General features: G+C 33.3%; 61 protein-coding genes and 1 pseudogene (1 of these 62 running past the window's edge). 16 read left to right on the top strand and 46 right to left on the bottom strand.

All coding sequences use genetic code 11. The features are described from left to right. The 20 genes from BN1075_RS03900 to BN1075_RS03970 all read right to left on the bottom strand — a co-directional run. Positions 1-212, bottom strand: a 212-nt coding sequence (locus tag BN1075_RS03900; protein WP_040191797.1) for a hypothetical protein, incomplete at its 3' end; no start/stop codon positions are given. A 2-nt stretch (positions 213-214) separates the two neighbouring features. Beyond that, positions 215-502 carry a hypothetical protein gene (locus BN1075_RS03905; RefSeq protein WP_040191798.1) on the bottom strand — a complete coding sequence of 96 codons (288 nt, stop codon included), beginning with the start codon at positions 500-502 and terminating at the stop codon, positions 215-217. A 14-nt stretch (positions 503-516) separates the two neighbouring features. After that, positions 517-663 (bottom strand): hypothetical protein, encoded by a 147-nt coding sequence (locus BN1075_RS21435; RefSeq protein WP_156132744.1) that lies wholly within the window; start codon positions 661-663, stop codon positions 517-519. A 13-nt stretch (positions 664-676) separates the two neighbouring features. Then, complete coding sequence (locus BN1075_RS03910; protein WP_040191799.1) at positions 677-994, bottom strand: hypothetical protein; 318 nt, start codon at positions 992-994, stop codon at positions 677-679. A gap of 18 nt (positions 995-1,012) precedes the next feature. After that, positions 1,013-1,411 carry a hypothetical protein gene (locus BN1075_RS03915; RefSeq protein ID WP_052406373.1) on the bottom strand — a complete coding sequence of 133 codons (399 nt, stop codon included), beginning with the start codon at positions 1,409-1,411 and terminating at the stop codon, positions 1,013-1,015. Between the two features lies 1 nt (position 1,412). After that, positions 1,413-2,168, bottom strand: coding sequence for a DUF4373 domain-containing protein (locus BN1075_RS03920; RefSeq protein ID WP_081911484.1), 756 nt, complete (start codon positions 2,166-2,168; stop codon positions 1,413-1,415). Between the two features lie 9 nt (positions 2,169-2,177). Next, positions 2,178-2,339 carry a hypothetical protein gene (locus BN1075_RS21440; RefSeq protein WP_156132746.1) on the bottom strand — a complete coding sequence of 54 codons (162 nt, stop codon included), beginning with the start codon at positions 2,337-2,339 and terminating at the stop codon, positions 2,178-2,180. Beyond that, positions 2,332-2,940 (bottom strand): ERF family protein, encoded by a 609-nt coding sequence (locus tag BN1075_RS03925; RefSeq protein WP_040191800.1) that lies wholly within the window; start codon positions 2,938-2,940, stop codon positions 2,332-2,334. Before BN1075_RS03925 ends, BN1075_RS21440 begins: the two co-directional genes overlap by 8 nt. After that, positions 2,940-3,425 carry a siphovirus Gp157 family protein gene (locus BN1075_RS03930; protein ID WP_040191801.1) on the bottom strand — a complete coding sequence of 162 codons (486 nt, stop codon included), beginning with the start codon at positions 3,423-3,425 and terminating at the stop codon, positions 2,940-2,942. The genes BN1075_RS03925 and BN1075_RS03930 overlap by 1 nt, the downstream gene beginning before the upstream one ends. Positions 3,426-3,514: 89 nt before the next feature. Then, positions 3,515-3,697, bottom strand: a complete 183-nt coding sequence (locus BN1075_RS03935; protein ID WP_040191802.1) for a hypothetical protein — start codon at positions 3,695-3,697, stop codon at positions 3,515-3,517. Continuing rightward, a complete protein-coding gene (locus tag BN1075_RS03940; RefSeq protein WP_040191803.1) occupies positions 3,675-3,881 on the bottom strand; it encodes a hypothetical protein in 207 nt (68 codons plus the stop codon). Before BN1075_RS03940 ends, BN1075_RS03935 begins: the two co-directional genes overlap by 23 nt. Before the next feature lie 19 nt (positions 3,882-3,900). Continuing rightward, on the bottom strand, positions 3,901-4,158 hold the full coding sequence (locus tag BN1075_RS03945) for a zinc ribbon domain-containing protein (RefSeq protein ID WP_040191804.1): 258 nt from the start codon (positions 4,156-4,158) through the stop codon (positions 3,901-3,903). A gap of 2 nt (positions 4,159-4,160) precedes the next feature. Next, on the bottom strand, positions 4,161-4,331 hold the full coding sequence (locus tag BN1075_RS21445; RefSeq protein WP_156132748.1) for a hypothetical protein: 171 nt from the start codon (positions 4,329-4,331) through the stop codon (positions 4,161-4,163). 30 nt (positions 4,332-4,361) lie between these two features. Next, the gene (locus BN1075_RS21450; protein ID WP_156132750.1) at positions 4,362-4,523 is read right to left on the bottom strand and encodes a hypothetical protein; all 162 of its coding nucleotides are present in this window, start codon (positions 4,521-4,523) and stop codon (positions 4,362-4,364) included. A gap of 2 nt (positions 4,524-4,525) precedes the next feature. Next, positions 4,526-4,684 carry a hypothetical protein gene (locus BN1075_RS21455; protein ID WP_156132752.1) on the bottom strand — a complete coding sequence of 53 codons (159 nt, stop codon included), beginning with the start codon at positions 4,682-4,684 and terminating at the stop codon, positions 4,526-4,528. A gap of 9 nt (positions 4,685-4,693) precedes the next feature. Beyond that, positions 4,694-5,053, bottom strand: a complete 360-nt coding sequence (locus tag BN1075_RS03950; RefSeq protein ID WP_040191805.1) for a hypothetical protein — start codon at positions 5,051-5,053, stop codon at positions 4,694-4,696. Then, positions 5,054-5,830, bottom strand: a complete 777-nt coding sequence (locus BN1075_RS03955) for an ORF6C domain-containing protein (protein WP_040191807.1) — start codon at positions 5,828-5,830, stop codon at positions 5,054-5,056. It lies immediately after the preceding gene. Then, positions 5,830-6,042, bottom strand: coding sequence for a hypothetical protein (locus BN1075_RS03960; RefSeq protein WP_040191809.1), 213 nt, complete (start codon positions 6,040-6,042; stop codon positions 5,830-5,832). Before BN1075_RS03960 ends, BN1075_RS03955 begins: the two co-directional genes overlap by 1 nt. Positions 6,043-6,054: 12 nt before the next feature. After that, the gene (locus BN1075_RS03965; protein ID WP_042386932.1) at positions 6,055-6,372 is read right to left on the bottom strand and encodes a MerR family transcriptional regulator; all 318 of its coding nucleotides are present in this window, start codon (positions 6,370-6,372) and stop codon (positions 6,055-6,057) included. A gap of 11 nt (positions 6,373-6,383) precedes the next feature. After that, positions 6,384-6,575, bottom strand: a complete 192-nt coding sequence (locus BN1075_RS03970) for a helix-turn-helix domain-containing protein (protein WP_040191810.1) — start codon at positions 6,573-6,575, stop codon at positions 6,384-6,386. 215 nt (positions 6,576-6,790) lie between these two features. On the opposite strand from BN1075_RS03970, the gene BN1075_RS20565 reads away from it, so the two are divergent. Genes BN1075_RS20565 through BN1075_RS03990 form a run of 4 tightly spaced genes read left to right on the top strand, consistent with a single transcriptional unit; the run spans position 6,791 to position 9,087 of the window. Next, positions 6,791-7,222 (top strand): helix-turn-helix domain-containing protein, encoded by a 432-nt coding sequence (locus BN1075_RS20565; RefSeq protein ID WP_052406374.1) that lies wholly within the window; start codon positions 6,791-6,793, stop codon positions 7,220-7,222. A 46-nt stretch (positions 7,223-7,268) separates the two neighbouring features. Then, positions 7,269-7,679, top strand: a complete 411-nt coding sequence (locus BN1075_RS03980; protein WP_235777752.1) for an ImmA/IrrE family metallo-endopeptidase — start codon at positions 7,269-7,271, stop codon at positions 7,677-7,679. 56 nt (positions 7,680-7,735) lie between these two features. Further along, the gene (locus BN1075_RS03985; protein ID WP_040191811.1) at positions 7,736-7,990 is read left to right on the top strand and encodes a hypothetical protein; all 255 of its coding nucleotides are present in this window, start codon (positions 7,736-7,738) and stop codon (positions 7,988-7,990) included. 23 nt (positions 7,991-8,013) lie between these two features. Next, entirely contained in the window at positions 8,014-9,087 is a 1,074-nt protein-coding gene (locus tag BN1075_RS03990; RefSeq protein ID WP_040191812.1) for a site-specific integrase, read from the top strand. Between the two features lie 83 nt (positions 9,088-9,170). On the opposite strand, the pseudogene BN1075_RS03995 reads toward BN1075_RS03990, so the two are convergent. The 5 genes and pseudogenes from BN1075_RS03995 to BN1075_RS04025 form a co-directional block, all read right to left on the bottom strand. Then, positions 9,171-9,794: pseudogene (locus BN1075_RS03995) on the bottom strand (oleate hydratase); the annotation flags it as partial. A gap of 248 nt (positions 9,795-10,042) precedes the next feature. Further along, complete coding sequence (locus BN1075_RS22090) at positions 10,043-13,645, bottom strand: S8 family peptidase (RefSeq protein WP_235777753.1); 3,603 nt, start codon at positions 13,643-13,645, stop codon at positions 10,043-10,045. Positions 13,646-13,662: 17 nt separating this feature from the next. Continuing rightward, a complete protein-coding gene (locus tag BN1075_RS22420; RefSeq protein ID WP_328286180.1) occupies positions 13,663-17,259 on the bottom strand; it encodes a S8 family peptidase in 3,597 nt (1,198 codons plus the stop codon). A 411-nt stretch (positions 17,260-17,670) separates the two neighbouring features. Beyond that, positions 17,671-19,467 (bottom strand): S8 family peptidase, encoded by a 1,797-nt coding sequence (locus BN1075_RS04020; RefSeq protein ID WP_235777754.1) that lies wholly within the window; start codon positions 19,465-19,467, stop codon positions 17,671-17,673. Next, positions 19,454-21,292 carry a S8 family peptidase gene (locus BN1075_RS04025; RefSeq protein ID WP_040191813.1) on the bottom strand — a complete coding sequence of 613 codons (1,839 nt, stop codon included), beginning with the start codon at positions 21,290-21,292 and terminating at the stop codon, positions 19,454-19,456. The genes BN1075_RS04020 and BN1075_RS04025 overlap by 14 nt, the downstream gene beginning before the upstream one ends. Positions 21,293-21,679: 387 nt before the next feature. On the opposite strand from BN1075_RS04025, the gene BN1075_RS04030 reads away from it, so the two are divergent. Further along, the gene (locus BN1075_RS04030) at positions 21,680-22,156 is read left to right on the top strand and encodes an LURP-one-related/scramblase family protein (protein WP_040191814.1); all 477 of its coding nucleotides are present in this window, start codon (positions 21,680-21,682) and stop codon (positions 22,154-22,156) included. Positions 22,157-22,370: 214 nt separating this feature from the next. Here BN1075_RS04030 and BN1075_RS04035 read toward each other — a convergent pair whose 3' ends face one another. The 5 genes from BN1075_RS04035 to BN1075_RS04055 form a co-directional block, all read right to left on the bottom strand. Continuing rightward, on the bottom strand, positions 22,371-23,771 hold the full coding sequence (locus tag BN1075_RS04035; protein WP_040191815.1) for an MATE family efflux transporter: 1,401 nt from the start codon (positions 23,769-23,771) through the stop codon (positions 22,371-22,373). A 38-nt stretch (positions 23,772-23,809) separates the two neighbouring features. Beyond that, positions 23,810-24,247, bottom strand: a complete 438-nt coding sequence (locus BN1075_RS04040) for a MarR family winged helix-turn-helix transcriptional regulator (RefSeq protein WP_040191816.1) — start codon at positions 24,245-24,247, stop codon at positions 23,810-23,812. A 270-nt stretch (positions 24,248-24,517) separates the two neighbouring features. After that, a complete protein-coding gene (locus BN1075_RS04045; protein ID WP_040191817.1) occupies positions 24,518-25,684 on the bottom strand; it encodes an NAD(P)-dependent malic enzyme in 1,167 nt (388 codons plus the stop codon). Positions 25,685-25,758: 74 nt separating this feature from the next. Further along, on the bottom strand, positions 25,759-27,096 hold the full coding sequence (locus BN1075_RS04050; protein WP_197072268.1) for a 2-hydroxycarboxylate transporter family protein: 1,338 nt from the start codon (positions 27,094-27,096) through the stop codon (positions 25,759-25,761). An 804-nt stretch (positions 27,097-27,900) separates the two neighbouring features. After that, entirely contained in the window at positions 27,901-29,319 is a 1,419-nt protein-coding gene (locus tag BN1075_RS04055) for an aspartate ammonia-lyase (protein ID WP_407637966.1), read from the bottom strand. A gap of 225 nt (positions 29,320-29,544) precedes the next feature. Between BN1075_RS04055 and BN1075_RS04060 the strand changes: the two genes are divergently transcribed. Continuing rightward, entirely contained in the window at positions 29,545-30,498 is a 954-nt protein-coding gene (locus BN1075_RS04060; RefSeq protein ID WP_040191819.1) for a LysR family transcriptional regulator, read from the top strand. A gap of 137 nt (positions 30,499-30,635) precedes the next feature. On the opposite strand, the gene BN1075_RS04070 is transcribed toward BN1075_RS04060, so the two are convergent. Together BN1075_RS04070 and BN1075_RS04075 are read right to left on the bottom strand one after the other, a co-directional pair. Beyond that, the gene (locus BN1075_RS04070) at positions 30,636-31,856 is read right to left on the bottom strand and encodes a transglutaminase domain-containing protein (protein ID WP_052406376.1); all 1,221 of its coding nucleotides are present in this window, start codon (positions 31,854-31,856) and stop codon (positions 30,636-30,638) included. A 362-nt stretch (positions 31,857-32,218) separates the two neighbouring features. Then, a complete protein-coding gene (locus BN1075_RS04075) occupies positions 32,219-33,289 on the bottom strand; it encodes a hypothetical protein (protein WP_040191821.1) in 1,071 nt (356 codons plus the stop codon). Between the two features lie 240 nt (positions 33,290-33,529). On the opposite strand from BN1075_RS04075, the gene BN1075_RS04080 reads away from it, so the two are divergent. From BN1075_RS04080 to BN1075_RS04100, 5 genes are all read left to right on the top strand, one after another. Beyond that, on the top strand, positions 33,530-33,937 hold the full coding sequence (locus BN1075_RS04080; RefSeq protein WP_042386935.1) for a GntR family transcriptional regulator: 408 nt from the start codon (positions 33,530-33,532) through the stop codon (positions 33,935-33,937). 96 nt (positions 33,938-34,033) lie between these two features. Further along, entirely contained in the window at positions 34,034-34,942 is a 909-nt protein-coding gene (locus BN1075_RS04085; protein ID WP_040191822.1) for an ABC transporter ATP-binding protein, read from the top strand. Beyond that, the gene (locus tag BN1075_RS04090) at positions 34,918-36,288 is read left to right on the top strand and encodes a hypothetical protein (RefSeq protein WP_040191823.1); all 1,371 of its coding nucleotides are present in this window, start codon (positions 34,918-34,920) and stop codon (positions 36,286-36,288) included. Before BN1075_RS04085 ends, BN1075_RS04090 begins: the two co-directional genes overlap by 25 nt. Positions 36,289-36,336: 48 nt before the next feature. Then, the gene (locus tag BN1075_RS04095; protein ID WP_040191824.1) at positions 36,337-36,960 is read left to right on the top strand and encodes a VanZ family protein; all 624 of its coding nucleotides are present in this window, start codon (positions 36,337-36,339) and stop codon (positions 36,958-36,960) included. A gap of 438 nt (positions 36,961-37,398) precedes the next feature. Next, a complete protein-coding gene (locus BN1075_RS04100) occupies positions 37,399-38,589 on the top strand; it encodes a DUF2812 domain-containing protein (protein ID WP_040191825.1) in 1,191 nt (396 codons plus the stop codon). A 58-nt stretch (positions 38,590-38,647) separates the two neighbouring features. Here BN1075_RS04100 and BN1075_RS04105 read toward each other — a convergent pair whose 3' ends face one another. Continuing rightward, complete coding sequence (locus BN1075_RS04105; RefSeq protein WP_040191826.1) at positions 38,648-39,184, bottom strand: DUF5662 family protein; 537 nt, start codon at positions 39,182-39,184, stop codon at positions 38,648-38,650. Positions 39,185-39,559: 375 nt separating this feature from the next. Between BN1075_RS04105 and pulA the strand changes: the two genes are divergently transcribed. Together pulA and BN1075_RS04115 are read left to right on the top strand one after the other, a co-directional pair. Next, on the top strand, positions 39,560-41,581 hold the full coding sequence (gene pulA, locus BN1075_RS04110; protein WP_040191827.1) for a type I pullulanase: 2,022 nt from the start codon (positions 39,560-39,562) through the stop codon (positions 41,579-41,581). 80 nt (positions 41,582-41,661) lie between these two features. Next, positions 41,662-42,018: a hypothetical protein gene (locus BN1075_RS04115; protein ID WP_040191828.1), complete on the top strand. Its 357-nt coding sequence runs from the start codon at positions 41,662-41,664 to the stop codon at positions 42,016-42,018. Positions 42,019-42,062: 44 nt separating this feature from the next. On the opposite strand, the gene BN1075_RS04120 is transcribed toward BN1075_RS04115, so the two are convergent. Then, entirely contained in the window at positions 42,063-42,683 is a 621-nt protein-coding gene (locus BN1075_RS04120) for a flavodoxin family protein (RefSeq protein ID WP_040191829.1), read from the bottom strand. 380 nt (positions 42,684-43,063) lie between these two features. Here BN1075_RS04120 and BN1075_RS04125 point away from each other — a divergent pair, with 380 nt between their 5' ends. The 3 genes from BN1075_RS04125 (at position 43,064) to BN1075_RS04135 (ending at position 45,405) form a co-directional block, all read left to right on the top strand. After that, positions 43,064-43,375, top strand: coding sequence for a PadR family transcriptional regulator (locus BN1075_RS04125; RefSeq protein ID WP_040191830.1), 312 nt, complete (start codon positions 43,064-43,066; stop codon positions 43,373-43,375). A 1-nt stretch (position 43,376) separates the two neighbouring features. Further along, positions 43,377-44,612: a DUF2812 domain-containing protein gene (locus tag BN1075_RS04130; RefSeq protein WP_040191831.1), complete on the top strand. Its 1,236-nt coding sequence runs from the start codon at positions 43,377-43,379 to the stop codon at positions 44,610-44,612. A gap of 106 nt (positions 44,613-44,718) precedes the next feature. Next, positions 44,719-45,405: a hypothetical protein gene (locus BN1075_RS04135; protein WP_040191832.1), complete on the top strand. Its 687-nt coding sequence runs from the start codon at positions 44,719-44,721 to the stop codon at positions 45,403-45,405. A 387-nt stretch (positions 45,406-45,792) separates the two neighbouring features. Here the strand turns inward: BN1075_RS04135 and BN1075_RS20570 are convergent, their stop codons facing one another. The 12 genes from BN1075_RS20570 to BN1075_RS04195 all read right to left on the bottom strand — a co-directional run. Continuing rightward, positions 45,793-46,776, bottom strand: coding sequence for an aldo/keto reductase (locus BN1075_RS20570; RefSeq protein WP_197072269.1), 984 nt, complete (start codon positions 46,774-46,776; stop codon positions 45,793-45,795). A 7-nt stretch (positions 46,777-46,783) separates the two neighbouring features. Beyond that, on the bottom strand, positions 46,784-48,694 hold the full coding sequence (locus BN1075_RS04145) for a sigma 54-interacting transcriptional regulator (protein WP_040191833.1): 1,911 nt from the start codon (positions 48,692-48,694) through the stop codon (positions 46,784-46,786). Positions 48,695-48,798: 104 nt separating this feature from the next. Beyond that, positions 48,799-49,758: a D-2-hydroxyacid dehydrogenase gene (locus BN1075_RS04150; protein ID WP_040191834.1), complete on the bottom strand. Its 960-nt coding sequence runs from the start codon at positions 49,756-49,758 to the stop codon at positions 48,799-48,801. A 127-nt stretch (positions 49,759-49,885) separates the two neighbouring features. Continuing rightward, positions 49,886-50,788: a TIM barrel protein gene (locus BN1075_RS04155; RefSeq protein ID WP_040191835.1), complete on the bottom strand. Its 903-nt coding sequence runs from the start codon at positions 50,786-50,788 to the stop codon at positions 49,886-49,888. Positions 50,789-50,863: 75 nt separating this feature from the next. Beyond that, complete coding sequence (locus BN1075_RS04160) at positions 50,864-51,775, bottom strand: sugar phosphate isomerase/epimerase family protein (RefSeq protein ID WP_040191836.1); 912 nt, start codon at positions 51,773-51,775, stop codon at positions 50,864-50,866. A gap of 76 nt (positions 51,776-51,851) precedes the next feature. Next, a complete protein-coding gene (locus BN1075_RS04165; protein WP_040191837.1) occupies positions 51,852-52,802 on the bottom strand; it encodes a transketolase family protein in 951 nt (316 codons plus the stop codon). Further along, the gene (locus BN1075_RS04170) at positions 52,802-53,635 is read right to left on the bottom strand and encodes a transketolase (protein WP_081911486.1); all 834 of its coding nucleotides are present in this window, start codon (positions 53,633-53,635) and stop codon (positions 52,802-52,804) included. Before BN1075_RS04170 ends, BN1075_RS04165 begins: the two co-directional genes overlap by 1 nt. A gap of 33 nt (positions 53,636-53,668) precedes the next feature. Then, positions 53,669-54,334 (bottom strand): aspartate/glutamate racemase family protein, encoded by a 666-nt coding sequence (locus tag BN1075_RS04175; RefSeq protein WP_040191840.1) that lies wholly within the window; start codon positions 54,332-54,334, stop codon positions 53,669-53,671. A 12-nt stretch (positions 54,335-54,346) separates the two neighbouring features. After that, complete coding sequence (locus BN1075_RS04180) at positions 54,347-55,177, bottom strand: sugar phosphate isomerase/epimerase family protein (RefSeq protein WP_040191841.1); 831 nt, start codon at positions 55,175-55,177, stop codon at positions 54,347-54,349. Positions 55,178-55,525: 348 nt separating this feature from the next. Continuing rightward, on the bottom strand, positions 55,526-56,848 hold the full coding sequence (locus BN1075_RS04185) for an amidohydrolase (protein WP_040191842.1): 1,323 nt from the start codon (positions 56,846-56,848) through the stop codon (positions 55,526-55,528). Between the two features lie 34 nt (positions 56,849-56,882). After that, entirely contained in the window at positions 56,883-57,350 is a 468-nt protein-coding gene (locus BN1075_RS04190; RefSeq protein WP_040191843.1) for a hypothetical protein, read from the bottom strand. After that, positions 57,335-57,671: the final stretch of a DUF3100 domain-containing protein gene (locus BN1075_RS04195; RefSeq protein ID WP_081911487.1), read on the bottom strand. It continues 536 nt past the right edge of the window; the window shows 337 of its 873 coding nt (coding positions 537-873); its start codon lies beyond the right edge, outside the window — the gene reads right to left on this strand; the stop codon is at positions 57,335-57,337. The genes BN1075_RS04190 and BN1075_RS04195 overlap by 16 nt, the downstream gene beginning before the upstream one ends.

Here is a 57,671-nt window from a genome sequence, read left to right on the forward strand (position 1 = left end):
ATTTCTTTGGTACTACAATCTACCTTTTCTTGAATTTCTTTCGAAAGCTGATTACTCTGTATCTCTCTGCTATACTCTACACTCTTCCAATAGCCTTTCTGCTTGTCTAATCGCTCGCTCACGGCTTCTAACTTCTTTTTAAGAGTAATAACACTCATGAAGTGAAAAGTTACTAATAAACCGATTGCTATTAAAATTAACCCTGTATCCATTTTTATTTCTCTCCCTTTAAATCAAACAACTGTATTAAACCTTCTATTTTGCTTTCTAAAACCCTCATTTCATTTACAACGTCTCTTATATCCTCATTGTCGATAAAAGCTCTTTTGGAAAGGAATTTCAAAGCATTTTCAAAGCTAGAACAGTATGCCAAATCTTTTTCTACTGGTTTCCCCACATTCTCTTTCTTTGTTCGCTTACCTGGTTGAACTATTCTCTTTTCTTTAACTAGAAACTGAACTTCATCAGTTTCTAGTACATATTTACCTAAGTCCAATCTCATTTTAATTTCCTCCTCTATGAATTATTAAGTGCAACTGCTGCAAAAACAGCATTAATTATAAAGTAACTCGCCTTATCGTATTTACCTTTACGAGCTTCTTTAAGCCCAATTAACACATCTACTGTCATTGCTATCAGCAAGATAATTTTCAGTATTTGCATTCATATTCCCCCTTTATACTTGGAATAAGCAGCAACTACAACTACAATCAAAACAATCCATATCATCACCTTGTTCACTCATTCTTTCACATAATTCACTATCAGCTATTTGACACTTAGTTGGCTTTATAACTAGATAGCCATTATTGCCTAACAAATTTTTAGCCTTATCTTTATCGTTAGATATTTCAACAAGTTCATTCTCTAACTCTTCAATATATCTCAATGTATTATTTATTAACTCTTTCTCTCTACCTTCTAATTCCCAAGCCAATAAACTTAAATCATCTTTCATTTCTCTTGATTCATAATTTATTTCCATATTAAACATCCTCTCGTACTTCCCCCTCTATAGGTTATCTACTAATCCTCTAAGATCATATATAAAGCTTTCCATTCTTCTCTTATTAAATTTATACATATATGGACAATCCTCAAATGGTCCTTCTATCTTTAAGCAGTTTCCTTTTATTTTTAAATACCCATTATTATCATATTTTCTATCATAATATTCTTCATAATCAGAAGTAATTGAATTTGCTTCCCTTGGGGTAAAGTCTTTCCATATCTCATTTGAAACACTTTCTAAATACTTAAGCAATTCTTTTAAACTATCTTTGCTAAAATAAAGTTTTAAATAATAATCTCCTTCAATGTTTTTATTATCTGTTTTAAGTAATATATTGGTTTTATTATTGTCTATAATTAAATTAACTCCATAACTATCAATAAATTCTTTAGCAGCCATATTAAACATCCTCTCTTATTTCAACTTCTATTTTCTTATTAAATAGTTTTTCTAAGTTATCTTTAAACTTATCAATAATCACATTAACCATAAACTCTGACTTAACTCCAATTACTATTTCTTCTCCATCAGATATAGTTGAATCTATAAACCAAGTCCTATATGCTATTTCTCCAACAATACCAAATATTTCATTATGTAATGGAGTCGGAAAGGATAGAGGTGGAGAAGAAGGTATTTCTTCTTTCCTTTCCTTTTCTTTAGTTTCCTTTTCTTTTCTTTCCTTTCCTTTAGGGATTAATGTTGGCATTAACTCTTTTTTTATAGGATTAATGTTAACAATAACTAGGTTTTTGTATGCATTAACTGTTTCATCATCTAAAAGTAGGTATTCTTTAATCATTTTTACTGTCTGTCTCCTACCAATAGCTGTTAAATATCTCTTTTGAATACCTTTTGATGTAAGAACTTTGTGTAAGTTATACACAGTTTCATCAAATAATCCCCATTTTACACAATTATTAATGACTGCATTAACTCGATTAATGTCAACATTAACCCTCTTTGAAAAGAGTAATTGTTCACGTTCAGTCCACTCATAGAAATAAGATGTTTTATAAATTTTCATCATTAGCTTTATTACTATGCCAAAACCTTCAATCCCATATTGCGCTTCTATGAGTGTTACTTTATCGTCCTGATCTACATCCACATCTAGTGGAAAATAGTCTAATCCTTCCTTTTGTGGTCTTGCCATTAAATTCACCTACTCAACTAAATTTGATATTTCATTACATATGCTGTTAAATCTACATTCGTAGCATATGTAACCTTCACAAACTACATCATCAACAATTTTTAATAATTCATAAGCTTTGGCCCATTTCTTTATGTCTTCTAATGTATCAATAACATCTGTATTAGCCATTAGCCCTTTCCTCCAATCCATTACAAACATGATCATATTCAGCTTTGGTAAGCTCTTTAATCTCTTTGTTATATTTCTTCTTAACCTTACCTTTAATACTTTCAGCATCATATCCAGCTTTACTTGCTATAGCATATAATCTTTTTATTTGCTTATCATTTATACTAATTGCATTATTACCTTTAGCTTGGATATCAGGTTGGCTATTTCCATATGTGGCTTTGTTTCCATCATCATCTACACTTTCACATATTCCCAAGAGTGCTGCCAATTGATATCTTTTAGCATAAGTTATACAACTCCCCATCTGCTGAGGATCATTCTTCTGTGGTTTCATCTTTAACAAATCTGTTTCTAGCATTTCTCCACTTCCATGTATAAGTTTAGTCTTTACATATATATATTCTCCATCACCTGTAGCCTCTTGCATTACTGCCAATTCATGCTTAGCAAGTATTGGTCTTACTGTTTCAAGTATTCCATCCAATGTTATATAACTACTCTTAAAAAATGGATTAGAAGCATCTGGCTTCATGCCTTGAAACTCACTTTGAAACTTGATAAAAGCTTTAAATAATCCTATCTTTTCAGTTATTTCCATTATCTAATCCTCAAACTTTCTGATTGCTTAATTACAACTCCTGGTATTTGCTCTCCAGCTTTAAGTCTTGCTAAAACTTCCTTTTTATCTAACACTGGAGCTGGTATATTAAAGAACTCCTCTGGTATTAAACATTCATCTAATACATCAACACTAGGTGGATTCTTCTGTATACTAAAGCTAAACAACCTCCCTTTAATTTTAGGTTTATCTACTGCCCTCATAGCCCCCTCTAGATACTCTTTAAGATATTTAGACCTACTCTCTAAACTTTTTCTCTTAGATGCAAGTCTTGTTTCCTCTTCCTTTATGGCTGCTGCACCTAAATCTATACTCTTGATTAACTTAGCAATATTCTCTGCTTTTACTTCTATTTCTTCTTCAACTTCACCAAGTGCAGTATTAATTAATTCAACTGGTATCTCTGGATCCTCAAGTAACTCTTGAAGATTTATATAATTCTGTGTTAATTCATACAATTTCATTTCTGTTTCCTCCAATACTTTTATGTGATATAATTCACTTGACTATATTCCTATTGGTGCAAGGCTGTTGGCGCAGCTAAGCACCTTTTTTATTTGTTCTTCCAATGTGGTTGCCTCCTTTCATGAAGTGCATCCTTCTTACTACATTCGTACTTTTTAGCAAAAATGTATCTATTATATTCAGTTTCTGCTAACTTCTTCATTTGCTCTTTCTTCTGGAACCTCTTTTTCATCATCACTACAAATTCATCATGAGTTAAGGCCTTCATCATATGCTTGTACACCCTTTACTAAACTAAGACTTCTATCTAATAAAATCTTTAACTCTTGAACTTTAGTTCTTTTATTTAACATAATATTATTGGACTTAATATTTTCTGTGGCTACCATAAGAGCCTTTTCAAACTCTTCTTTAGTAGCCCTATTAGCTATTTTTGCAAATACTCCTACTCCCATTAAACCTCTCTCCCTTCAATTAAATAGTAATTTTCTTAACCTGCTCTTGAACTGGTACTTCTTGAGCAGTCTCTTTTAATGCTGCTATTCCAAGCTCCAGTGCTTGTACATCTTTTTCTGTTGGATTAACACTCTCAAACTCTTTACAGTCTGCTCTTAGGCTTTCTAGTTGTGATATTGCTTCATCATTACTCATACTTAACTTGAGCCCACATATTTGACAAAAGTTTTGATTTTCTGTTAAATGCTCATTATTGCATCTTGGACATTTATTCATGATTAATTCCTCCTTATTAATGCATCTGAATAGAATGCTTCTTTAGCTATCTCAACACATTCATCTATTTCTTTGGCTGACATTTGATTTTCAATAGCATAATCTAGAATTAGATTAACTAATCCTCCTGTTCTTCTTTCTCTTGTTTCAAATTCCTTTTTGTAATTATCCATTTCTCATTCCTCCTATATTCTCATTAAACTTTAATTATCTTTAGGATTTTGGATATTAGTGTTGAAGTATGCACTCTCTCTAACATCACTCAATACTTTATCCAAAAGTCCTATTGATACTTTATTCTCTTCTAAAACATCTAAAATTTCATTCACAACCTTTTCTGTATCGGTTTCTCTTACATAAACCATTCTTAAATTCCTCCCTTTTCTACCTCTCTCCTAGACTTCCTATACTGTCTATCTAATAACCTTTTGCATGGTATACAATAGCTTTGATATCCTCCACCAGTTCGTTTAGGAAACTCGGTTTCTTCTTTGTACCCATGACAATTGGCACATTTACGAAGCATATGACACCTCTATTGATATTCTTTAAATCCTTTAATTAAGCAGCAATGAATACATACCTTACCATCTTCCAAATTTTCTTCAATAGTAAATTCAAGATGAACCTCTTTGTATTTATCTAGTAGTACTGTTGCAACTTCAACAGGTCCATGTGTAAACTTTAAAATCCATTCTCCTGTTTCTTCATCCTGGAATGCATTAAAGTTTGTTGCTGCATTGGCAAACATCAAATCTGTGCCTATTACCACTCCAATGTCACCATTGTACTGTTCTATTTCTAGCAACTCATTAATAGCTTTAATCTCTCCTTGAACTTGATCCTCATCAAAACAATTTCTAAATATATAAGTTTTTGTATAAGTACTCCACATTTACATTACCTCCTCTAAATTAATTTGATTATTTACCTTAATAATTTCATCTAATAATGCCTTTGGTGCTTTATATCCTCTTATTAACTCTTTAGCAATCTCTATTTGACTTCTTTTTATAGCTTTATAAGACTTTACTTGAAACTCTCTTTTAACTTGTCCGTAAATATCTGAATAAACTCTGCCTCTTAATGATTTGTCTTTATATGCTGCCGTTTCATATCCAGTTACCTTAGTACAAACTTTCTTTATTAAACTAGTAATTTCTTCACAGTCTACTCCTAGTAATGGTAAGTTATCTTTTAAATCCTTAACTTCATCTTTTACAACAGTGATTTCTTGCTCTAACTCTTGTTGTTTACCATCTAACATAAATATTGCTTGAAGTTCTTTTGACATCTTAGGTATTTGAGCTTGTACAACTTCTTTCATTCTGAAATAGTTATTAACTAATTCTCTTTGAACTTTCCATGCTAAATCATCTTGAAGTGACTTTACTAACATTAAGTATCCACTTTCTGTAATTAGAATTATCTCTTTTGCATTACTAAGTACGAAATTCGTACTCTGTTTTAAATCCCTTAATTCTTTACCATTAATCAAGAAATAATCAACATCTTTGATTAAATGTTTTTTATTCTCATTGAAATTTCTTTTTGCAGTTCCATCCACTCTTTCATGTAACATATCAATATCTTTGAATGTTACTACTCTTTGTCCTTTAAATTCTTTTACTGATAAATCAGTATCATTAATTTTTACAATTTGATTATTCATTACGCTTCCTCCGTTATCACATGCACAAAGCCTATTTCTTTTTTTGCTCCCTTAATAAGGTCTTGCAATAATTCATCATCAATTATCCTGACACCACACTCCATTACTAAATAATTATTAAGTTCATCTGGATAAACTTCTCTTTCCCTCTCTAATTCATGCTCAACATATTTTCTTGTACAATCTTTAATAGCTCTTAATGATGCTTTCATATATAATCCTCCTTACACATTTAAGTTTGTTAAAATATTCATACTCTCTACCCCTATTGTTGCTACTTTAGAAAGCATTTCTTTAACTCTATTTAATTCTTCTTTCAATTGTTTATTTTCTGTTTCAAGCCTTCTTCTCTCACTTTCTGCTAAAGGGTTAGGCTTATATTTATCTATCTCTTCAACTTCTTTTAAATAATAGAATGGAGATTTAAAGTTAGGGTTTCTTGTTAAAATCCCCTCTTCTTCATATACAATAATTGTTCTAGGATTAACTCCCCACCGTTTCGCTAGTTCATCTCTTTTTATAAGAGTTCTTGTATCATCCATCTTTGATTCTCCTAAAAAAATACTTCTGGAACTGTATGTCCTAATCCATTTGCAATTCTAATCATTACATCTTTAGTTGGATTGCTTGTTCCATTCTTGTCATTTTCAAGAGTGGAAATATATCCAACTGCAACACCAGTTTTTTCTGATAATTGCCTTATTGTTATTTTATTTTTCACTCTAAACTCTTTTATTTTATTCATATTTGACGCCTCCTTAATTCGTTGTAACTGAATAATATCACATTCGTTTAAAACGAACAAATCTTTTATTCGTTAACAGCGAATGATTATTTAAAAATAGCTATTCGTTTTCGGCGAATCTCTTTGTTTTTCTCTTTTTTTCGTTGACATTGAATTTTTAGAATGGTAATATTGTTCTATGGGAAAGAACAATATTAAACTAAGGAGTGTTGATAATGTTAGGTGATACTATAAGAAAAATACGAAAAAGTAAAAAAGTGAGTATTAATAAATTAGCACAATCTACTTCTATCTCTCTTGGATATCTAAGTGATTTAGAAAATAACAAAGCACAAAATCCTAGTCTTGAAAAATTAAATGCTATCGCAGATGCTTTAGGTGTATCTGTTAATGACTTCTTTGAAGATACTATTAATGAAAAAGTAACTAATAAATCAGAATTAACTACTAAAGAAAAATTTGATATAGAAAAAGAAGCACAAAAAATGATTGATAATATTGATAAGTTAGATACGGTAGAATTTTGCGGAACTCCAGCTGATGAAGACGATAAAGAATATTTAAAATTAGCTTATGAAAAATTTCTAACTGATGTAAGAATTTATAATAAACAAAAATATACCCCAAAGAAATATAGGGATAAATAGATTTTTAGACTTAAAGGGGATGGGTATATTGCATATAAGAAAAATAGTGAAAAAATTGATAAAAAAATATGGTACAAATAACCCATTTGAAATAGCTCATGCTTTAGGCATATGGGTTTATGTTGAACCTTTAGGAAATGTCCGAGGTAATTATGTATATATGAAAAGAAAAAAGGCATTTTTTATAAATGAAAATTTATCTGAAAAAGAAATACTGTTTTGTATAGCTCATGAATTAGGACATGCTATTTTACATACAAAAAGTAATGTATATTTTAATAACTCTAATACATTTTTTAATCAATCCAAACATGAAATTGAGGCTGATATCTTTGCAGCTGAATTATTAATAGATGATAACCTATTGCAGGAATATGAAGGGTTTTGCCTTGAAGTTATATCTAACTGTGAAGATATTGACTTCAAATACTTAAAATTAAAATTTAATCTAAACTAATACATATATTTTTTTACCTATTTTTGAACATATATTCGCTAAAAGGAGAGTTAAATATGGATTTTAACAACTATGAAATACCAAAGAGCTACTCATGTAAATATAAAGTTACATCAAGAGATATAAGACAATTCAAGAAATTCTGGAGTGATGAACTAGTTAAGTTAAATAAAATGAATGACTTATCTAGTAATACTATTAAATTAATACATAAATCTATGATGGATTGTTTTTGGGAAGCTAAAAAACTTTCTAAAGAAACATATACACCATCAAAATATAAAAATAATATTTATATAAATAAGGGTTAATACATTCTAAGGGAGATGATTAGATGGACTATAATATTACTTATAGACAAAAAAACAATGGTATTCAAGCTATTATTTCTTATAAAGATAATACTGGTAAGTGGAAACAAAAATCTAAACAAGGATTTGAAAATAGTAGAGTGGGTAAAAAGAAAGCCAAAGAATGGGTGGCTTTTATACTGAAAGACTTAGAAGATTCTATCAATGTAGCAGATGAATTTATTGATATTACTTTTAAAGAGTATTACGATTTGTATATAAAGCATGTTGATAAGGTATATAGTAAAGCAACCCATGATTTATATGAAAGAACTATGAAGTATTTTAAAGATATTTCAGATATAGAATTAAAAAACTTAAAAAATATTCACATACAAAATTGTGTGGATGATATGTACTTAAAAAAATTATCTAATGGATCTATTTATACTTACCTATGCAAAATTAATGCAATTCTCAATAGTGCAGTTGAAAATGACATAATAAATAAAAATCCATGCAAAGTAAAAGTCAAAGTAAAAAAGCCTGATAAAACAGCATTAACTACATTCGAATTAGAAAAACTATTAAATATTGTTAAAAACATAGATATTCATTACTATATTGCGTGTATGTTAGCTTCTAAATGTGGTTTAAGACGTGGTGAAATTTTGGGATTAACTTGGGATAACATTAAGCCTGATTATATAAAAGTGGACAAGCAGTGGAAGCAAAACAAGGATAAAAGTTGGGGGTTTGGCACATTAAAAACAAATAACTCTTATAGAGAAGTTCCTATAAGTAATAATATCTACAAAGATTTAATGTACTATAAAAGAGAGTTTAAAACCATAGATTTCAACAATAGACTTCTTCCCTATATAACAAACACTCCTTTATCAAAAACACTACCAAATATATTTAGAAAACATGGCTTTGATATTAGCTTTCATGAATTAAGACATACCTATGCAACAATTATGATAATGCAGGGATTAGATTTTAAAACTGTTGCTGATTTAATTGGTGATGATGTTACACAGTTAAACAAAACATATTCTCATGTAACAGATGAAATGAGAAATAAAGCAAGAGAAACTATTAAAAATATTTTTTGACGATTTTTTTTACTTTAAATTTTTGACGAATTTTTGACGTTTTATTTTAAACCCTTGAAAACTCAAGCATTATAAGCTATAAACCACTTTTGGAAGGCAAAGGTAGTCTGCCACATGTACCAAAAGTTTGTTTTAAAGAAATGTGGTGTTGTAGCAAACCAGTCTTCAATGGTTAAATCATCAAGACAGTTCTCATCAGTCATCATAAGCTCACCAAGGGCAAGCCTATCCTTCATGGAGAAGCCCATAGAATAAACATCCTGAATAACACCTTTCTTATCTATTAATCTTGCTTGTGCATGGGTTGGATGCAAATGATCAAAATTCAAAATTTCCTGTGTAACACTCCAACCTGGCATATCAATGGAAGGAATATCAGAAAAAAGCTCCCAGAAGTTTTCATATGTCTCCTCGTTGAGCATTCTTCCACCTCTGCACACAAAACCCTTAGCTGGATTTCCAGCTCCATCATTACTGCCTCCAAGAATCTTAAGCCCTTCTATAATATGAATATTTTCTCCTTTAACATGACAGTCCCTTATTAAGTAAGCTGCTCCAGCCATGGAGCCAAGGCCTCCACCAACAAAATAAAACTGACCCTTTTTACGACTTACCTGTGGCTCTCCAACAAATTTTCCACAGCGGTAATCCTTTTTATTCATTTTATACACACTGTACAAAGCAGCAGCTCCAACAATGGCACCCATAGCAATAAGTGGTGCCGAACTAGTATTATTTTCTTCTTCACGTTTAAACAATCGACTCACCCCTGTCTTTATTTTTAGAACCTAAAACCTTCATCTTAATATTCTATGACACTTTTACATATAATATACAAATTCCTCTATTAGTTAAAAATTTAAAGGAACCCACTTAAGTGAGTCCCTAAATACTTATAACTTTCATTTATCTATGCTTTAAACCAGTTTAATCTATCTTAACTGCTTTTATCCCATTAGGTCATTGACTCAAAAATCTTATACAGATTAATTATTCCAAAGCCAAGCTGTTGATTGGGATAAACTTCCCCTCTTCTTTGAATAGTTCCACGCCTTAGAAAGGTTTTAATACTCTGAGTATACATATAAGGATAATTTCCTTTTACAATTCCCCATTCAAAAAGAAGAACACATATACCTGCTCCTATGGCAGCAGCTAAGCTTGTGCCATTAACTATTGCTATTGAATTATCTATGCCAACAGTCATTGTATTTACCCCACCGGCTGCAAAATCTATTCTTTCAAAATTATAACCTAAAAGTGCTACTCCAGAATATAAAACTGTTCCTCCATTATTTTGATTATAGGCAGCAACACTAATAGTATAGTCCGATTCTGCCGGTATGGTTATAGTTCCATATGGATCACTAGGAGCAAATCTCGTACCTGGACCAACAAACTCCCTCTGCCACATCCATGCATTATACTTAACATTATTCCCCTTTTGCACCTTCAGTTCTATCTTCCAATCACCAGGCTCTACATCATAAAAGTATATTCTAATTAATTGATCACCACTGAACTTTTCAGGTAAATCAAAATAAACATGTACACCAGTATTTTCAATTATAAAGGAATAGTGCTCTCCTTGATTTAATACTGCTCGTATTACACCTGTACTTTGACCTGTAGGTGAAATTAGATTTAAATCTACAATATTAGGTAAATCAATCCATATCCCCACATAGAATACCTTCTGCTTTTTACCTATTATTAATTTAATAATCTCATTTGTTTTGCCATTGAATAAAGTTCCTGAAACATGGCCATCCTCCATACCTTCGTTACCTGTTCCTGTAACTAAAACAATACCAACATTTTTCACTGCAGATTCAATATAAGAACTTAGCATATGTTTACCCTTATGATTTCCATTAGTAGTTCCTAATGGCATAAATATAACTAACGGCTTTCCTGCTCTCCTATAATATTCCTTCATAAAATTAATAGCTGTGAAAATTGCCATATCCCCATATACAGCTCTATATTCTCCAAATCCAACAAACTCTTTATATGATATAGACTCTACCATCTTTACAATGACAAATTCACAGTTAGGTGCCATGCCTTCAACCTCTGGATTCTTTCCTGCACCACCTATGATTCCAGCCATATGGGTTCCATGTCCATTTATATCCATGCTTGGCACAATTTTATACGGATCTTTACCTCTGCGTTTTGCTTCTATAGCTTTATCTATTTCTTCCCTTGTGTAGACACGCCCAAAGGGTGCTCCCTTCTCTGGAGCTCCATCTCCAATTATTGTTTGATCCCAAATTTCACTTATCCTAGTTTTTCCTGCCTCATCTTGAAACTCTTGAGATAAATAATCAATTCCCGTATCGATTATGCCAATAACCACACCTCTTCCTGATAAATCTCTTGATTTCCCTGCGTAAAGTGGATTATATTTGCTCGCTTCGGTGGCTGAACTGCCTTGAAGTGAATATAAATCCGGTGGATGTACATATACAATCTCAATATCAGCTCCATGAACATATCTATTAAAGACCCCAATAACTTCTCTTGCATCTTCCCAATGCTCTAATAAATCAAACTTTATAGATAAAATGGCTAAACTTTGATCTATTTGTGTAAAATATACATTAGGTGGTGAATTATAATTATCACCATAATTACCTTCATATTGAACTATATAATGAATATATTTGGAATTGCTATAAATTTCACTTTTATTAACCGTCTCTTCCTTGTTGTCTAAATGTATTTCTTGTCTTTTATTATCTTGACTTCTATTCCTAATTAAGTCTTTAGGCAGTCTTACAAACAAGTTTTCAAAAAAGTACTCATAATAATTTCTACTGCTTGGAAAATTCCTATAATTTCCTCCTAGTATATTAAAAACTTCTAATGCATTGAGCTTTCCATACCCTAATGCTGTATTAGGATACTCCACATCTTGCTCTCTATCTGCTGAATATATTAAAAGACTTCTTAATTTTGCTGAATTCATTGATTTATCATTTCTATCAACTATAGACCATTGTAAAAATAATGCTGATAATCCAGCTGTAATTGCTGTAGCAACGGAACTACCATTAACAGCTTCAACCTGTTCACCATTCCTTGATATTGTCAGCACATCCGTACCAACAGCTGCTATATCCGGCTTAATAACCCCATTAGAATTGAATCCTTTTCCTGCCTCTGCAAGCTGTGCTCCCGTTTTACCATCATAATACGCTACTGATATGGTATTCTTTGTTGTTGAAGGTGCTGTCAATGTGCTTTCAGAATCTGATTCAAGAAATTTCATGCCTTCTGGAAGAAGTTCTTTACAATCAAGCCATATATCATACCGTCCACTAAATATAAGTTCTCCTTTCAGCTTAATCTTCCAAATTCCAGCTTTAATATTATAGAATCTTAAAATAAACACTTGATGTCCTGTTAAATATTCTGGATCAATCCCCCATACATATACCTCTGAGTCTATTAAATAAAATTTTCTATAGCTTTTAGCAGAAATCTGATTTGTGAAATACCCGGTCTCTTCTCCAGTTGGAGCTATTAAGCTCAATAGCATCCTGTTAGGCTTTTGCACCCATATGAATAAGGTGAATTGCTTCATATCCTTAGACATATACAGTTCAACAGTATCAACTTCCCCTTGATTTTTAATATAATTACTTGCATGACCCTCATTATTTCCTTGATTTCCAGTTCCAGCTACAAATACAACTCCACTTTTAGTTGTGATAGATGTTATATACTCTGCAGTAATGCTATACCCATCGTGACTTCCATCATTAGTGCCAACTCCCATATATATTACTAACGGCCTATTTAAACTCTTTGCCATACTTCTTATAAATTCAATTCCTGCTAAAACCTCTGTACTATTGTATGCTGGTACAATTGGCAGATTATTTTCTCTAAGTATCTTTTGATAATTGGGAGATGGCAGAAGTTTTACTACAATAAAATCACAATCCTTAGCTACTCCTTCCATCTCTCCGTTATATCCTCTGGCTCCGATTATTCCAGCCATTTTTGTACCATGTCCAATTTCATCTACACTTGGTACAACTTCATATGGATTTCCTCCACTATTTTTAACCTTTAGAGCTTCATTTATCTCAGTATTACTATATATACTTCCTATATAAGCATAAGGTTCTTTTTTTATTTCTAGAGTTTGATCCCACAAATACAATACTCTTGAAGTTTCATCCTCTCTTATAAACTCGGGATTAGTATAATTGATTCCTGTATCAATCATGCCAACTATTACATTCCGTCCTGTTAAGTTTAAATATGGATTTAACTTTAATGGATTTATATTATTAGCTGTGGAAGGTGATACTGACTGTAAGGTGTAAATCCCTCTAGTCTCAATAAATATAATAGCAGGTACATCCTTTCTAAGCCTATCCAAGTTTTCTTCACTAACTGATACTAACGCAAGTGTATCTGTAATTATATCACCGCAAGCATAATCCACCTGTTTCATTTGGCCTAAAAAGTCTCCCCGAAACTCCACTAAGAAACCCGGTGCATTTTCATCTAGAAAGTTATTACACTTTCTTACATCCATAACTCTCCCCCCTATCGTTAAGTCATTTCTTCAAAGATTTTATAAAGATTTATAATTCCATACCCAGTCTGTTGATTTGGATATACATCTCCTCTTCGCTGTACTGTTCCACGCCTTAAGAAGGTTTTAATACTCTGGCTATACATATATGGATAATTGCCTCTTACAATTCCCCATTGAAAGAGCAGAGCACATATACCTGCTCCTACTCCTGCCGAAAGACTTGTTCCATTTATAATAGCTGTAGTATTGTTTAAGCCAACAGTCATAGTATTAACTCCCCCAGCAGCAAAATCAATTCTACCCAAGTAATTATCCATAAGAGCCACACCAGAGTATGGAAGCAAATTGCCATTATTCTGATTAAAGGCTGCCACTGACACTGTATAATCACAATCTGCTGGTATTGTTATTGTCCCATATGGATCACTTGGTGCAAACCTGGTTCCCTCACCAACAAACTCCTTTTGCCACATCCATGCATTATATTTTACATTATCTCCTCTCTGTGCTTGAAGCCGAATCCGCCAAGTCCCAGGATCAATATCATAAAAATACAACCTTATGAGTTCATCTCCGCTAAACTTCTCTGGAAGATCAAAATATATATCCACATTGGTATCCTCTAAAATAAAGGAATAATATTCACTTTGATTTAATATTGCTCTAATGGTTCCTGTTGCCTGACCTGAAGGTGATATTAAAGTTAAGTCTGCAATTCCTGGCAAGTCAATCCATATACCCACATAAAAAATCTCCTGCCTTCTTCCAATAATCATCTCTATTTCTTTACTTTTCCCACCTGCATCAATTACTCCTGAAACATGTCCATCACTCATTCCCTCATTTCCTGTACCGTTAACTACTACAATACCAACATTCTTAGAAATAGATTCAATATAAGCATTTAAAATATGTTCTCCTCTATGATTACCATTAGTCGTCCCTAGTGGCATCAATATAACTAAAGGTCTGCTTTCTCTTATTGCATATTCTCTCATGTAATTTAATGCAGAAAAAATGGCCATTGAATTATAAGGTGAGACACCTGTGCTAAATTTACTATATTCCTTAAATGCGACAGCTTCTAAAAGCTTAACTACAAGATACTCACATTCTGGAGCTACACCCATTATATCTGGGTTATATCCTGCTGCTCCAACAATTCCAGCCATATGGGTTCCATGACCTTTTTCATCTTTACTTGGAACCACATCATAAGGATTCCCACCACTTTTTTGAACTTCTATAGCTCTATTAATTTCATCTCTTACATAAACCTTTCCAAAAATAGCCTTCTTTCTTAAATCACCTTGGCCTTGAATAGTCTGATCCCAAATCTCTACTATTCTTGTGTTGCCATCTTTATCCTTAAATTCCTCATTTAAATAATCTATTCCTGTATCAATAATTCCAACTACAACATCTTTTCCAGTAAGCTCTAATGGTACTTTAGCTTGAATTGGATTGTTTAACGCTGATTCTACTGCTGAAATATCTTGAAGAGAATATAAATCTGGAGGCTGCACATATAATATTCCAAAATCTAGATAATCCTTATTATATTGGTCAAAAATTTCAATTACTTTTCTAGTATTCTCTGGATTTTTAATTAAATCAAGCCTTATGGAAACTATAGCGTAATTATCATCAATTTTTGTGACATACACTTTATCTTGAGCATTAAAATTATCATTATAGACTCCATAATACTGAACTACATAGTGCCCATAATTTAAGCTGTCGTAAATTTCATATTTCTCTGTAATAGTGCTTTTTTCATCACTGCTTTTCTCCCGTAACTTCAAATTCATTTCAGCCTGAGATGCCAATTCTCTTGGCATTCTTATAAATAACCCATTAAAATAATCTTCATAAAACTTATTAAAATAATCCAAGCTTCTATAATTTCCACTCAATATATCAAATCCTGATGATATATTAAGTTTTCCATATCCCCATTCTTCATTTGGGTATATTTTTTCATTTTCTCTATCTGCGCTATAAATTAATAAACTTCTCAGCTTACCTGAACTTACTGCAATATCATTCCTATTAATAACTGACCATTGAAGAAACAATGCAGAAACCCCAGCTGTTATTGCCGTTGCTACTGAACTTCCACTTACAGATATTATCCTGCTTCCATCCCTTGATATTGTAAGCACATTAGTCCCAACTGTTGCTATATCTGGCTTTATATATCCATTCGCATTAAACCCTCTTCCAGATTCGGCCATTACAGCTTCAGTCTTTCCATTATAATAAGCAACTGATATGTTGTTCCTTGCTGTTGAAGGAATTGCTAATGTTGTATTTGCGGATGATTTAAAAAATTTCATACCTTCTGGAATTATTTCCTTACACTCAAGCCAGATGTCATATCTACCATCAAAAATCAAGCTTCCCCTCAACTTAAACTTCCAAATTCCAGGTTTAATATCATTAAATCTTAAAGTAAATAATTGATGACCTGTTAAATATTCTGGGTCATATACCCTAACTTGAACATGAGTGTCTATGCTATAAAAATTTCTTTCTATTGCAGTTATGATTTGATTGACTAAAAAACCTGTTTCCTCTCCTGTTGGTGATACTATACTTAAAGCTACCCTATTTGGTTTTCTTATCCAAATATAAAGTGTAAATACTTTTAGCTCCATTGGTACATAGAGCTCCACCGTCTCAACCTCACCAACATTTTCAATTAATCCACTAACATGCCCTTCACTATTCCCCTGATTTCCTGTACCAGTAACATAGATTGATCCCCCCTTACTAGCCAAGGAAGTTAAATAACCCGAAGTTATGCCATATCCATCATGACTTCCATCATTGCTACCAACTCCTAAAAATAAAACTAATGGCTTTCTAAGGTTATATGCAGTAACCCTAAGAAACTCAATCCCTGCTAGCACTTCCGTATTATTATATACTGGTACTTCCGGTAGATTATTTTCTCTCAGTATCTTTTTATAATTTGGTGACTCCAAAAGCTTTACTATCAAAAAATCGCAATCATTTGCAATGCCTTCCATTTCACCATTATATCCCCTGGCTCCAATTATTCCTGCCATTGCAGTACCATGACCATTATCATCCCTGCTTGGAACGTTATCATAGGGATTTCCTCCACTCCGTTGAACCTCTAAAGCTTTATTTATATCTTCATTATTATATACACTTCCCACATAAACATAAGGCTCAGTTTTTGTATCTAAAGTTTGATCCCAAATTCCTAGAATTCTTGATGTACCATCCTCTCTTATAAACTCAGGATTAGTATAATTTATACCTGTATCAACAAGCCCAACTACTACGCCTCTGCCTGTAAGATTTAAATAAGGATTTACTTTTATTTGATTTATATTATCAACCACAGAAGGTGATAACTCCTGTAAAGTATAAACACTCCTAGGCTCTATAAACCTTATAGCAGGCACATCCTTCCTAAGCCTATCTAAATCAGCTTCACTTACAGATACCACTGCTAAGGTATCTGTAATCATATCCCCACAGGCATAGTCCACCTTATCCATCTGTTCTTTAAAATTGCCCCTATATTCAACTAAAAAACCTGATGCATTTTCATCCAAATAATTACATTTACTCATAGCTTTAATCTCCTATATAAACCATACACTAATTCCTATTAATACAGTCTATGATTTGATAATCATAAATATAGATGTAATTTCATTTTATACATTGCAAAAAGAACCCTTTTTTTGTGGGTTCCTTAACATCTTAAGTCATATTCTGAAATATCTTATATGAATTGATTATTCCATAACCAATATTCTGATCGAAATATACATCTCCACGACTTTGTACTGTACCTCTTCTCTAAAATGTCTTTATACATTTTATGCTTTAAACTACTTGAATATATCAAAAGCTTTCTCTAACTAAAAATATAGTTCTCTGATAAACTTAAAGGAACCCCCTAAAGGAAGTTCCAACTCTCACCTGAAATACCCTATAAACCGTAATCATTGTTCATCCATGTTCTAATTAAGCTAATCTTAAGTCATATTAACAAATATCCTATATACCTCTATTATTCCATATCCAATATTCTGGTTAGGATAAACATCTCCAGGCCTTTTTGATGTCCCTCTTCTTAAAAAGGTTTTTATACTCTGAGTATACATATAAGGGTAATGTCCATCAACTATCCCCCATTGAAGAAGCAAACCACAAATTCCAGCTCCAACTGCAGCAGATAGGCTGGTTCCATTTATTATAGCCACCGTATTATTTAAACCTGTTGTTGGTGTATTTACTGCTCCTGCAGCAAAATCAATTTTCCCCAAATAATCTTCAATAAGAGCTACCCCTGAATAAGGTAACAGATTAGCATTATTCTGATTATATCCTGCCACAGATACAGTATTATCAGAATCAGCTGGAATTGTTATCGTTCCATAAGGATCACTTGGTGTAAATCTAGTTCCCTTCCCAACTAATTCCTTCTGCCACATCCAAACATTGTATGTTGCCAATTTTCCTCTTTGAATGCTAAGTCTTATTCTCCAAAACCCCGGTGTAATGTCTGTAAAATAAATTCTAATTGACTCATCACCACTATACTTTTCTGGTAAATCAAAATATATCTCTGCCTTAGCTCCCTCAAGAATAAACTCATAGCTTCCGCTTTGATTAAATACAGCTTGAATTGTTCCAGTAGCCTGCCCCGATGGAGCTATTATATTAATATTAGCTATATTAGGAATATCAATCCAAATACCCACATAAAATTTCTTTCGCTTTTCTCCAATTAACAACTCTATATCTTCATTAGTTGTATCATCTAAAATCAACCCAGAAACATGTCCATCAGAAATACCTTCATTTCCTGTGCTCGTAACAACTATTATTCCTACATTATTTGTTATAAATTCAATATAAGAATCTATAATATGTTGTCCCCTATGATTTCCACTAGTAGTCCCAAGAGGCATAAGAATAACCATAGGTTTTTTGTTATTAATTGCGTACTCTTTTAAGAAATTTAAAGCTGCAAAAATTGTAGTAGGAGGATATACATTTACCTCTTTATCGAATTCTGCAAAATTCTTGTAAGAAATGGCTTCTGATAGTTTTACTACTACAAACTCACATTTAGGCGCTATGCTTTTAATTTGTGCATTTTTACCAGCAGCGCCCACAATTCCTGCCATATGGGTTCCATGCCCTACTTCATCTTTACTAGGTACAATTTTATATGGGTCCTCTCCATTTCTTTGTGCTTTAATGGCCTCATTTATCTGTTCTTTAACATATACTTTACCAAAGTGTGCTTTATATTGACTCCCCTCACCTTGAATGGTTTGATCCCAAATTACATTAATCCTTGTATTTCCATTTATATCTTGGAATTCTTCATTTAGATAATCGATACCTGTATCTATTATCCCAATAACAACTCCCTCTCCCGTCAACTTCAGATTTAAATTATCTTGTATTGGCGCTAAATCAGCAGCTTCGATAGCTGAAATTTGTGATAAAGTATATAGTTCTGGTGGATTAATATATATAATTCCAAATACTTCATTACTTACATATTTCTCAAATTTCTTGATTATATCTGTAGTGTTATAAGGGCTTTCAATCACACCTAAATTTATAGATAATATAGCAAAATTTTTATCTATGGGAGTAATATATACATAAGGTGGTACATCAAGATCTGGCGTATATTCACCGTAATACTGAATAATATAGTTTGCATATTTTTCACTATACACTATATCATTTTTTAACATTTGCGTTGTCTCACTTTGAGTTATATTACTTTCTCTCAACTTATTTCCCACCATATTCCATAACTCCCTCCCTCATAAAAGAAAAGCTTTTAGGTTTTCTTATATATAACTCTCCCATATAATCTTCAGTATAATCCTTATAAGTACCTAATCCTCTTCTATAAGTGCCACTTAATATATTAAACACCTCTAAAATATCCATCTTTCCATATCCTAACTCTTCATTTGGATAAATAACTCCTGGATCTCTACTTGCAGCATAAATAAAAAAACTTCTAATCTTTGTGGTACCAGTAGATAAATCATTTTGATCAATAAATGCCCATTGTGCTAAAAGAGCAGAAGCTCCTGAAACAATCGCCGTAGCTACAGAACTTCCACTAACTGGAATAACCCTGTTCCCATCCTTTGAAATTGTTAATACATCAGTTCCCACAGTAGCGATATCTGGATTAACTAGGTTATTAGTATTAAATCCCCTTCCTGATTCAGCCATTATAGCATTAGTTGCTCCATTGTAATAAGACACCGTAACCACACTTACAGCTGTGGATGGAATAGTTAAAGTATTTTCTGGATTAGAATCCAAAAATTTAGTTCCTTCTGGTATAATTTCCTTTGGTGGCAACCATATATCGAATCTGCCATTAACAACATACTCAGCCCTCAATCTAAATTTCCATATTCCAGGTTTTATATCTTTAAAATTTAAAATAAATAGTTGATGTCCAGTTAAAGCTTCTGGATCCATGTTCTGAACTTCAACTTCAGTATTTATCAAATAAAAAGTTCTAGTTGTAATAGAAAGTATCTGATTAACAAAAAAGCCTGTATCTTCACCATTAGGTGAAATAATGCTTAAAGACATCCTATTTGGCTTCTGAACCCAAATATCTATTGAAAGATATTTCATCTCTATAGGTATATTTAACTCTACAGTATTTATCTCCCCATTATTATTAATAAATCTTTTTACATGACCTTCAGCATTCCCCTGGTTTCCAGTACCTATAACATAAATAGTACCTGATTGTCCTGCTGCATCTGATATATATCTTGCTGTTAAATTATAGCCATCATGACTTCCATCAGTACTCCCAACACCCAAATATAAAACCAATGGTTTTCTTAATACTCTTGCAGTGTCCCGTGCAAATTGAATTGCAGATAAAACCTCTGTATTGTTATAAATTGGTGCTGGCTTAAAATTATTTTCTAAAAATTCTTTTCTATATATAGGTGAATCTAACAATTTAATAACTATAAAGTCGCAATCATTAGCAATTCCTTGCATTTCACCATTATAGCCTCGAGCTCCTATAATTCCTGCCATTTCTGTCCCATGTCCTATTTCATCCTTGCTATTGACAATAGCATAAGGATCCTCTCCATTCAAACTAGCTTGAATAGCTCTATTAATTTCTTCATTTGAGTAAACTGTTCCTATATATGGCGACCCTTCTTTATCACTTTCTATAGTTTGATCCCATATACTCAATATCCTTGAAGTATCATCCTCCCTTATAAATTCTTTATTGAGATAATTTACTCCTGTATCAATTATTCCTACTACTACACCTCTACCATTTAAATTTAGATATGGATTAATCTTTACAGCGTTGATATTGTCCACATCTGTAGGAGACAAATCCTGTAGGACATACAAACTTCTAACCTCAATAAAATTTATAGCTGGAACATCCTTTCTCAATGTATTCAAATCTTTACTCTGAACTGCAACAACAGCTAAGGTGCTCGTAATTGTATCACCACATGCATAATCCACCTTGTTAATTTGTCCAATAAAGTCCCCTCGGTACTCTACTAAATAACTCTCGTAATTTTCATCCAAATATTTCTTGCATTTCCTTGAATTCATTACCTTCCCCTATCCCATACTTTATCTACTATATACTTATGATAGAACCTTTGAGATTATGGCAGTTTTACTTATGAGACACCAATTTTAAATTAACTATAGTGTTAAATCTTCTAAAAAATAAAGGTATAACAGCTTACTTATATAATATTAATAATTACTGATTAATCTGATTAAAATTAACAACAGTTGGAGGTATTGAAAATTTATGAATAAAGCTCTTACTTCACGTCCACTAACACAAATGGAATTTGAACAATACAAAATTTAATATTTTATTTTCATCTTATAATTTTTATATTTCAAATCAGTTCTTTCATATATACATTTATTACCCCCTCAATATATGCGATAATATAGTTATAAAAGAAATTCTTGGAGGTAACTATGAAATTATATATAAAGCAAAAAGTGTTCTCCTTTAACGACAGCTTTGTTGTGAAAGATGAGTTTGGAAATGACAAATATCATGTGGAAGGTGAAATCTTCTCCATGGGTCATAAGCTTCATGTTTATGATAGAAGTAACAATGAAGTAGCCTTTATCAAACAAAAACTTCTTACCTTTATGCCTCGCTTTGAGATTTACGCTGATACTTTTAAAGTTGGTGAACTGGTTAAAAAGCTGACCTTTTTTAAGCCAAGCTACTACATTGAAGGCAGCAACCTTTCTTTAGAAGGACATGTGTGGGAGCATGATTACAAGCTTTATGACGGCAATAGCGTTATCATGGAAGTATACAAAGAATGGTTCACTTGGGGAGACAGCTATGTTCTAGACATTGCAGACCCTAAGGATGAGCTTCTATGTCTTGCAGTTGTATTGGCCGTTGACTGTGAAAACTGCAGTTCTGGCAATAAGTAATTATTATGTTTCTTTTACGATTAACCCTCTCTAAGTAGATTGGAAGTACCAAGTTGAAGCTATAACCTTAATTAGTGAAGAAATGAAGGAATTTTTTAAAGACAAGTAACTAATACTAAAGAGTCCATAATAACCTTAGATTTAAGATAATCTAAACCAAAATTAAAAACGCAGATAAATTCAGCTCTTGCCGATTTATCTGCGTTTTTTATATTTATACTGCTTCTTCTTCTAATTCTTCTTCTTCAATTTCCACTGTTTCTACTTTTTTATGAGCTGCATACTTCTTAACTTCTTTAATTAAAACCATTGCTGTAATAAGAGCTGCTACAGTATCTGCAGTTGGCTGTGCAAACCAAACCCCATCTAACTCTAAAAACTTTGGAAGTATCATTATCATAGGAATTAATACGATAACCTGTCTTAATAAACTTAAAACCATTGCCACCTTAGCTTTTCCAATAGATTGAATATAGTTTGTTCCAACTATAGGAATACCTATTAAAGGCATTGCAATAGCATACTTCTTAATTCCATTAACTGTTAACCCCATTAACTCTGGGTCCTTATTAAACATTCCAACTAAAAGCTCTGGTGCAAATTGAATAACTAATCCTCCTAAAGCAAATACAACTGTTGTTGCTATAATACTTAGCATTAAAGTCTTCTTAGCTCTATCATACTTTTTAGCTCCGTAGTTATATCCAACTATAGGCTGCATAGCCTGTACGAAACCAAAGGCAGGCATTACAAATATCATGTTAATTGACACAATTGTTGCCATAGCTCCAATAGCTATATCCCCACCATAGGTCTTAAGTGCTGTATTATTTAAAACTTGAATTAAACTATTTGTTAACTGCATTGCAAATGGAGCCATTCCAATAGCAAAAATAGTTTTAACCACAGGAATATCCAACTTTAAGTTTACCTTTTTAAATTCAACTGTAGATTTTCTTTTTAAGTAATAAGCTAATCCTAAAATTGAAGATATAGCTTGTGCTATAACTGTTGCAAGGGCTGCACCTTGAATTCCCATACCAAATACGAAAATAAATACTGCATCTAATATAATATTAGTTCCACACCCAATTGCCATTATTATTGCAGAAAGCTTTGGATTTCCATCACCTCTGATTAAGTTACCGAATGCCATTGACATTAAACCAAAAACTGTACCAAGTAATATAATGTTTAAATAAGCCTTCGCATACTGAAGTGTTCCTTCACTTGCTCCAAAACTCATAAGTATCTTATCTAAAAATACAATTCCTATTACTGCTAATATTAAACCTATAACTACTAATAAGGCTATAGCATTACCTAATATTCTTTCTGCCTTATCTTTTCTACCTTGTCCTAATTTTATAGAAATATTTGTTGCTGCCCCTATTCCTATAAGTGTTCCAAAAGCCATTATTATTGACATTACTGGCATTGTTACTCCAAGTCCTGCTATTGCCATTGGCCCAACCCCAGGGATGTTTCCAATGAACATTCTGTCAACCACGTTATAAAGTGCATTTACCATCATAGCTATAATTGCTGGTATTGAATACTTAATTAATAATTTTCCTATGGATTCTGTTCCTAAAACATTTTCTTTTCTGTCCATACTACTCCTCCTCTAACTCAAAATGTCTACCTATTAATTTATAATTTTATGTTATTACATACCTTTTCTAACAACTGCCTTAACAGCAATTCTTCCTCTTCCGTTAAACACTCCCCAATTCGATTGTGCCACTCATCAAACACTCCGTATATATCATCCTGAAGCTCCTTTGATTTATCGGTTAAGTAAATTGAATTAAACCTCTTGTCTTCCTTATCTTTTGCTCTTGTGACATAGCCTTCTTCCTCAAGCTTTCTAATAGCTCTAGCAGTTGTAACCTTATCCATATGTAAACTTTCTGAAATCTCTTCTTGGCTTTTTCCATCCTGCTTATATAAATCAATTAAAAACATTATCTGACCTGATTTAAAGCCAAACTTAGATACACTTTTATTTACAAAGCTTCTTGCTTCTCTATTTAATTGAGAAATGTATTTAGCAATATACTTCTCATTTTTATCACAATTTGTTTTCATACTACCTCACCTTTCAATTAGTTGCAATTGCAACTATTAAACTATAACATATATTAGTTGCATAATGCAACTAATTTTCCCCGTTATTTATCTCCTTAGCAACTTGTACAATAAACTTCACAGCATAAACAATAATTAAAAAATTAACATACCTTAACCCTTATTTCATCTCACTTTTCGAAAAAAAGAAATCCAGCTTCTCAGCTGGATTTCCACATTAATCTATTATTATTCATCTTTCATTTTTCATTACTTAGAGCATGTAACTCTCTATTTTGTATCTGCCATCAACGCTGCAGCCTTTACCTTCTCTGCAACTTCCTTAGCAACCCTCTTATCAAATGGTGATGGAATTATATAGTCAGGGCTTATCTCTTCCTCTGTGATGATTCCTGCTATGGCATAAGCTGCAGCAAGCTTCATTTCATAGGTTATATTTCTAGCTCTGGCATCTAAAGCTCCACGGAATAATCCTGGGAAAGCTAGCACGTTGTTAATTTGATTTGGGAAGTCTGAACGGCCTGTTCCCATAACCTTAACCCCTGCAGCCATTGCTTCCTCTGGCATAATTTCTGGTAATGGATTTGCCATAGCAAATACGATAGGATCCTTTGCCATAGTCTTAACTATTTCTGGAGTTAATAATCCTGCTGAAGAAACTCCAACAAATACATCAGCTCCAACCATAGCCTCTGCAAGTCCACCTTTTACTCCTTCTGGATTTGTGCTTCTTGCAAGTTCTAATTTATGTCCTACTACTCCATCTCTGCCTTCCCAAAGGATACCTTTTCTATCGCACATTAACATGGATTTTACCCCTGCATGCATAAGCATTTTAGCAATAGCTGTTCCAGCACTGCCTGGTCCATTAATTACAACCTTAATGTCTTCCATGTTCTTATTTACAACCTTTAAAGCATTAATAAGAGCTGCAGTTGTAACGATTGCTGTTCCATGCTGGTCATCATGGAAAACTGGAATATCAAGTTCTTCCTCTAATCTTCTTTCTATTTCAAAGCACTTAGGTGCTGCTATATCCTCAAGATTTATTCCTCCGAAGGTTGGAGCAATCATCTTTACTGCCTTTATTATTTCTTCAGTGTCTGTTGAATCAAGACATATTGGAAATGCATCAACACCTCCAAAGTTCTTAAATAGTACAGCCTTTCCCTCCATAACTGGCATTGCCGCCTTAGGTCCAATATCTCCAAGTCCAAGTACCGCTGTTCCATCAGTAACAACAGCTACTAAATTTCCCTTTGCAGTATACTTATAAGCTAAGTCTTCATTCTTATTAATTTCAAGACAAGGCTGTGCAACTCCTGGAGTATACGCAATACTTAAATCATCCTTTGTTTCAAGTTCTACCTTGCTGCAAACCTCAATTTTTCCTTTGTGAGTTTCATGCATAATAAGTGCTTCTTCATTGTAATTCATTTTACTGCTCCTTCTTTAATAAATTTTTGCCTGATATACCTGGCTGGGTTAAATTAACTATATCTAATTTTTTATCACAAACCTTTACCAAATATTTGTAGTAGTAAGCTTGATAAAATCATCATAAATGCTCCACCTATACGAGATGAAATTTGTCCAAAGGGCATTAATTCCATTCTATTTGCAGCTGAAAGTACTGCAACATCTCCTGTACCTCCCATATTAGCCATACACAAACCTGCAGTAATAGCTGATTCAATTGGGAAAAATCCAACTAGGTATCCGACAGCTCCTGCACCAATTACAGCTCCTATAACAGTAACAACAACTAAAACTAAATATGTTAATGAAAATGCGCTAATGATTTCTCCTAAGTCTGTGTAAGCTATACCTATACCAACTAAAAGAGCTGGTGTTAGATTCGTCATTATAAATTGGAACCATTGATTGCAACATATTTCCAACCTTTCTGGAAGCCATCCAGCAATTTTTATAATACCAACTGCAATAATCATCCAAGCATAAGCATGAATAGAAGGTACAAATTTTGATATTATAGTTCCAACACTAAAGAAAGTTGTTGACATTAAAAGACCTATACCAAGGTTCTTAATTGTAACTAACCTTTTATCCTTTTGACTTTCCGCCTCCAACGCTGAAGAATCATTCTTAAATTTTCTTAATAACTGTCCTTCACCAGATAATTTGGGTGATTTTTTACCAATTTTGTTTAATACTCCTCCACAAACTATAGCTACTGCATTCCCTAAAGCAACTGCTGGAACCATAATTGAAAGAATTTCTTCTGCACTCTGACCCATATTACTTGCAAATATCTGGGATAATGGAACTGCACCAGCTCCCATTCCTCCCCCCATGATAGGGATTGAAATGAAGAACATAGCTTCTTTTCCACCATATCCAATTAAAGATCCTGCAATAAATACAAAACCTAAAGCACAAATAACGCCCCCTATAATAGCTGGAAGATATCTTATAGCTGCATCAACAAGAAGTTTTTTACTCATTCCAAGAATACTTCCTGTAATTAATGCCGCTATATAAAAATCTAAGAAGCCATTAGTCTTCATAAAATTGGTTACGATTTCAGTAGTACTCTCATTAATTATTCCGAAATAAACCAAAGCAGCTGAAGCAAATATTGCAACAATTGCTCCACCACCTAAGTAGCTTCTTACAATGGGAAGTTTATTCCCAATTTCATTAAATACTGTACCAAGTATAATCATAAATGAAAGTGCTCCAATCATTCCTGATGGAAGTGTTCCAATCATTGTAGATATAAGAACTATTACGGCCAAAATTGCAAAAACATACCAAGGCAACCCAAATAATTCATATTCTCCGCCTTTCTCTTTCTGCATTTTTCCTTTTGCATCGACCTTTAACATACCCATTCCCCCCTATAGAATGTATTTAATAGTAGTTTGAATACCCCTCAACCCCATTAGGGTCAAGGATTTACAAACTACATCAAAAAGGATTCCCCCACATCATAGCGAATATATTAATATCTCACCAAAAATACATCTAAGGAGGAGTCCTTTATGATTCAATTAAAAAATCAACTTTTACTCTCTGACATTTATGAGGAGATCGTAGACCATTTTCAAGAGGATAAAATTAATTTTATAAAAACACTTGAGAACCACGCTAATATGAAACTCCTTATACCTCAAACTTTTTTATAATGCCTACTATTCTTCAACTGATCATCCTAGACAGTATTCCTTGTCCTCAATGCTAACTGCATTATTAGTTCAAATGATACTTGATATCTTTGAAACCAAACAGTTTATTAATATACTTAATTTATCTATAGAAAGAATAACATACTTTCTTTAAGAAAATTAGTCTATTAAAGTCTATCAATAGTATTTAAAATTTCCATTTAAATACCTTAGAACTACTTTAGCTTAAATTATTTAACTAGTTTTGCAATCGCCTACATGTATTTAGTTTTAATCTTTATCATTGGATACTATTATAACACACTTATCATATTTTGTAATTATTGTAAATTAATATAAACCGTTCTGAATTCTTGATTTCAAAAACACTTTCTTAATTTGTATTTTAATAAGTAAAGCTAAATCATCGATATATCTATAATATTAACTATATTTCACTCCACCTACTTCATTTTATAGATTAAATGCTGAATCCACTAACTACAATGAAAACTATAGTTAAATTTACTGCTCCTTCTTTAATAAATTTTTGCCTGATATACCTGGCTGGGTTAAATTAACTGGATCTAAGATTGTTTTCAATTCTTCATCATTTAAAAGACCATCTCTTAGGATTAATGTTCTTACTGATTCACCAGTACTGATGGCTTCCTTAGCAATCCTTGAAGCCACTGCATAACCAACGTGTGGACAAATAGCTGTAATAATTCCAACACTATTTTCTACAAGTTCTCTGCATCTATCTTCATTTGCTGTAATACCCTTAACACAATTGTCTATAAAGGTATCCACTGCATAAGCTAAAGTGTCAATGGATTGGAATAGGTTATAGAAAATTATTGGTTCAAAAGCATTAAGCTCTAACTGCCCTGCTTCTGCTGCCATTGTAATTGTTACGTCATTTCCTATGATATTGAAAGCAACCTGATTAACCACTTCAGGAATTACTGGGTTTACCTTTCCTGGCATAATTGAGGAACCATTTTGTTTTGCTGGAAGGTTAATTTCTCCAAAGCCTGTTCTTGGTCCTGAAGACATTAATCTTAAGTCATTTGCAATTTTAGAAAGAGTTACCGCACATGCCTTAACTGCCCCTGATACTGAAACAAATGGGTCAACATTTTGAGTTGCATCAATTAAGTCATCTGCTTGAACTAGGTCCATACCACATATCTTTGAAAGATTTGGAACTATCTTTTTCAAATAATCTGTATCTGCATTAATTCCTGTTCCAACTGCTGTACCACCCATATTTAGTTCTTTCATCTCAACCTTTACCTTTTGTATCCTTTTAATGTCTCTCTTAACGGCAACAGAGTATGCTCTAAACTCTTGTCCTAAACGAATTGGCACTGCATCCTGCATCTGAGTTCTACCCATCTTTATTACATGATCAAACTCCTCTGCTTTTTCACAAAATGCATCATATAATCTATTTAATTCTCTCTCAAGGTTATTTAATAATTTTAAAGAAGTCATCTTACCTGCTGTTGGAATTACATCGTTAGTAGATTGTCCATAGTTAACATGGTCATTAGGGTGAACTATAGAATAGTCTCCCTTTTCTCCTCCTAAAATTTCAATGGCACGATTTGCAATAACCTCATTGGCATTCATATTTAAAGAAGTTCCTGCTCCTCCTTGAATTGGGTCTACAATAAATTCTCCATGAAGCTTGCCTTCTAAAATTTCATCACAAGCCTTAATAATTGCATATGCTATTCTTTTATCTAATACACCAATTTCACTATTTGTCATTGCTGATGCCTTTTTAATATATGCCAAGCTATTTATTATTTCTGGATGAATGAATAATCCAGTTATTCTAAAGTTCTCCGCTGCTCTTAATGATTGAACTCCATAATATACGTTCTCTGGAACATTTTTTATCCCAATGGAATCCTTTTCAGCACGAAACTCCATACCCTCAACATAAATTTTATTTATCATAACCAATACCCCCATCTTAGGAATCATTTCCTTTATCTGTTAACTCAATTATAAATCTAGAAACCTATATAAACAAATACATATATATTTATAATTTATATAAACATATATGTATATCTCTTGACATTTATTGTATAATGTATACAAAACAGTAAATAGTCTTAAATAGTTAAGTTTAACTTTAATGTGGAGGTATATATGTTTAGTTCTATGAAATATGTTTACGAGGTTTACAAGGAGAGAAGCTTCTCAAAAGCAGCCCAAAACCTTTATGTAAGCCAGCCATCTTTAAGTGCAACCATAAAAAAAACTGAAGATAAAATCGGTGCTCAAATCTTTGACCGCAGCACCAATCCTATTCAGCTTACAGACGTGGGTAAACAATATATCAAATCCTTAGAAGAAATCATGGATATCCAAAACTCCTTTGATAACTATGTTAATAACTTAAACGAATTAAAAACAGGTCAATTAGCCATTGGGGGCAGCAACTTTTTTACTTCCTTTATCCTGCCTCCACTGATAACAGAATTTACCCATAAATACCCCTTAGTTAAAATCCACCTCATTGAGTCAGACACAGCAACCTTGAAAAATATGCTAATTCATGGTTCCTTAGATCTGGTTATAGATAACTATGACTTCTATGACCCTGCCTATAAAACTCAGATTTTTGCTCATGAAACCTTAGTTCTAGCCGTGCCAAAGAGACTTGAATCCAACAAGGCTGCTGAAAAATATCAGCTCACTTATAAAGATATAATCAACAAAAAACATTTAAAAGAAGAAACACCAACGGTGTCTTTAAAATTCTTTGAAAATGACCCTTTCATATTCCTTCGAAGAGGGAATGATACAAGACGTCGTGCAGAAAAAATCTGTGAGGACCACGGACTTTCTCCAAAGGTTATCCTAAAGCTTGACCAACAGATTACCTCCTATAACGTAGCCTGCTATGGCATGGGAATAGCCTTTATCAGTGATACCTTAATTAATAAAACTAAGCCTGACCCAAATATAATCTTCTATAAACTAGATGACCCTTATGCAAAAAGAAATATCTATTTCTACCACAAGCAATCCAAATATGTCACTCGTGCCATGTCAGAATTTTTAAAGATTGTGGAGGCTAGAACTATTTCATCAAAATAAGATTTAAACCATATATTGTGCAAAAAAACACTGTGAAAATCTTGAAGAATATTAATAACCCCTTTCTATTTTCTGCCTTCATAATCATAAAAAGAGCACTACTTCTCATCCTTACTTGAAGTAGTGCTTTTCTTAAATTAATCCCATTTAAACTCAATGGATACATACCCACATAAAAACATTTCATCAATATTGTAATAATAAGAGTACGCCCCTCCTGTCTGAGCTTCCTCATAGGCCTTATTTATGTTATCTTCTATGGTTACCGCATTATTATCAAAGTTCAAAATCTTATAAGTTACGTTAGGTTTCCTTTGTATTATATCGCCCTTAATTGCCTGGGAAAAGCTATCATAATTCTTAACTACAATAATCTCGTTTCCATAGTCATCAAATTCCTTAAAACCAATATTATTAAAGGTATAATCATAGGTGTTACATTGTGGGTACTTCCCCTTTTCCCAGCTATGATTTTTTTGCATTTGATCATCTGTAACATTAAAGTAGGAATAACTAACCACTTCACTATTTGCCTCCATAACTGGATCATTCCAAGTTGGGTCTAGATGATAATACTCACCTTGAATTTTAACCAGATTCCATCCGTGGCTTATATATGACTTGTTTTCTTCATTCCATCCATAGCCAGTAATGATCATTGATTCAATACCTGCTTCCTCAAGGAGAAGATTCATTGCAATAGCATATCCATGACACACTGCCACTCCATTAATAAGAGCGCTGTACGCAGTATAAGACTCCTCTGGCATATTATTAGTATATAGTCTTTCATCATATCTGCAATTTTTCACCAAATAATCATGAAGAGCCTTTTCCTTCTCATAATCCTTCATATCTGGAGTTGTAACTTCTGCAACTATATCTTTAACCTTCGCTCTTACTTCTTGATCCTTTTTAAGCAGCACTTGTCTAGACTCTGGATACTGAAATTGAAAACTAACCATAGTTGTAGTTCCAAGTTTCTCTGTAGATATGGTACAGCTAAATCCTGGAGTTGCAACTGGATTATTCTCTAGAGCCTTATGATATACTTCATCACTAAAAATCTTAGTATCGTAGTTTTTCACCCCAACAGTAACACTGTTTTGATAATTATTCAAAGCTTCTTCCACGATATCATAATAATCTTTATAGGTTTCAACATAACCAATGCTATTTGAAGCCTCTTGAAAATTAAGCTTATCATCAACAAAAGCTTTAATATTATTAAGATTAGTGCTAAAATTCTTAGATAAATTTCTCTTAAGAACTGGCGATGATGTTATAACTATAAAAATAGCAATAAGTAACCCTAAAATAATTACCCCATCTTTTAAATTACTATCATTCTTTTTCATTGTTCCCCCGCAAACACAATTATTCTTTATACTGAAATGGATTTAAAGTTTACTTAAAATATATTACCAACTTTATATAAATATTCTGTAAAGTTGTTCACTTTATTACACAATGTAATATACCACTAAAGAAAACTCCTTCTCATTTCATTCCTATGGGTGCTTGAAGGGGAAGTCAGAGTACATAACTCATAGATGTACTCTCTGAAAGTTCTTCTGATCGAATCATAGATGCACTCTGTGAAAGTTCTGCTTACCAAATCGCAGATTTGGAGCATCACTTTTGGAGCATCAATTTTGAAGCAGCATTTGGGGAGCATCTACTTTTGAGCATCCGCTTTGGGAGCATTCCCTTTGGAGCATCACTTTTGGAATGTCTCTTTTGAAGCCTTACTTACATTCCTTTTAAAATCAAATAGCATACATATGCCTCCAGCCACAATAATTGCAGCCACATCCCCAATAGTTCTAATTGCTAAATCAACCATATCTCTTCTATAAATCAATGGCATAAATCCATTAAAACCAATGAGTATTACAGCTAAAAACACAGCTCCAAAAATTAAAAATCTTAAATACCAAGTCTTTCTGCATATATACCCTGTAGTCATTTCATACACAACACCAATAGATAGTCCCGTCAATACTGCCCATACTAAGGTCTCAATAGCATGAGTTCCAAAGTAAGAATATATACTGAAGTATTTATACATTGCAATTCTTACAAGGAAAAAAACAAGTCCTATAATGATTACATTTAAAGGAGAAAACTTATCCTTACTTCCTTTTCTCTCCTTTGCTTTACCTATATTCAAAGCATCTTCTTCTTTTTCTTCTTCCTGAAATTCTTCTTCATTATCTTGATCTTGCGTTAAGGTTACAGCTTGCTTTAGTTCAACTGCTTGTCCTTCTATATCTTCTTCCGCTAAACTCAAAATATTATCAACAATTATACCAAGTTCATTGGTTTTGCTACTGTCTACATCCTTTACAGCACTGTAATCCTCTCCTTCAACTGAGGCTATTTCCTTATCCCTCGTACCAAGAAGAAGTCCTGATAAAATACCCAGAAATAATAAAGCCATACCATCAACTAAAGGATATGCAATCATGTCTGTAACGGTAACATGTGGCAGTGGCTCTAATAAATACGCTGTCCATATTATGATTAAAAATAAACTAAATTTTAATCCTTTAAAAATCCTCTTGCCCTTCATATTCTTATCCATCAATAAAAATAAGGCTGCAATTGCAGTATAAAAGACACTTCCAAATGCAAGAAAACCTAAGAACTGAATGCCTCCATCTACAAAGATGCTTGGCCAAAGCAATGGTTCCTCCACTATAGGTATAAAACCCTGTCCATATGCCCTAATTAGGGCTGTGAAAATACCAATTATAATCAACTTAAGAAAAGTCTCTAACTGCTTCATTTTAATCTACCTCTATCCTCTATAAAATAAACAACGAAAGAGAAGCTATTAACTTCTCTCTATGTCACTTCCTTAATGCTTTAAATTTATAACCATTATACCATACCTTGAAAATCATTATCCAATTATTTGTAATAAAACTGTTGACATTTTCCACAAGCCGTCATAGACTAATAGTACAACACCACATTACATGAGTAATGTAGTATAGTGCTAACGAAAATGAATGGAGGTTTACCCTTGAAGATTGATGCAAATAGTCTTAAACCTATTTATGTCCAAATAGCTGATGCTATTGAAGATGACATAATCGACGATAAGCTTTCAGAAGGTTGTAGCTGCTACTCCCAGCTTATCATTGCAAAGGAACTGAAAGTTAATCCAGCTACAGCAGCTAAAGGAATTAACCTTCTGGTTTCCAGAGGTGTCCTAGAAAAACAAAGAGGTCAGGCAATGACCGTAGCAATAAATGCAAAGGAGAAGGTCATCATGAGACGAAAGGAAGAGGTCTTTGGAAAAATGGTAGAGGAACTTGTAACCACAGCAAAACAGCTGGATCTTCCAGAGGACTACGTATTACGAACTATACAGTCATATTATGAGGAAACGCCTTCTCATATTCATTCGAAGGAATGCTCTAAAGAGTAAGTTCGAGGAACTAAATCATAGATTTAGACTCTCACTTAACTTCATATTAACCAAATCAAAGATTTGGATATTCACTTATAAGGAGGATAACAAATAATGAGTATTGTAATATCAACAGAAAATCTGTGTAAAACTTACGAAGATAAGGCAGCTCTTAAAAATGTTAATTTAAATATAAATAGTAATGAACTTATTGGTCTTATTGGAACTAACGGCTCTGGAAAAACCACATTAATGAAGCTCCTTGCAGGACTTCTAGATAAAACTTCTGGTGCCATACAGGTGCTTGGTGAAGAACCAATGGATAACCTTAATGTTCTTGAAAACGTAGTATACACTTATCACGACTTGGAGCTCCCACCTGAGCAGCCTCTAAAAAATATTATTGGTTCCTATGAGTTAATGTATCCTAAATTCGATAGAACCTTTGCAGAAAAGCTGATGAAGCTGTTTAATTTAAATCCAAAAGCGAAATATAAAAGTCTTTCCCAAGGTATGATGAGCTTATTTAACTTCATCTGCGGACTTTCAACCCGTGCTGAAATCACCATGATGGATGAACCTATCCTTGGCATGGACGTTACTGTTAGAAAATCGGCTTACGAAATTCTGCTTCGTGATTACATGGAGCATCCAAGAACCATCATCATATCAAGCCATATTTTATCGGAACTTGAGGATATCTTATCAGAGCTGATAATTATAAATAAAGGTGAAGTTTTACTTCACGATAATATCGACAACATCAGGGATTCAGCTTACAGAGTTGATGGTGCTGAAGAGGCTTTAAATGCCTTTGCTTCAAACAAAAATATAATTTACAAAAGCACCAGCCCACTACACAGCTTCATGATAATAAAAGAAGACATCACTGAAAATGTGCAGACAGCTGCCAAGAACCATAACTTAAGCTTATCAAGAATCAGACCTGAAGAATTATATGTTTATCTGGCAGGCAATGCTTACGAGGAGGGAATGGAATGTTTATGGACAGAAGAGAACTAAAAAATGCTTTAACCCTTTATAAAATAAAAAGTAAAGAATTCCGTTTAGCTAGATTAATTTTATTCACTATACCTATATTTTTATTTATTGTTGATTTAATGGGAGTTTGTACTCAAGTATTTAACTATAATGACCAAATAACCTACTTAAGTCTAAGCACATATAGTCAATTAATTTACTTCTTCACTCTATTAACTGTAATTGCTTCAGCCTTTGAGTACAAAAAATTCAATAGAGAACATGAAGTTTTACCTCAAACCAACAAAAGCAGATTTTTATCCTATATCTTATATTACTATTCTCTCTTTTTAAAGGTATCTATTTTATCATTAGTCTTATATCTTACTCAATATGGAATAATCTCTGCCATTGGTGGCTTCACTGGAAATGTACACTTTGCTTATGACTTCAGCTTAGGTTTCGTAATATGGGGCTTTATCGTAAACTTTATCTACGGATGTTTAACAATTTCATTAATAATGCTTATCGGAGCTTTAGATAGGAAATGGTCTCTATTTTTTAGATTATCTCTTTTAGTGATTATACCTTTATTATTATTTAATAGTTTATTCTTAGGAAAAAGCGTAATGAAGATTATCAGTTTTTGGACGAAGGAGCCTTCCCTTATTATCTTTACAATAAAAGCTATAACTCTTTGGATAGTCCTTTCTGGACTTGCATGGATAATTAATGCAAATACAGTTTATTTTAAAAATTCTAATGCTAAATATTCCAAAACCTCAATAGCTGTCATCTGCTGTGTCATAGCTTTAATGATAGTCGCTCCAATGTTCCTCTTTGGTGGCTTTACCTATCATACTGGTTATAATCAAGAGATTTCTACTTCTGAAAATGAGGCTCTGGATTATTCAAGCAAATATATCAACCTTCCAGTAGATGCTTCTCACCTAAAAAAAGGCGATACTATCAAGGTTGTGACTAACTGCAGATTTGAAGACAATAAGATATCTATCGTTGATATTAATGCTGACGACTATGGTGATGTATTCTTCTACGGATTTGATAGCAAGGTTGAAGGTCTCGAAATAAGTTATGACCTACCAGAACAAATGCATAATGAAATTAATATAACAAAATTTATTAATCCTAAGGTAACGGCTTCCCTTGAAGGAACTACTTTATATTTAAACTATGAGTATGACAAAAATCAAAAGGTACTTTACCTAAGCCCTTATGGATTTATGGGACAGTTTAAAGCCTTTAAGGATAAGAACTATTTTAAAGATTTTATTGGAACCAGTGGCGGAAACTACTATGGAAATGTATTTCTTTTAGCTGAAAATGGTATAGAAATCTCTATGCCCGTGTATTCACCAATAAATTAACTTACTATAGTGTACTAACTATTACCATAATTTTAAGGAGGACTACTAATGAGCTACGCTAAAAGCTTTATATATTCTATTTTAACTTCATTTATCTTAATCTTTGTGCTTAACCTTTTTTTAAAGAAAACTAGCACAGATTATAAAAAGAAAATAAACTGGCAGCACTACTTCTTCGGATACCTTTTTATGCTATATTTAATTCTATCCCTAAAAGAAGTGGTGGGCTTTCCTTCCTTATCTGAATGGCAGAGACTAGCTGCTTTAAACAAACCCATCTTTAATCCAGAACTTAATCTGGTTCCCTTTAAAGATGGTTTAGAAATCTCAGCCATACTTAATATAATCTTCTTTATGCCCTTTGGATTTTTACTGCCAACCCTATGGAGAAAATTTAGATCTTTCTTGCCAACTCTAGGTTACGGATTAATCTTTTCTTTTATGATCGAATTAAGCCAGCTATTTGTTTCTTATAGGGCATCAGATATCAATGACTTAATAATGAACACCCTTGGTACTGCCTTAGGCTGGATTGTATTCTCTCTACTTAGATTCCCCTTCCGTAAACTTACAGAAAAAACAGCAGTACAAACTTACAACACCGCTGCAATTATAAAATTCGAGCCTTATGTATACATTGTTATAGCACTTACAAGTGCGTTCATATTTTAAAGATAAATGTAAATGCCTCTTTACCTATCCATTAATAAATAAAAACAAGGTGCCAGCTCCCCAGCTGACACCTTGTTTTTATACTCTCCATTTAATTACACTTGGATTTGAAAGTATACCTATTATTTTCTTTACTATTCCCTTCATAATTAATCCCCCATTAATATTTATTACCTCTCAAATTTAACCCCTTTAGTTTATCTATAACTTTCCTTGAAGAATACTCATCTTCTTCATATTAATACGTCCTCCAATTTAAATCCTATTATCTTTCAATTTCCCTCTTCCCATATTATACCACCTTTCCATTTCGCATACATATTTTCCCGCAAACATTTATATATCTACCTGCTCCACCCAAGATATTTTCATTATATTAACTTGTAATATATGGTATAATACACATAACAATACATTTTACTTGGGAGGATTATATACATGAATGTGAGATACAAGCTTCTTCCTTGTTCCATTTGGAATATTGGAGTTATTGAAACTTGGCTAAGCAAAATGGCTTCTAAAGGACTTTTTATAGAAAACTTTGGCCGTTATTTCACTAAATTTAATAAAGGTGAACCATCCAATACTCATTATAGGATAGATATGATTCCAACAAAAAATGATGATGAGCTTGAAAGCAAAATTAATAAATATAAAAATTGTGGCTGGAAGTATGTGAACACCTATATGAATTTTCATATTTTTTCTTCGCCTCATGAATTTAACTCCAATGAGGTATATAACATAACCGAAGAGCAGGCTGCCCTTCTTAAGCCTCAGTATAAGAAAAAGATTAAAGACATCTTAATATGCTTCCTTATCTTTTTTATTCTGATCCTATTGCCATCGTTTTTTACTAAAATTGATTTATACACTTATTTATTAGAGCTTAATGTTCTGGATGTGCTGGCTTTCTTTCTTCTTAGCATTTCATTCTTCTATGAACTCTATGAAGCTTTTCTTATAAAAAGACTCATAAAACACCTAGAGCAAGGCATTCCAATAGTACATAGTTGTGATTGGAATTTAAGAAGTTATCTTTCAATTTTTTATAAAGCGATTTTTTTTGTTATTATTTCAATCTTATTCTTACTACCGTACAAACAATTTTTTTATGAAAAATATAAGTATATTGAAGATAGCCTTGAAGAATTTCCTATTGTAACTCTACAGGATATATGTACTATAAAATATGAGTCTACTGGCACTGAACTTAAATTTCGTCCTGAAACCTGGGCTCGTTCAGAAAGCACTCTTCTTATGCCCGTAAAGTTTGACGCCTCTCAATCCTCTAGAGTATTTATTGAACCTAATGAATGGAAAACCATATACCTTAAATCTACCTCCCATAAACTCCGTCTTGAATCAATGGTAGATGATTATCTTTTAGAATTAATTGATCAACAGAATAAAATAACCGAACTAACTCCAATCTCTGTGGATACAAATCAATATAATGACTTTGATATTTTAAAAATGTACAAGTCTCAGGATACCTATTTTATCTACGCATCAAGGGATGAAGGAATAATTACATTGTCTTACCTTTATGATGATGATATTGATACTGTTTTAAAGGCCATAGATGAAAAACTAACTTTACTAATTAATTATGTATCAAAATCATAAATATACTTTTTGATATATAGAAAGGCAAAGGATATAAAACGCATATCCTTTGCCTTCTTTAATTTTTATTTTTTAATATTTCTGTTCTTATATATTTCAACGTTGCCTCTTCACCTTCATCAGCCAGCTTTTGTAATAGCTCTTCAAGGAGAGCTCTGCTTTCTGGATGCATAATGCTGTAATTCTTACCATAGTTATAATACTTCAATGGACTATCATCCCTGTAATTTTCCTTTTGATAATTCCTCGAAGCAGCAATTCTATCTATAAAAGTTTCAACCACATACTTAGTCGGAATTTTCATTCCCACCATACCTTCTTCAATCTTATCTCCATAATCAATCCAGTATTCTGTATGATGCTTATTTCGTCCCTTATGATGAAGCCAAGCTGCTGAATACCCTTCCTTTTGCTTTTGAATACCATTGGGACTTTGATCTCCCTTATAGTATTTTGCTCCTGCTGAAAATTCTACCCACTTATATTTAGACAAATCATGAAGGAGACCCTGCTTATATAAGCCAACCTTAAAGCAAAGCTTCATAACCATTAGCTTATGAGCTGTAATTGTATTAAAATGCTTAATTGAATTCATTTGCTCCCCCTCTTTCTTCCTCAAAAGCCCATTATTTATTTTCATTTTATAATTTTATATATGGATTATCTTTAAAAGATGTGCCATATAATAGAAATTTATAACTCAATTCATAGCGTTTGTCCATAATTTTATTCTCTCTTTCTAATACATCAACTTTTTCTATCTCTAAAAAATTTCAGCTTAATTTCCCTCTATATACATTATAACATTTTCTCTTTAAAATCAAACTTATTAAAGCCTCTCTCCACTTCATATAGTTTGAAGCAATAAAATATTTATACCTAAGTTTACATTTCCTTTTTATTTACATAATGTATAATATATGTATGTATTCTTATTTAAACAACAGTAGAAAGCGGGGTAAACTACTCAATGAATTTTTCTAATGTAAGCTTCGAATATTACGAAACCTATGATGGTATATTAGGTTCAACCTATACTTCAGCAAAAACTACTTTCAGACTTTGGGCACCAACAGCCAGCAGCGTTAAGCTTAAACTATACACTACTGGAAGTGATAATGAACCTGGTGCAAAGACTCTTGGAATAGTAGATATGATAAAAGATATTAAAGGTACTTGGCTGCATGAATGCTATTACGATTGTAAAAATCTATACTATACCTACCTTGTAACCATAAATGGACAAACCAACGAGGTAGTTGATATCTATGCAAAGGCTGTAGGCGTTAACGGTAATAGAGGAATGATTATTGACCTATTTTCCACTAACCCTGAAAACTGGGCAAATGATAAAAGAAAGATTTGCAGAGCACAAACTGATGCTGCCATTTGGGAGGTTCACATAAAAGATTTCTCCTGGAATCCTAATTCTGGTATTTCTCCTGAAAATAGAGGTAAATTTCTTGCCTTCACAGAAAAAAACTCAACTTTAAATAATGAAGGTACAATTAAAACCTGTGTTAATTACTTAAAGGACTTAGGAATTACACACGTTCATTTGCTTCCAGCTTTTGATCAAGGTTTCTTAGATGAAACTAACCCTGATTCTGAAGCCTTTAATTGGGGCTATGACCCTAAAAATTATAATGTACCAGAAGGCTCTTACTCCTCTAATCCTTATGATGGAAATGTACGGGTACGTGAATTTAAGCAGATGGTTCAGGCTCTTCACAGTGAAAATATTGGAGTTATTATGGATGTGGTTTACAACCACACTGCAGAAAGTGAAACTTCCTGGTTTAACTTAACAGTTCCAGGATATTATCACCGCGAAAATGAGGATGGTACCTTCTCAAACGGTTCTGGTTGCGGTAATGAGACTGCCAGCGAAAGAACAATGTGCAGAAAGTATATCATAGACTCCTTAATATATTGGGCAACAGAGTATCATATTGACGGCTTCAGATTTGATTTAATGGGACTCCATGATGTTGAAACCATGAATCTTATACGTGAAGCTCTCGATAATCTTCCTGGTGGAAGAAATATTCTCCTCTATGGTGAGCCTTGGTGTGGAGGCCCCTCCGCTTTAAGATTCCCAAACAAATCAGCAAACAAAGATAATGCTAAGGAATTAAGCCCTCGAGTTTCCTGCTTTAATGATAACTTCAGAGATATAATTCCTGGCAGAATATTAGCAGACACCGATAAAAATAATTCTGGTTTCATTCAAGGTGCTCCTGATATGGAAACCAAGGTTAAGGTCGGAATTTCAGGTCACGTTTCTATTGCGCACCGTGACTTCTCCTGGGATAACCGCTGGGCCTTAACTCCATCTCAAGTTGTAACCTATATCTCTGCCCACGATAACCTTACCTTCTATGATAAATTAGTATTATCACAAAATAATGGTGAGGATTATGATAAGTATCATGAAGAGCTTGTGGCTGAAAATCAACTTGCAGCTGCTTTATATTTAACCTCACAAGGTATGGCCTTTATGCAGGCTGGAGAAGAATTTGCCCGCACTAAATTTGGTGATCACAACAGTTATAACTCAAAGGCTTCCATCAACGCCATCAACTGGGAAAATGTTGAAACCTTCAAAGATTTAACTGAATACTATAAGGGGCTCTTGCAAATAAGAAAAGCCTTCTCACCTTTTAGAGATAATACAACCACCTCAATTTTGAATATGAATTTTATCATAGATATACCTAAAAATGTGGTGGCATATACTCTTGAAAACACTATAAATCCTAAGGAAGAGTGGAATACCATAGCTTTAATCTTCAACAGTAATGATGAAGCTGCATCAGTTTCCTTAGTTCCTCCTAAAGATGGAACTCTGCCTGAAGAATGGGTGCTTATTGCAAATAAAGAACGTGCTGGTCTTGAACCAATCCGTATCATAAAAGGTAGTGACATTAAAATTCCAGATAAGTCAGCAATGATTTTAGTAGATAAAGATAGCTTCTACGACTTACTTTAAAATCAACTTTGAAATATATAATTTAATCTTCTGTATAAACTGCCATCTCTATCCTAATAATAATTTTTGAGGTGACTTACATGAAGAAAACTTTTATAACTATGCTTCTATCCTTATCAATGTTGTATAACACTACCTTAACCACTCTTGCAGAAGAACCAGTAGACGTAAATCAAGATACATCAACTAAATCACCCATATCTTCTAATTATAAAGAGGGCTTTTATAAAATTAATGATCCCAAAAGCTACTCTGTATTAATAAAGCTGGTTACCCTTGATGAACCAATGTCTATCATAGTATTAAACTCTGAAAATGCTGCACAGTTATATTACAAATTAGATAAAGTTCATCAACAAGTAAGCTTAGATTATGCCACTGAAGGCTACACAATAGTTGTCATTGGCAGTGGAGAAGTTGCATTAATATATCACTAATTTATCTGAAAAAGCTGAGGCATTAAATCGCCTCAGCTTTTTCTTTACCTTATAAAATTAGTTCTCACTCCTGGCTCCTTAACAGGAAACTCAATTCCAACAGCCTTTCCTGCTTCAATGCATCTTATAATCCATGCCATATTCTCACCTAGAGTTCTCATTACCTGAAGTCCCTCTAAGTCTTGCTGAACCTCCTCTGGAGTATTGCCATGAATTGAATTCCAATACTGAGATGATATCACTGGCATCTGATTTATTGTAAAATACTTATTCATCTGATCAAAGGTAGCACTAGCCCCACCTCTTCTGCAGCTTACAATTGATGCTGCTGGCTTTCCCTTCATAAATCTGCTTCCACTATAAAAAGCTCTATCCATAAAAGATGTGATAGCTCCTGATGCTGAAGCATAATGGACTGGTGTTCCAAAAACAAATCCATCCACATCTTCTATTTTATCTATGAATTCATTAACCTTATCATCTCTAAAGCATCTTCCTGTTTCATAACAAGCCCTACAACCAATACACCCTGCAAGCGGCTGAGTTCCTACCTGAAAAATCTCAGTTTCAATTCCATATTTATTAAGTACCTTCTCTATTTCCTTTAATCCTGTGTAAGTACACCCCTTAGCATGTGGGCTTCCATTAACAAGCATAACCTTCATCTTAAAACCTCCATCTTCACAACTTAAATTAATACCTAATTAAATTATATACCTATTTCTATGCCTTGTACTAATAAAATAACAACTTAAATTTTCTAATTAAACCCTGTTCCTTAGCTTCTAAACTTCCTGTTATAACCTTTATTAAAAACACCTCCATCTTCATTTAAATGTATCGAAATTCGCAATAAATAATTTTATATTCCTTATTTACAATTTACTCCTAAGAAGTTATTATTATGTTATACGATATATCGTGACACATAATATCGTATAACATAATAGTATATTGTATATGAATTTAAATATATCACCATATATAGAAATTCTTTAACAATAACTAAAGCAAATATTTTAACTTGCGAATAGGAGGTGTATCCATGCCTTATAACGGTGGTCCAATGACCGAAGCAATGTACTATGTCCTGCTTGCACTAATGCATCCCAGCCATGGCTATGGATTAATGAACACTATCGAGGAAGTATCAAAGGGCCGTATAAAAATGGGACCAGGAACCCTTTATGGCGTTTTATCAAGGATGCTTAAGGATAGGCTTATAGTATTAGAAACTGATGATGGAAGAAGAAAAACCTATAAAATAACTAAGGATGGAAAAGAAGCGTTGCTTCAAGAATATCAACGACTTATATCTTTAGTTGAAGACGGTAATATCTTAAAAGGTGGTATTTAATATGAGTAAAAATGTTTATAAATTAATTCCTTGCAATAGATGGCAGATTGGTGAAATGGAAAGCTGGCTTTCTGATATGGCTGAAGAAGGACTTATTTTAAAGAAATTAGGCTTTAGATTTGCTACCTTTGAGAAAAAGATACCTAAGAAAATAAGATACAGACTAGATTATTATTCTTCTGGCTCAATGCCTAATGAACAAATTTCTGCTTATGAAGAAAGTGGCTGGAAATTCTGTTGCAATCGCAGTAACTTTTATATTTTTTCTTCTCCAGAGGATTGCTCCATACCTGAGCTTCATACCGATGCCATAGAGCAAGGATATTCCTTGAAAGCCTTAAATAATTATTTATTTAGAAGTTGTATTTTCGTTATTCTTTGCTTTTTTTTAATTTTAGGTCTTGTTTACTCAACAATATTCACAAAGAGAGCACTCTTTTTTAACCTGCTTTCCCCCGGTGCATTTATGAATTTATTTTTTATGGTACCTTTTACTGCTATGCTTGTATATAAAACCATAATTGAATATATATATATTGCTAAGTTAAAAAAATCACTTATTGAAGGAAACCCTATAAACCATAAAGTACCTTGGCAACACCCTCAATTTTTTAATCCTAAAATGGAGTTTGTTATAAATATAATCTACATTTTAATATTATTGTTTCTACTTATAACTGTTAATATCAACAGCACCAGCATTGAGCCAATACCTAAGGCATCATCAACCCTACCTATAGTAATGCTCAGTGAGGTTGAAGAAACGCCTTATATAGACTGGTATAACCCTGAATTCACTGAAGAAGATTCAACTCACTGGTATATCCGTGAATGGAGTCCATTATCACCTATTCACTACTCTTCTTATGAAACAGGTGTAGTTCAGGAGATGTCCAGCAATACCGAAGAACTTATAGATAAAGTAACTGCCAATGGTACAAGTGTATATGCTCCTCTCCTTCACAATGAACTTTATCAAGTTAGATTTGAAGCCATGGCTGATAATGTACTTTTAGACTTAATCAAAGTAAGAAAATATAATTATGATTCCAATACTTCAGTGGATGTTATATCCAAAATTGAAAATAATGATTTTGACCTCCTTTATGCCAGTGAAAATAAAAGCAAGATTTTTGCCTCTCGCGGTAAGGGTGTTATGTACGTAAATTACACGGGGGAAGCTGACTTTGATAAAATTCTAGAGGTAATTTCTGAAAAACTTAAGTTAATAGAATAATTTTTAAATAAGCTCCTTCTCACAAATAGTCGAAGGAGTAAGTTCACCTTAGCCAAATCAAGATTTGGAGTGTCACTTTTGGAGGTTCACTTAAGGAGATGTTTATATGAAAAAGTTCTTATCCCTGATTACTGCCATTCTTATGACAGTACTACTATGCACCGGCTGTAAAAGTGAAGAAAAGAGATTAGCAACCTCTTATACTGACATGTTTGAAGATGGAAAAGCCTATATTTCCTGTACTACCGAATATGAATCTGATGGCATGAAAGTAAATCAGCTTCAAAATATTGCAATGGATGGCGAAAATATGGCCATGCAAATTGCAATTGAAGTGCCCGATTTTCTGCCTGTTGGCATTGAAACAAAAGTAATTCTTAAGGATAAACAATTATATATTGTAGATAACTTTCAACAACAGGTTATTACCATTAATCTATCTGACCAATATGAAGAGTTTAAAGAAACGCTATCTAATGAAAGTAGCCTGTTCACCACTGGTACAGATGACTTAGAATTTATTAAATCTGACAATGAAGAGTTTAAAGGAGAAAAACTTTTCTATGAAGAGTATAAAACCCCGGTAGGAAACTGCAAATACTATTTTAAAGATAAAACTCTAGTTGGTATGTCTGTAACAACTGACTTACTACCTGACCCTTTGGGCGTAACTGTAAATGAAATTAGCGAAATCTATCCTGAGGAAATTTTCATTATTCCTGAAGGCTACACAAAGGTTACAGCTGAAGAAGCTGACCTCGAATTCGATTTAGATCAGATGTTTCCAAATTAACTTTAAAATTTATCAGTTTTAAACACTAAATACTACATGTAAGGTATTTAAAATGTTAACCATGTTATATTTTTGAAGATATATATAGCGATAATAATGATGAAATTATTGATGATTAATACATCAAATCTTAAATATCCACTTATTTTCAAGTAAATTTTGAATTAAGATTAAATAAAAAAGCTTAGCGCTCTAACACTAAGCTTTTTCTAAAACAAAAGTAGATAACACAAACCTCTAATTTGTTATTAGTCGCTTTCACAGCGTGCTTATTTTAGGCTATTGGAAACTCATTTTATAATATTGAAGAAAAAAAAGCTCCCATCAAGGGAGTCTTTTCCATAATCCTTTATCAATCCTTCATTCTTCAGTGCAAAGTTCAACAGCTTAAAAAATACGACCTCTTCCATTATTACTATTTTCCCAAAGATCAGCATTAGTTCCCATAAATCCCTTTAATTTATCTGATAATAAATCCACTACTACTAATAACTCCTTTGGAATCTCTTGATTATATGCTTCAATATTAGCTTTAAGCTGCTCAACATTTCTTGCCCCAACTAATATGCTTCCAACATTTCCTCTAGTCTTTAAAAACTGCATCGCATAGTTAACCATGGTGAAGCCAGTTGCATCACAAATATTATGCATTTCACTAAGAAAATGAAATATTTCTTCTTCAAAGCCCGAATCAGTATGTCTCCCAACTCCCCATTTTGAGTCGTACATTCTCGTGTTTCTCCGTTCCATGGGTACTTCGCCAAGTTTTCTATACTTTCCTGATAACAACCCTTGAGCCAAAGGGCTATATGCCCATAACAAGGTATTGTTCTTCTTTAAATCCTCATTAAAATGCTGCTCTGCCACTCTCCATAACAAGGAATATGGCATTTGATTTGTTACTACAGGATAGTTTTTCATTCTCTTTAAAGCACCAGCGCCATGATTACAAACCCCAACATTTAAAATCTTTCCATCCCTCTTAAGCTTTTCAAAAGCCTCCAAGGTTTCATCAATTTCTATTGCTTCATTTGGCCAATGAATTTGATATATATCGATATAGTCTGTCTTTAACCTAGTTAAACTTTCTTCACAAGCTTTGATTAAATCCTCCCCATGCATATTATTCATATGCACCTTTGATGCCAAAACTACTTTATGTCTTTTCCCTTCTAAAGCCCTTCCAAGAAGAACTTCTGCTTGTCCTTCTCCATATCCTTCTGCAGTATCTATTAAGTTAATCCCTTGTTCGATAGCATAGTCAATGGTTCTGGCAGCTTCATCTTCATTACATCTTCCCCAAACCTTTGCACCTGAGAAAGCCCAAGACCCTAAAGAAAGTCCAGAAATTTCAGTCTTTTTATCATTCAATATATACCTATTCATCACCATCGCCCTTTCTATTTCTTTCTAATTCCTGCTGTTTTTTAGCCATTCTCCATAAAGTTGTCCTACTAACACCCAGCTCATCTGCAATATCCTTTTTCTTCTTTTTAGGCTTTAGCTTTTTATATATATCGTCTTCTTCAATGTAAACTTCATGCTTTATCTCAATCTTTGGCTCCAGCATTTCTTTGAATACCTTAAGCTGTTTAATGTCTTTTTCTGTTATTTCTCCTGAGTCATTTAAAACAATTAGTCTTTCGCAAATATTTCTAAGTTCTCTTACATTCCCAGGCCAATCATAATTTTCTAATATTCTTGCAGCCCTCAAGGTTAACTTAGGTGATGGTTTGCCTATCTCACAAGCAAACTGGGTAAGATAATAATCAACCATAGCTTGTATATCCTCTTTGCGTTCCCTTAAAGGTGCAATAACAATATCTAATAAATTTAATCTATAATATAAATCTGAACGGAACTTGCCAGACTTAACCTGCTCCTCAATATTAATGTTAGTTGCTGAAATAACTCTAACATCTATAGGCTGTACCCTGTCACTTCCAATTCTTCTAATTTCCTTTTCTTGAAGAACCCTAAGAAGTTTTGCTTGAAGGTTCGTTGGAATTTCTCCTATCTCATCTAAAAAAATAGTGCCCTTATGTGCCAATTCAAAAAGCCCTATCTTCCCATTTTTTGAGGCTCCTGAAAATGCACCTGGTTCGTATCCAAACAATTCGCTCTCGAGAAGATTTTCATTAAGAGCTGCACAGTTTAACGCCACAAAAGGTTGCTTACTGCGTTTACTTGTTTTGTGTATACTATGTGCAAAAAGCTCCTTACCAGTCCCTGTTTCTCCTATAATAAGAACATTGGAATCTACCTGGCTATACCTTTTTGCCATCTTCTTATTTTCCTTCATTATATCGCTGGCTCCTATAATGTTTTCAAAGGAGTACTTTGCTGTTAATCCCTTTTCACTTAAGCTGCGACGAATCTTAGTCTCTGTTTCTAAAATCAAATCTGCACTTTTAGTGATAATTATAGTACCTGAACCAATTTTATCTACCACAATAGGCTGATATTGGACATAATAGGTATTTCCATTCATTTTTAAGAGTTCTTCTCTTGACTCATTAGAATTATCATCCTTTTTCCACTTTAAATTTCTACATACCTTTTCAACTGGCTTATTTTTAACGTCCTCTAAAGTGGATATTTGATAAGTCCTATAGGCTTGATTATTTATAGCTAAAATTTTTCCATCATCATCTACTGCTATGATGGCATCCTCACTGCTGTTTAATATCATATTTATCATATTTGCCTTAGTACGCTCTTTGTTAATAGTCCTTGCAGTATTGATGGCTTCATATAGCGCTCTTTCTATAGCCTTATCCTGTGTTTTAATATGAACTCTTGAAAGTTCCTTGTTATCACAAAGTCCACATACTGTACCTGCTCCAACAAAAACATCAGTCCCCTTAGTCATTGCTTCATTTATGGCTTCTTCTGCTCCATCTTCATCATATACTCCATACAAATCAATTGCTGCATCACAAAGCTTCTCCAAATTCGAAAGAGAATTAATCTCCTGATTTTTTATGCATAAAGCAATTCTTTTAGGGCTGAAAACTTCCTTTGCTATAACTAAAGCATCCAAAATATCAAAACTGTTTAACTCTATTTTTACCATATGCTTTTCAGGTAATCTTGCCTTTAACCAATCATAGGTCATACCCCTTGCAACAACAATTTCTGCATCCATATTTTTAGTTAATACTTCTGGTGTACCAAACACGTGAGTTAATTCAATTTTAATATCATCATATTTAGGAGCCTTTTCCACTACTCTTCTGAAGGTTTCCTTCATGTCTAAATGTGGAATAAACATCAATATTTTTACCATCGTCCTACCTCTTCTAACAAATAAATTCAAACTATGACAAATATACTCAATTACAGTAATATTATACCATAATTGAGTATATTAAACATATTATTTAATTTATTTTATTTGTTAACTACATTTTCAGGGGATCCGTTAACAAAAGCTTGTAAATTCTCTACTGCAATATCCATTAAGCGCTTACGTGATTCTTTTGGCGCCCAAGCAATATGTGGAGTAATTATCATGTTCTTAGCTTGTAAAAGTGGATTATCCATCTTAATTGGTTCTGTTGAAACTACGTCTACGGCAGCTCCTGCAACCTTGCCACTATTTAGTGCATCTCTAAGGTCAGCTTCCACTATAAGTGGTCCTCTTGAAGTGTTAATAATCATAACTCCATCCTTCATCTTAGCAATAGTATCTTTGTTTATGATACCTTCTGTTGAAGGGAATAGTGGGCAATGTAATGAAATTGCATCTGAATTTGCAAGTAACTCATCTAAAGAAACATATCTGCATCTATCAGATTCTAAAGCTTTATTTTGATACTCATCGTAAGCTAGGATATTCATTCCAAAGGCCATAGCTATTTCTGCAGTTCTTTGACCTATTCTTCCAAACCCTATAACTCCAAGTGTTTTTCCTGCAAGCTCTATTAGTGGGTGATTCCAGAAGCACCAATCCTTATTGTTTGTCCATTCGCCAGCCTTAACACAGTCAGAATGTTCTCCAACATGATGACACATTTCTAATAAGAGAGCCATTGCATATTGAGCAACTGCATCTGTTCCATAAGTAGGTATGTTAGAAACAACCACTCCTGCTTCTTTAGCTGCTGCTACATTTACTATATTGTATCCAGTAGCTAGCACCCCAATAAACTGTAATTTTGGATTAGATTCAATTGCAGCTTTTGATACTGGTGTTTTATTTGTAAATACGATTTCAGCTCCACTAATTCTTTCAATTACTTTATCTTCTGGTGTCCTATCATATACAGTTAAATCTCCAAACTTCTCTATCCCTTCCCAAGATAAATCCCCAGGATTTTCTGTATAACCGTCTAAAATTACTATTTTCATCGTTCTTCCTCCATTCACTGCTAAAATTTAAATCTAGTTTTCATAAATACACGAAATGTTTGGTATTAAGTTCTCATTATTTTTTTGCTAAGTTTTACTACATAATTTTTACACCCTTAAAGTTATATTAATCTTCAACAAGAGCCCATGCTCTGTTAATTACTCTCTTAGTGTTTGCAAGGATTATATCTCCATCTTCATCACCCCAAGGTTTAACCTCTAATGATAGAACATAAGGATTTTCCTTATTAAAGAAGCCTTCTTCTTTTAATACTGTGAAGAATTCCACTAACTCATTTACATCATTTGCACTGTTAGGGAAACCAAATCTAGGATGCTGGTCACCATATGCTTCTAACCCTTTTTCAACCACTGCATTTCCAATGTGGAAGTGAGTTATATATGGTCTTAAAGTTTGAATTACAAACCTAGAAGTCTCGTAAGTTGTTGGGAAGTGTGATAAATCTACTACTAATCCGAAATTGCTGTGAGTTGTTCTCATATCAGCCGCAAATTTAGCCGCATATGGTGCAGGACCTATTAAAGCTGCTTTGTCCATATCAAAATCAAATACCTCAAGCTCAACCATCATTCCTTTAGTTTTCGCATAAGTACAAAGATTTCTTGTAGTTTTTAATAATTGAGCATAAGCAAGGTCTTTAGTTGCTTCTTCCCATTTTCCAGCAAGGAATGCTATTCCCTTTGCACCTAAATATTCAGCTTCATCTATGGCTTCCATTAAAGTAGCCTCAGCCTTTAATCTGCCTTCTTCATTCACATCGTTAGGATTTAATCCTGGTCCTAGAAGTCTTGGCTGCGCTCCGTAGCAAACCTTTAAGTGTGACTGCTCAAGCATTGCTTTCATTCTAGCTCTAGTTTCATCATCAGCTACCTTAGTAACCTCAAAGGCTGTAAAGTACTCATCGCAGCAGATTGTTTTTACTGATTCTAATAATGGATAATTAACTGGTGGATGACTCATCCACTGAATTGTTCCTACGTGAAAATATTTTTGAATTGGATCTTTCATTTTTCATTCCTCCTAAAACTCTTTGTTTTCAATTTAATTTATAATTTTAACGCCCGTATTCCTACAGTTATTTATTTAAACAAGCTCCCAGGCAAGGTTTAAAGTTCTTTTTGCATTGGCAATCACAACTTCACTTTCTTCATCCCTCCAAGGCTTAACTTCAAAGCTTACAATTGGACGATTCTCCTCACTTAAGAACCCTATTTCTAATAGTACTCTTAAATATTTAGCTAACTCATCCACATCATTTTCACTGTTTGGAAAGCCAAAGCGTGGATGAGAATCACCATAGCCTTCACAGTCTGGACTCTTAATTACCGTATTACCCATATGGGCATGCTTAATATATTTTTTTATTGGTAAAATACTTTCCTCTATGGTTTCATGAAGCATTGGTATATGGCTTAAATCTACCATCAAACCAAAATTATCATATTCTGCTGTAATAGTTGCAGCATATCTCTTTGCTAAATGCACTGGTCCTATTAAAGATTTTTTATCAATATCATAATCAAATATTTCTAAAATTACGGGCATATTCCCCTTAGACTTTGCATATTCACAAAGCTCCCTGGTTGATTTCAAAAGAGCCTCAAAGGATTCTTCCTTTGTCTCCTCTTCATATCTACCCGCCAAGAAGGAAAAGCCTGTTGCCTTTAATTCATAAGCTTCATCTATGCCATTCTTAAGAGATACTACTGCAGCCCTTCTCTTTTCTTCATCCAGATCATTGATATTCATACCTGTAGTCAGCATTCTTGGCTGTCCACCATAAGCCACTGACATATGTGCTCCTTCAATCATTTCGGCTGCCGCTTTTCTAACTGCTGGGTCTTTCATTTGCGTAACCTCCACAGCTTCAAAATACTCATCTGTAACAATATTTTTTAGGCATTCTAGAATAGGGCCTTCTCCAGTTGCCAGGCCATTATATGCCATATGAAGAATTATTCCTACCTTCATATATCTTCTCATAGACTTTTCCATACCTTAGCTCCTCTTCTTAAATTTTTCTACTAAATAAGGTGTACTATCCTTAGACTTATACCTGTAAACCTAATCTTTATTTTCTTCCAATAACTTTCTTGCATTTTTCTGCTATATTCTTAGCGCTATATCCATACTTATCTAAAAGCTCATTATAGTCTCCTGATTCTGCAAACTCTGTAGCTCCAACGAATTCCATTGGTGTTGGGCATTCAGCAGCTAACACTTCTGCAACTGCACTTCCCAGTCCTCCATAAATGCTGTGCTCTTCAACGGTTACTATAGCTCCAGTCATATTTGCACAATTTAAAATCAAGTTAGTATCTATTGGTTTAACTGTGTGCATGTCCACAACCATTGCTGATATACCTTCTGCCTCTAAAACCTCTGCTGCAGCTATTGCTTTGTGAAGAACTGTTCCAGTAGCTATTATAGTTACATCCTTACCGTATTTTAAAACTATACCTTTACCTATTTCAAAATTTAAAGTTTCATCATATATAACTGGAGCTGCTGCTCTGCTCAATCTTAAGTAAACAGGTCCATCATATTCTGCTAAAGCAAATACCGCTTTTTCTGTCTGAACTGCATCAGAAACTGACACCACAGTCATATTAGGTATTGCTCTTACAAAAGCCATATCTGTTATTCCATGGTGGCTTGCACCATCATAAGAATCTGATAACCCACAGTAAGTGCCTGCAAGCTTCACATTTAATTTATCATAAGCTATTAAGCTTTGAATTGGATCTGCACCTCTTGTAGTTAAAAAAGTTGCGAAGGTATTTACAAAAGGTACATAGCCATTTGAAGCAAATCCAGCCGCCATAGATACCATATTAATTTCACTAATTCCCACATTAAAGTATCTCTCTGGAAAGGCTTTGCCAAACACAGCACTCTTCGTTGAACCTCCAACGTCTGCCTCTAAAGCAACAATGTTATCTTGTTTTTCACCTAATTTTAATAGAGCCTCTCCAAAAGCATCTCTTATTGCAACACTTTTTCTTTCTAATACAGCTTCCATTAACAAGCACCTCCAAGCTCTGCCTTAGCATTCCTATAATCCTCATCATTTATAGCTTTACCATGCCATGTGTTTTTGCCTTCCATAAAGGAAATACCTTTACCCTTAACCGTTTTAGCTATAATTATTGTTGGTTTGCCCTTACATTTTTTGGCTTCATCCACTGCATCTGATATAGACTCCACATCATGTCCATCACAATCAAGTACATTCCAGCCAAAGCTTGCCCACTTAGCCTTTAAATCACCCATTGGCATAATTTCTTCAAGAGTTCCATCAAGCTGCACTCCGTTGTTGTCTAAGAAGGCAATTAAGTTATCAGCCTTAAATTTTGAAGCTGATAAAGCGCCTTCCCATACTGCCCCTTCTTGAATTTCTCCATCACCAAGTACAACGTAAGTATATGCATTATTTCCCTTTAATTTATCTGCTAAAGCCATTCCAAGTCCTGCTGAAAGCCCTAAGCCTAATGGTCCTGTTGAAAGCTCAATACCACTAGTTTTATGTACACATGGATGACCTTGTAAATTGCTGTTGATTTGTCTTAAAGTCTTTAACTCTTCTTTAGGAAAGAATCCAAGCTCTGCAAGCACTAAATATAACGCTGGAGCTGCATGACCCTTTGATAAAACAAAACGGTCTCTTCCCTCCATCTTAGGATTTTTAGGATCGATGTTCATTTTTTCACAGTATAATGTGGTTACAATCTCCATACATGATAAGGAACCACCTGGATGACCTGTTTGAATTGAGTGTAGAAGATCTACAAGCTCATTACGAAACTGAAGACATAGATTTTGTAATTCTACTTTTCTCTCGTTTTGCATATTTATCTCTCCTTTTATTTCTGCCTGATTTTCACCATGCTATTTATTTGTCATATTAAGTACTTCTTTAACCTCTTTAATACAAAGATTAGGGCTAGATATCACTGGACACTTACATATTTTTGATATTTCATTTTCCATATGAGCCATGGATGCCTGTGCTAAAATAACACAATCATATCCGCTTATCTTACTAGCTGAAGCTCTTAATAAATCATCATGCCTTTTATTATCTAGTGCTTTTATTGCATCAAAGGCTTCATGATTAACTAAAGAATCTATTTCAAGCTCCACACCTGCCCTTGCAGCCTCAGCTTGAAGTTTTTCCTTAGTTGGCTCCACAGTACTTTGAGCTGTTGCCATAACTAAAACCCTTTTACCAAAGGTTACTCCCCTTCTTGCCATAGCGTCATCTATTGCTATAACTGGTATCTTCATGAAAGGACGAATCATTTCAACTACAGGTGTTAAAGTTGAACAAGTTGTAACAATCACATCAGCTCCCGTTAATTCCTGTGTTTTCATATCTAAAAAAAGTCTATTTCGATTATCTATTGTAAACTCCCCAAGCTCATTAGCATTATTAGAAAGAAAATCATCTAAAAGATTACTTACCTTGATGTCTTCCTTAATTTCCGCCCTTAGCTTTTCTTCAAAGGTATTAGAAACACTTTTTACAGTGTGAATAAGAGCAACTGTTTTCACCTTTACTTCCCCCTATACTTCATAAATCTTTTTCATAATAGGTTTTAAGTAAGCCACAGCTCCCTTTGCAGCCTCCTCTTGATTTGGAATCTGATAAATCTCTGTGCAGAAATTGCCAGAGTAACCACACTCCTTAAAGGTTCTAACTATCTTTTCAAAATCAAGACCACAGTGTCCTGGATAACGTCTGTTATTGTCAGCTAAATGTACATGTATATTGTAGCTGCTGTATTTCTTTATTGCTTCTATTACATCCTTCTCCTCTAAGTTAAGGTGGAATATATCCATCATCAGCTTAAAGTTTGGTCTATTTACTCTATCGACCATATCTGCAGCCTCTGCTAAAGTATTTATAAAGTTTGTCTGCATTATAGTAACTGATTCTAAAGCAATATTTACATTCTTAGTTGATGCATAATCACTTACCTCTCTAAACGCTTCAATTGCAAGAGCTTCTGTTTGTTCCTTAAGTAAATCTTTTCTATATCCGCCTCTGATTCTTCCGATATTTACATTGGCACCCAAAAAGCTAGCAAAATCAATAATTTCCTTAGTTCTCTCTATAGCTTCTTTTCTAATTTCAGCCTTAGGATCTGTATAAGTTAAGCCAAGTTGTCCATATATTTCTCCCGTACAAACTAAGATTACTGATAAATTATTCTTTTCTGCTGTTTCTTTTACATAATTCCAATCTAACTTGGAAGGATTTAAGGTCATTAACTCTACTCCCTCATAGCCATATGAAGCTAAATCAGAAAAGCTCTTCTCTAAAGGCCCCTGATAGGCAGTAACTGAATCAGCTATAGCCACATCTGGTGTAGCTACTTGATAACATATCTTCATAGTATCTGCTCCTTATTCTTCTTATTTAGTTTTCCTTGTGTCTATTTATATAAATAGCAACTTTCATGCCAAGTTTTTCATACGGATTTTAATAGAATTTTGCTTATTTTTAATAATGTTTCACTAAAAATAAATGATGTTTCAACAATATCAGCAACTTACGTTTCATTTTGTTTCAGTAACGTTTTAAGAATAATGTTTCACTTTGTTTCGTGCTACAAAACATACATGCTTTTAAAAATTTTCTATTTCCTAAATAAAATAAATTTCTAATTTCGGTTATAAAATAATAAAAGAAACTGAGATAAATTATCATCTCAGTTCCTTAAACATTATTTTCAATTATTATTAGTATCTTGTTAAAACTTCACTTTCCTTTAAGTAGTCAAGGTACTCTTCTTTAGTCATAACAGGTTTAAAATCTCGTACTATTCTTTCACCAATCTCTGCATTATCGTATAATAAATCAATTAATGTACATGCCATAATCTTAATTGGTGTGATATAAGCATCCTCTTCACTTGTAATTTTATAATCTCTGCTGTGTAATCCTCCTGAAATACCTGAACTAACTGGATGCAGAACAGGCATAAACATAGATAAATCTCCTATATCAAAGGAAGCTGTTGACTTATAGAAAGGAAGAATTTCTTCCGCCTGATAAAATCTCTTAGCATTTTCAGTAAATAAATCTGCCATGATTTTATCAGTATTCATTGGTAAATACCCTGGCATATCACTGATTTCAGCATGTCCCCCCATTGCTATAGCTGCGCCTTGAACACAACGATTTATTTTCATATTTGCATCCTTTAAGGCTGGAACATTCATAGCACGTATGCAAGTTTCTAACTGAACATCAGCAGGAACCGTATTTACAATAGCCCCACCCTTTGGCATAATCTGGTGTACTCTTACACAATCCTCATCCTTAAATGTTTCTCTTTGGACATGCATACTATTAATTGCAATCGTTGCCATGTTTAATGCATTTATTCCTTTATAAGGTGTACCACCAGCATGAGCTTCTTGTCCAATAAATTTTATCTTCTTTCCTACAAAGCCTGTACCACTTATTTGAGCTGCAACCTTATATCCATCTTCTTCTATTGGGAAGTTGTGAATCATCATACACATAGAAACGTCGTCAAAAGCACCTTTGTAAGTAAGCTCCTGTTTTCCACTATAATAAGTTAATTCACCCTTATTTTTTAGTTCCTCACGGAAATCAAGCTCAATGTATTCTTCTGCAGGTACTGCCATGAAATCAACTCTTCCATCTAATTCTGAAAGAACTCCTGATTTAACTAGAGCAGCTGCTACTCCATACATTACTGTTGTCTGCATATTGTGTCCACAAGCATGCATAGCTCCTGTATTAATATCACAATCAGTATGGTCCTTACATATAACAGAATCAAGTTCTCCCATCACAGCAACTTTTATCCCTGACTTATTTTCATTACTATAAGCTCTGCAACCTGTTACTGCAATATTTCTGTCAACCTTTAGACCAAGATTCTCTAATTCATCTGCAAGAAGTTTTGTAGTCTTATGTTCTCTATATCCTGTTTCAGGATTTTTATATATTTCTCTACCGATTCTTAAAATATTTTCACGTTCTATATCTATTTGGTTTATAACTCGTTCCTTTAATTGAATTTTATCCATATTAATTCTCCTCTTATATCATGATAAAGTTATACTAAATAACGCCCTTCATTTGCAGTAAGAATTGAGAAACTAAAGCTGATCCAAAATATGTTCCTATAAATACTATAATGGCAACTATTATGATTTTCCAACTTAATTTTTTTATGTCACCAAGACGTGTTCCTATAGATACACCTGCAACTGCTAATATAACCGTACCAATTACACCAGTAGATAAAGAATTAGTTAGTGATAAAAATACATCTGATACTGGGGACATTGGTAAACTTAGTAATAATCCTATAAGAGAAGCCCACGCAAAAGCAGGTACCTTAAGAGGTAATGCTTCTTTAATTTTTAATGAAACTAAGGATATAACAATTATAACCAGCATTCCAAGAATAGCATTTTTTATGTCCATTTCGCTTCCCATATTAAACTTATGTGCAATTAAAATTACTATACCAGATAAAACAAGAACTTTTAGTTGATTTAATGTATTTTCTAACCTTGCTTGCATTGTGATGCCTCCCCTGCTTTTCTCTTATGTATCACTTTTGATAAATGTTTATAAATAAAGTTTGCAACTGGTAACGCAATTAATAATTCCATATATAATCCAGTTACACTAGTCATAATATTAGATGTAGCAGCATATGCTAAGATTTCTTCTGACATAGCTGGCACAGATGCTGCTAAGGCTTGTGATGCCGCTGTCATCATACTTCCGCTACCCATTCCACATGCCATACCAAGAGCATATGGGTGAATACCTGACAATACTCCAAAAGATCCTAATAATCCAAAGAAAATCGTTCCAAATAAATTTCCAACCATATAT

Origin of the sequence: Clostridium culturomicium (assembly GCF_000821305.1) — a bacterium.
Classification (GTDB): Bacteria; Bacillota; Clostridia; order Clostridiales; family Clostridiaceae; genus Clostridium_J; species Clostridium_J culturomicium.

Excerpts from the sequence above, each read along its gene's own strand:
- BN1075_RS03945 (WP_040191804.1), bottom strand. The coding sequence starts at position 4,158 with ATGAATAAATGTCCAAGATGCAATAATGAGCATTTAACAGAAAATCAA.
- BN1075_RS04120 (WP_040191829.1), bottom strand. The coding sequence starts at position 42,683 with ATGAAGGTTATGCTTGTTAATGGAAGCCCACATGCTAAGGGGTGTACT.
- BN1075_RS04035 (WP_040191815.1), bottom strand. The coding sequence starts at position 23,771 with ATGGACAGAAAAGAAAATGTTTTAGGAACAGAATCCATAGGAAAATTA.
- BN1075_RS03955 (WP_040191807.1), bottom strand. The coding sequence starts at position 5,830 with ATGAATAATCAAATTGTAAAAATTAATGATACTGATTTATCAGTAAAA.
- BN1075_RS03915 (WP_052406373.1), bottom strand. The coding sequence starts at position 1,411 with ATGGCTGCTAAAGAATTTATTGATAGTTATGGAGTTAATTTAATTATA.
- BN1075_RS04125 (WP_040191830.1), top strand. The coding sequence starts at position 43,064 with ATGCCTTATAACGGTGGTCCAATGACCGAAGCAATGTACTATGTCCTG.
- BN1075_RS03940 (WP_040191803.1), bottom strand. The coding sequence starts at position 3,881 with ATGGGAGTAGGAGTATTTGCAAAAATAGCTAATAGGGCTACTAAAGAA.
- BN1075_RS03920 (WP_081911484.1), bottom strand. The coding sequence starts at position 2,168 with ATGGCAAGACCACAAAAGGAAGGATTAGACTATTTTCCACTAGATGTG.
- BN1075_RS03985 (WP_040191811.1), top strand. The coding sequence starts at position 7,736 with ATGGATTTTAACAACTATGAAATACCAAAGAGCTACTCATGTAAATAT.
- BN1075_RS04095 (WP_040191824.1), top strand. The coding sequence starts at position 36,337 with ATGAGCTACGCTAAAAGCTTTATATATTCTATTTTAACTTCATTTATC.
- BN1075_RS21445 (WP_156132748.1), bottom strand. The coding sequence starts at position 4,331 with ATGGATAATTACAAAAAGGAATTTGAAACAAGAGAAAGAAGAACAGGA.
- BN1075_RS04055 (WP_407637966.1), bottom strand. The coding sequence starts at position 29,319 with ATGGAGTTTCGTGCTGAAAAGGATTCCATTGGGATAAAAAATGTTCCA.
- BN1075_RS04105 (WP_040191826.1), bottom strand. The coding sequence starts at position 39,184 with ATGAATTCAATTAAGCATTTTAATACAATTACAGCTCATAAGCTAATG.
- BN1075_RS03990 (WP_040191812.1), top strand. The coding sequence starts at position 8,014 with ATGGACTATAATATTACTTATAGACAAAAAAACAATGGTATTCAAGCT.
- BN1075_RS04020 (WP_235777754.1), bottom strand. The coding sequence starts at position 19,467 with ATGGTGGGAAATAAGTTGAGAGAAAGTAATATAACTCAAAGTGAGACA.
- BN1075_RS04070 (WP_052406376.1), bottom strand. The coding sequence starts at position 31,856 with ATGAAAAAGAATGATAGTAATTTAAAAGATGGGGTAATTATTTTAGGG.
- BN1075_RS04085 (WP_040191822.1), top strand. The coding sequence starts at position 34,034 with ATGAGTATTGTAATATCAACAGAAAATCTGTGTAAAACTTACGAAGAT.
- BN1075_RS03925 (WP_040191800.1), bottom strand. The coding sequence starts at position 2,940 with ATGGAAATAACTGAAAAGATAGGATTATTTAAAGCTTTTATCAAGTTT.
- BN1075_RS04135 (WP_040191832.1), top strand. The coding sequence starts at position 44,719 with ATGAAAAAGTTCTTATCCCTGATTACTGCCATTCTTATGACAGTACTA.
- BN1075_RS04045 (WP_040191817.1), bottom strand. The coding sequence starts at position 25,684 with ATGAATTACAATGAAGAAGCACTTATTATGCATGAAACTCACAAAGGA.
- BN1075_RS03950 (WP_040191805.1), bottom strand. The coding sequence starts at position 5,053 with ATGTGGAGTACTTATACAAAAACTTATATATTTAGAAATTGTTTTGAT.
- BN1075_RS04115 (WP_040191828.1), top strand. The coding sequence starts at position 41,662 with ATGAAGAAAACTTTTATAACTATGCTTCTATCCTTATCAATGTTGTAT.
- BN1075_RS03960 (WP_040191809.1), bottom strand. The coding sequence starts at position 6,042 with ATGAAAGCATCATTAAGAGCTATTAAAGATTGTACAAGAAAATATGTT.
- BN1075_RS04130 (WP_040191831.1), top strand. The coding sequence starts at position 43,377 with ATGAGTAAAAATGTTTATAAATTAATTCCTTGCAATAGATGGCAGATT.
- BN1075_RS20565 (WP_052406374.1), top strand. The coding sequence starts at position 6,791 with ATGTTAGGTGATACTATAAGAAAAATACGAAAAAGTAAAAAAGTGAGT.
- BN1075_RS04060 (WP_040191819.1), top strand. The coding sequence starts at position 29,545 with ATGTTTAGTTCTATGAAATATGTTTACGAGGTTTACAAGGAGAGAAGC.
- BN1075_RS04040 (WP_040191816.1), bottom strand. The coding sequence starts at position 24,247 with ATGAAAACAAATTGTGATAAAAATGAGAAGTATATTGCTAAATACATT.
- BN1075_RS21455 (WP_156132752.1), bottom strand. The coding sequence starts at position 4,684 with ATGCTTCGTAAATGTGCCAATTGTCATGGGTACAAAGAAGAAACCGAG.
- BN1075_RS04180 (WP_040191841.1), bottom strand. The coding sequence starts at position 55,177 with ATGAAGATATGTTATCAAGTAGCTACACCAGATGTGGCTATAGCTGAT.
- BN1075_RS04100 (WP_040191825.1), top strand. The coding sequence starts at position 37,399 with ATGAATGTGAGATACAAGCTTCTTCCTTGTTCCATTTGGAATATTGGA.
- BN1075_RS04160 (WP_040191836.1), bottom strand. The coding sequence starts at position 51,775 with ATGGAAAAGTCTATGAGAAGATATATGAAGGTAGGAATAATTCTTCAT.
- BN1075_RS22420 (WP_328286180.1), bottom strand. The coding sequence starts at position 17,259 with ATGAGTAAATGTAATTATTTGGATGAAAATGCATCAGGTTTTTTAGTT.
- BN1075_RS04025 (WP_040191813.1), bottom strand. The coding sequence starts at position 21,292 with ATGAATTCAAGGAAATGCAAGAAATATTTGGATGAAAATTACGAGAGT.
- BN1075_RS03965 (WP_042386932.1), bottom strand. The coding sequence starts at position 6,372 with ATGGATGATACAAGAACTCTTATAAAAAGAGATGAACTAGCGAAACGG.
- BN1075_RS04075 (WP_040191821.1), bottom strand. The coding sequence starts at position 33,289 with ATGAAGCAGTTAGAGACTTTTCTTAAGTTGATTATAATTGGTATTTTC.
- BN1075_RS03935 (WP_040191802.1), bottom strand. The coding sequence starts at position 3,697 with ATGATGAAGGCCTTAACTCATGATGAATTTGTAGTGATGATGAAAAAG.
- BN1075_RS04050 (WP_197072268.1), bottom strand. The coding sequence starts at position 27,096 with ATGTTAAAGGTCGATGCAAAAGGAAAAATGCAGAAAGAGAAAGGCGGA.
- BN1075_RS03910 (WP_040191799.1), bottom strand. The coding sequence starts at position 994 with ATGTTTAATATGGAAATAAATTATGAATCAAGAGAAATGAAAGATGAT.
- BN1075_RS21435 (WP_156132744.1), bottom strand. The coding sequence starts at position 663 with ATGCAAATACTGAAAATTATCTTGCTGATAGCAATGACAGTAGATGTG.
- BN1075_RS22090 (WP_235777753.1), bottom strand. The coding sequence starts at position 13,645 with ATGGATGTAAGAAAGTGTAATAACTTTCTAGATGAAAATGCACCGGGT.
- BN1075_RS04090 (WP_040191823.1), top strand. The coding sequence starts at position 34,918 with ATGTTTATGGACAGAAGAGAACTAAAAAATGCTTTAACCCTTTATAAA.
- BN1075_RS04030 (WP_040191814.1), top strand. The coding sequence starts at position 21,680 with ATGAAATTATATATAAAGCAAAAAGTGTTCTCCTTTAACGACAGCTTT.
- BN1075_RS04190 (WP_040191843.1), bottom strand. The coding sequence starts at position 57,350 with ATGCAAGCAAGGTTAGAAAATACATTAAATCAACTAAAAGTTCTTGTT.
- BN1075_RS03930 (WP_040191801.1), bottom strand. The coding sequence starts at position 3,425 with ATGAAATTGTATGAATTAACACAGAATTATATAAATCTTCAAGAGTTA.
- BN1075_RS03970 (WP_040191810.1), bottom strand. The coding sequence starts at position 6,575 with ATGAATAAAATAAAAGAGTTTAGAGTGAAAAATAAAATAACAATAAGG.
- BN1075_RS21440 (WP_156132746.1), bottom strand. The coding sequence starts at position 2,339 with ATGGCTAATACAGATGTTATTGATACATTAGAAGACATAAAGAAATGG.
- pulA (WP_040191827.1), top strand. The coding sequence starts at position 39,560 with ATGAATTTTTCTAATGTAAGCTTCGAATATTACGAAACCTATGATGGT.
- BN1075_RS04150 (WP_040191834.1), bottom strand. The coding sequence starts at position 49,758 with ATGAAAATAGTAATTTTAGACGGTTATACAGAAAATCCTGGGGATTTA.
- BN1075_RS03905 (WP_040191798.1), bottom strand. The coding sequence starts at position 502 with ATGAGATTGGACTTAGGTAAATATGTACTAGAAACTGATGAAGTTCAG.
- BN1075_RS04155 (WP_040191835.1), bottom strand. The coding sequence starts at position 50,788 with ATGAAAGATCCAATTCAAAAATATTTTCACGTAGGAACAATTCAGTGG.
- BN1075_RS04145 (WP_040191833.1), bottom strand. The coding sequence starts at position 48,694 with ATGGTAAAAATATTGATGTTTATTCCACATTTAGACATGAAGGAAACC.
- BN1075_RS04185 (WP_040191842.1), bottom strand. The coding sequence starts at position 56,848 with ATGGATAAAATTCAATTAAAGGAACGAGTTATAAACCAAATAGATATA.
- BN1075_RS04165 (WP_040191837.1), bottom strand. The coding sequence starts at position 52,802 with ATGGAAGCTGTATTAGAAAGAAAAAGTGTTGCAATAAGAGATGCTTTT.
- BN1075_RS21450 (WP_156132750.1), bottom strand. The coding sequence starts at position 4,523 with ATGGTTTATGTAAGAGAAACCGATACAGAAAAGGTTGTGAATGAAATT.